Source organism: Janibacter sp. CoH_79_TC_3 (assembly GCF_058197955.1).
In genome coordinates this window covers 1-57,671 of the sequence record NZ_JBXWIV010000011.1, presented here as the reverse complement: position 1 = coordinate 57,671, position 57,671 = coordinate 1, and the positions used below count along the sequence as shown (strand labels likewise).

At 38.2% G+C, this 57,671-nt stretch carries 49 protein-coding genes and 1 pseudogene (1 of these 50 running past the window's edge); 48 read left to right on the top strand and 2 right to left on the bottom strand.

The window, feature by feature from the left end; translation table 11 throughout:
* The 46 genes and pseudogenes from AC2FA3_RS10245 to AC2FA3_RS10020 all read left to right on the top strand — a co-directional run.
* Nucleotides 1-537, top strand: partial view of a nucleotide sugar dehydrogenase gene (locus tag AC2FA3_RS10245; RefSeq protein ID WP_490509469.1) — the final stretch only. It extends 633 nt beyond the left edge of the window; 537 of the gene's 1,170 nt are visible here — the last part of the coding sequence; its start codon lies off the left edge, out of view; it ends in the stop codon at nucleotides 535-537.
* A gap of 69 nt (nucleotides 538-606) precedes the next feature.
* Nucleotides 607-1,503, top strand: a complete 897-nt coding sequence (locus tag AC2FA3_RS10240) for a glycosyltransferase (RefSeq protein WP_490509468.1) — start codon at nucleotides 607-609, stop codon at nucleotides 1,501-1,503.
* A 67-nt stretch (nucleotides 1,504-1,570) separates the two neighbouring features.
* Nucleotides 1,571-2,752: an EpsG family protein gene (locus tag AC2FA3_RS10235; RefSeq protein WP_490509467.1), complete on the top strand. Its 1,182-nt coding sequence runs from the start codon at nucleotides 1,571-1,573 to the stop codon at nucleotides 2,750-2,752.
* 152 nt (nucleotides 2,753-2,904) lie between these two features.
* On the top strand, nucleotides 2,905-3,129 hold the full coding sequence (locus tag AC2FA3_RS10230; RefSeq protein WP_490509466.1) for an IS630 transposase-related protein: 225 nt from the start codon (nucleotides 2,905-2,907) through the stop codon (nucleotides 3,127-3,129).
* A gap of 139 nt (nucleotides 3,130-3,268) precedes the next feature.
* Nucleotides 3,269-3,814: a transposase gene (locus AC2FA3_RS10225; RefSeq protein ID WP_490509465.1), complete on the top strand. Its 546-nt coding sequence runs from the start codon at nucleotides 3,269-3,271 to the stop codon at nucleotides 3,812-3,814.
* Nucleotides 3,815-3,956: 142 nt separating this feature from the next.
* Entirely contained in the window at nucleotides 3,957-5,015 is a 1,059-nt protein-coding gene (locus AC2FA3_RS10220; protein WP_490509464.1) for a glycosyltransferase, read from the top strand.
* Between the two features lie 72 nt (nucleotides 5,016-5,087).
* On the top strand, nucleotides 5,088-6,224 hold the full coding sequence (locus tag AC2FA3_RS10215) for a glycosyltransferase (RefSeq protein WP_490509463.1): 1,137 nt from the start codon (nucleotides 5,088-5,090) through the stop codon (nucleotides 6,222-6,224).
* Between the two features lie 21 nt (nucleotides 6,225-6,245).
* Entirely contained in the window at nucleotides 6,246-7,277 is a 1,032-nt protein-coding gene (locus AC2FA3_RS10210; RefSeq protein WP_490509462.1) for a polysaccharide biosynthesis protein, read from the top strand.
* Nucleotides 7,270-8,142, top strand: coding sequence for a dTDP-4-dehydrorhamnose reductase family protein (locus tag AC2FA3_RS10205; RefSeq protein ID WP_490509461.1), 873 nt, complete (start codon nucleotides 7,270-7,272; stop codon nucleotides 8,140-8,142). The genes AC2FA3_RS10210 and AC2FA3_RS10205 overlap by 8 nt, the downstream gene beginning before the upstream one ends.
* Nucleotides 8,117-9,274 (top strand): non-hydrolyzing UDP-N-acetylglucosamine 2-epimerase, encoded by a 1,158-nt coding sequence (wecB, locus tag AC2FA3_RS10200; RefSeq protein ID WP_490509460.1) that lies wholly within the window; start codon nucleotides 8,117-8,119, stop codon nucleotides 9,272-9,274. Before AC2FA3_RS10205 ends, wecB begins: the two co-directional genes overlap by 26 nt.
* A gap of 12 nt (nucleotides 9,275-9,286) precedes the next feature.
* Nucleotides 9,287-10,474 (top strand): glycosyltransferase family 4 protein, encoded by a 1,188-nt coding sequence (locus tag AC2FA3_RS10195; protein WP_490509459.1) that lies wholly within the window; start codon nucleotides 9,287-9,289, stop codon nucleotides 10,472-10,474.
* Nucleotides 10,475-11,059: 585 nt separating this feature from the next.
* Nucleotides 11,060-11,416: an IS630 transposase-related protein gene (locus tag AC2FA3_RS10190; protein WP_490509458.1), complete on the top strand. Its 357-nt coding sequence runs from the start codon at nucleotides 11,060-11,062 to the stop codon at nucleotides 11,414-11,416.
* A 7-nt stretch (nucleotides 11,417-11,423) separates the two neighbouring features.
* A complete protein-coding gene (locus tag AC2FA3_RS10185) occupies nucleotides 11,424-11,969 on the top strand; it encodes an IS630 family transposase (RefSeq protein ID WP_490509457.1) in 546 nt (181 codons plus the stop codon).
* Nucleotides 11,970-12,102: 133 nt separating this feature from the next.
* On the top strand, nucleotides 12,103-13,539 hold the full coding sequence (locus AC2FA3_RS10180; RefSeq protein WP_490509456.1) for a sugar transferase: 1,437 nt from the start codon (nucleotides 12,103-12,105) through the stop codon (nucleotides 13,537-13,539).
* Between the two features lie 36 nt (nucleotides 13,540-13,575).
* On the top strand, nucleotides 13,576-15,030 hold the full coding sequence (locus tag AC2FA3_RS10175) for a capsule assembly Wzi family protein (protein WP_490509455.1): 1,455 nt from the start codon (nucleotides 13,576-13,578) through the stop codon (nucleotides 15,028-15,030).
* Between the two features lie 151 nt (nucleotides 15,031-15,181).
* Nucleotides 15,182-16,018 (top strand): annotated as a pseudogene (locus AC2FA3_RS10170) (IS982 family transposase).
* Between the two features lie 248 nt (nucleotides 16,019-16,266).
* Nucleotides 16,267-17,361 carry an RNA-guided endonuclease InsQ/TnpB family protein gene (locus AC2FA3_RS10165; protein ID WP_490509454.1) on the top strand — a complete coding sequence of 365 codons (1,095 nt, stop codon included), beginning with the start codon at nucleotides 16,267-16,269 and terminating at the stop codon, nucleotides 17,359-17,361.
* Nucleotides 17,362-17,712: 351 nt separating this feature from the next.
* The gene (locus AC2FA3_RS10160) at nucleotides 17,713-18,786 is read left to right on the top strand and encodes a polysaccharide biosynthesis/export family protein (RefSeq protein WP_490509453.1); all 1,074 of its coding nucleotides are present in this window, start codon (nucleotides 17,713-17,715) and stop codon (nucleotides 18,784-18,786) included.
* A 100-nt stretch (nucleotides 18,787-18,886) separates the two neighbouring features.
* Nucleotides 18,887-21,160: a GNVR domain-containing protein gene (locus tag AC2FA3_RS10155; RefSeq protein ID WP_490509452.1), complete on the top strand. Its 2,274-nt coding sequence runs from the start codon at nucleotides 18,887-18,889 to the stop codon at nucleotides 21,158-21,160.
* Between the two features lie 83 nt (nucleotides 21,161-21,243).
* Nucleotides 21,244-22,521 carry a Vi polysaccharide biosynthesis UDP-N-acetylglucosamine C-6 dehydrogenase TviB gene (tviB, locus tag AC2FA3_RS10150; RefSeq protein WP_490509451.1) on the top strand — a complete coding sequence of 426 codons (1,278 nt, stop codon included), beginning with the start codon at nucleotides 21,244-21,246 and terminating at the stop codon, nucleotides 22,519-22,521.
* 39 nt (nucleotides 22,522-22,560) lie between these two features.
* Entirely contained in the window at nucleotides 22,561-23,604 is a 1,044-nt protein-coding gene (locus AC2FA3_RS10145; protein WP_490509450.1) for an NAD-dependent epimerase/dehydratase family protein, read from the top strand.
* Between the two features lie 148 nt (nucleotides 23,605-23,752).
* On the top strand, nucleotides 23,753-25,552 hold the full coding sequence (locus tag AC2FA3_RS10140; RefSeq protein ID WP_490509449.1) for an ABC transporter ATP-binding protein: 1,800 nt from the start codon (nucleotides 23,753-23,755) through the stop codon (nucleotides 25,550-25,552).
* Nucleotides 25,553-25,574: 22 nt separating this feature from the next.
* Nucleotides 25,575-26,591, top strand: a complete 1,017-nt coding sequence (locus AC2FA3_RS10135; protein WP_490509448.1) for a glycosyltransferase family 2 protein — start codon at nucleotides 25,575-25,577, stop codon at nucleotides 26,589-26,591.
* A 324-nt stretch (nucleotides 26,592-26,915) separates the two neighbouring features.
* A complete protein-coding gene (locus tag AC2FA3_RS10130) occupies nucleotides 26,916-28,247 on the top strand; it encodes a DUF4910 domain-containing protein (protein ID WP_490509447.1) in 1,332 nt (443 codons plus the stop codon).
* Between the two features lie 385 nt (nucleotides 28,248-28,632).
* Entirely contained in the window at nucleotides 28,633-29,631 is a 999-nt protein-coding gene (gene pseB / locus AC2FA3_RS10125) for a UDP-N-acetylglucosamine 4,6-dehydratase (inverting) (RefSeq protein ID WP_490509446.1), read from the top strand.
* Nucleotides 29,632-30,798, top strand: coding sequence for a UDP-4-amino-4,6-dideoxy-N-acetyl-beta-L-altrosamine transaminase (pseC, locus tag AC2FA3_RS10120; RefSeq protein ID WP_490509445.1), 1,167 nt, complete (start codon nucleotides 29,632-29,634; stop codon nucleotides 30,796-30,798). It begins immediately after the preceding gene.
* On the top strand, nucleotides 30,795-31,679 hold the full coding sequence (locus AC2FA3_RS10115; protein WP_490509444.1) for an aldo/keto reductase: 885 nt from the start codon (nucleotides 30,795-30,797) through the stop codon (nucleotides 31,677-31,679). The genes pseC and AC2FA3_RS10115 overlap by 4 nt, the downstream gene beginning before the upstream one ends.
* The gene (locus AC2FA3_RS10110) at nucleotides 31,676-32,575 is read left to right on the top strand and encodes a Gfo/Idh/MocA family oxidoreductase (protein ID WP_490509443.1); all 900 of its coding nucleotides are present in this window, start codon (nucleotides 31,676-31,678) and stop codon (nucleotides 32,573-32,575) included. Before AC2FA3_RS10115 ends, AC2FA3_RS10110 begins: the two co-directional genes overlap by 4 nt.
* Complete coding sequence (locus tag AC2FA3_RS10105; protein WP_490509442.1) at nucleotides 32,572-33,327, top strand: SDR family oxidoreductase; 756 nt, start codon at nucleotides 32,572-32,574, stop codon at nucleotides 33,325-33,327. Before AC2FA3_RS10110 ends, AC2FA3_RS10105 begins: the two co-directional genes overlap by 4 nt.
* Entirely contained in the window at nucleotides 33,324-34,025 is a 702-nt protein-coding gene (locus AC2FA3_RS10100; RefSeq protein ID WP_490509441.1) for an acylneuraminate cytidylyltransferase family protein, read from the top strand. The genes AC2FA3_RS10105 and AC2FA3_RS10100 overlap by 4 nt, the downstream gene beginning before the upstream one ends.
* On the top strand, nucleotides 34,022-35,128 hold the full coding sequence (gene pseG, locus AC2FA3_RS10095; protein WP_490509440.1) for a UDP-2,4-diacetamido-2,4,6-trideoxy-beta-L-altropyranose hydrolase: 1,107 nt from the start codon (nucleotides 34,022-34,024) through the stop codon (nucleotides 35,126-35,128). The genes AC2FA3_RS10100 and pseG overlap by 4 nt, the downstream gene beginning before the upstream one ends.
* Before the next feature lie 16 nt (nucleotides 35,129-35,144).
* On the top strand, nucleotides 35,145-35,792 hold the full coding sequence (locus tag AC2FA3_RS10090) for a formyltransferase family protein (protein ID WP_490509439.1): 648 nt from the start codon (nucleotides 35,145-35,147) through the stop codon (nucleotides 35,790-35,792).
* Complete coding sequence (gene pseI / locus AC2FA3_RS10085) at nucleotides 35,782-36,843, top strand: pseudaminic acid synthase (protein WP_490509438.1); 1,062 nt, start codon at nucleotides 35,782-35,784, stop codon at nucleotides 36,841-36,843. The genes AC2FA3_RS10090 and pseI overlap by 11 nt, the downstream gene beginning before the upstream one ends.
* Nucleotides 36,844-36,898: 55 nt before the next feature.
* The gene (locus tag AC2FA3_RS10080; protein WP_490509437.1) at nucleotides 36,899-37,798 is read left to right on the top strand and encodes a glycosyltransferase family 52; all 900 of its coding nucleotides are present in this window, start codon (nucleotides 36,899-36,901) and stop codon (nucleotides 37,796-37,798) included.
* A 144-nt stretch (nucleotides 37,799-37,942) separates the two neighbouring features.
* Complete coding sequence (locus AC2FA3_RS10075; RefSeq protein ID WP_490509436.1) at nucleotides 37,943-39,028, top strand: glycosyltransferase; 1,086 nt, start codon at nucleotides 37,943-37,945, stop codon at nucleotides 39,026-39,028.
* A complete protein-coding gene (asnB, locus tag AC2FA3_RS10070; protein WP_490509435.1) occupies nucleotides 39,028-40,899 on the top strand; it encodes an asparagine synthase (glutamine-hydrolyzing) in 1,872 nt (623 codons plus the stop codon). Before AC2FA3_RS10075 ends, asnB (AC2FA3_RS10070) begins: the two co-directional genes overlap by 1 nt.
* A gap of 171 nt (nucleotides 40,900-41,070) precedes the next feature.
* On the top strand, nucleotides 41,071-42,024 hold the full coding sequence (locus tag AC2FA3_RS10065; protein ID WP_490509434.1) for a polysaccharide deacetylase family protein: 954 nt from the start codon (nucleotides 41,071-41,073) through the stop codon (nucleotides 42,022-42,024).
* A 131-nt stretch (nucleotides 42,025-42,155) separates the two neighbouring features.
* Nucleotides 42,156-43,388: a glycosyltransferase gene (locus tag AC2FA3_RS10060; protein ID WP_490509433.1), complete on the top strand. Its 1,233-nt coding sequence runs from the start codon at nucleotides 42,156-42,158 to the stop codon at nucleotides 43,386-43,388.
* Nucleotides 43,385-44,065: a haloacid dehalogenase-like hydrolase gene (locus AC2FA3_RS10055; RefSeq protein ID WP_490509432.1), complete on the top strand. Its 681-nt coding sequence runs from the start codon at nucleotides 43,385-43,387 to the stop codon at nucleotides 44,063-44,065. The genes AC2FA3_RS10060 and AC2FA3_RS10055 overlap by 4 nt, the downstream gene beginning before the upstream one ends.
* The gene (locus AC2FA3_RS10050) at nucleotides 44,065-44,829 is read left to right on the top strand and encodes a hypothetical protein (protein ID WP_490509431.1); all 765 of its coding nucleotides are present in this window, start codon (nucleotides 44,065-44,067) and stop codon (nucleotides 44,827-44,829) included. The genes AC2FA3_RS10055 and AC2FA3_RS10050 overlap by 1 nt, the downstream gene beginning before the upstream one ends.
* A 10-nt stretch (nucleotides 44,830-44,839) precedes the next feature.
* On the top strand, nucleotides 44,840-46,798 hold the full coding sequence (gene asnB, locus AC2FA3_RS10045; RefSeq protein ID WP_490509430.1) for an asparagine synthase (glutamine-hydrolyzing): 1,959 nt from the start codon (nucleotides 44,840-44,842) through the stop codon (nucleotides 46,796-46,798).
* 414 nt (nucleotides 46,799-47,212) lie between these two features.
* Nucleotides 47,213-48,196, top strand: a complete 984-nt coding sequence (locus AC2FA3_RS10040; RefSeq protein ID WP_490509429.1) for a hypothetical protein — start codon at nucleotides 47,213-47,215, stop codon at nucleotides 48,194-48,196.
* Between the two features lie 190 nt (nucleotides 48,197-48,386).
* Nucleotides 48,387-49,541 carry a glycosyltransferase family 4 protein gene (locus tag AC2FA3_RS10035; RefSeq protein WP_490509428.1) on the top strand — a complete coding sequence of 385 codons (1,155 nt, stop codon included), beginning with the start codon at nucleotides 48,387-48,389 and terminating at the stop codon, nucleotides 49,539-49,541.
* Between the two features lie 141 nt (nucleotides 49,542-49,682).
* Entirely contained in the window at nucleotides 49,683-50,417 is a 735-nt protein-coding gene (locus tag AC2FA3_RS10030; protein ID WP_490509427.1) for a sugar transferase, read from the top strand.
* A gap of 267 nt (nucleotides 50,418-50,684) precedes the next feature.
* Entirely contained in the window at nucleotides 50,685-51,590 is a 906-nt protein-coding gene (gene folD, locus AC2FA3_RS10025) for a bifunctional methylenetetrahydrofolate dehydrogenase/methenyltetrahydrofolate cyclohydrolase FolD (RefSeq protein WP_490509426.1), read from the top strand.
* Nucleotides 51,590-52,177: a phosphate-starvation-inducible protein PsiE gene (locus AC2FA3_RS10020; protein ID WP_490509425.1), complete on the top strand. Its 588-nt coding sequence runs from the start codon at nucleotides 51,590-51,592 to the stop codon at nucleotides 52,175-52,177. Before folD ends, AC2FA3_RS10020 begins: the two co-directional genes overlap by 1 nt.
* A gap of 124 nt (nucleotides 52,178-52,301) precedes the next feature.
* On the opposite strand, the gene corA is transcribed toward AC2FA3_RS10020, so the two are convergent.
* Complete coding sequence (gene corA / locus AC2FA3_RS10015; protein WP_490509424.1) at nucleotides 52,302-53,525, bottom strand: magnesium/cobalt transporter CorA; 1,224 nt, start codon at nucleotides 53,523-53,525, stop codon at nucleotides 52,302-52,304.
* 135 nt (nucleotides 53,526-53,660) lie between these two features.
* On the bottom strand, nucleotides 53,661-54,050 hold the full coding sequence (locus tag AC2FA3_RS10010; protein WP_490509423.1) for a DUF2237 family protein: 390 nt from the start codon (nucleotides 54,048-54,050) through the stop codon (nucleotides 53,661-53,663).
* 590 nt (nucleotides 54,051-54,640) lie between these two features.
* Here AC2FA3_RS10010 and AC2FA3_RS10005 point away from each other — a divergent pair.
* The gene (locus tag AC2FA3_RS10005) at nucleotides 54,641-55,957 is read left to right on the top strand and encodes an ATP phosphoribosyltransferase regulatory subunit (protein ID WP_490509422.1); all 1,317 of its coding nucleotides are present in this window, start codon (nucleotides 54,641-54,643) and stop codon (nucleotides 55,955-55,957) included.
* A 180-nt stretch (nucleotides 55,958-56,137) separates the two neighbouring features.
* Nucleotides 56,138-57,427 carry an adenylosuccinate synthase gene (locus tag AC2FA3_RS10000; RefSeq protein WP_183619033.1) on the top strand — a complete coding sequence of 430 codons (1,290 nt, stop codon included), beginning with the start codon at nucleotides 56,138-56,140 and terminating at the stop codon, nucleotides 57,425-57,427.
* Nucleotides 57,428-57,671: the final 244 nt, after the last annotated feature.

The window sequence follows — 57,671 nt, the reverse complement described above, 5'->3', positions numbered from 1 at the left end:
AATGAGTTAGACACTTATGCTCAGACTTTTGGTTTAGATACTAAGCAGATCATTGAGGGAGTGAGTCTAGACCCGCGCATTGGTGCTCACTATAATAATCCTTCATTTGGTTATGGTGGTTATTGTTTACCCAAAGACACTAAACAATTACTAGCAAATTATGATGAAGTGCCTAGTAATCTGATTAAAGCGATTGTTGATTCTAATCGAACTCGTAAAGATTTTATTGCCGATTCGATCATCGCAAGACGGCCAAAAACAGTAGGTATTTATCGTTTGGTTATGAAATCAGGCTCTGATAACTTCCGTGCCTCTGCGGTGCAGGGTATTATGAAGCGTATCAAAGCCAAAGGTATAGAAGTGATAGTATATGAGCCAGTATTGGAAGAGACACACTTCTATAATTCTGAGGTGATAACAGACTTGGATAGCTTTAAAGCAAAGAGTGATATAATAGTCGCCAACCGCTTAGTTGATGAGATAGCTGATGTGACAGATAAAGTGTTTACACGAGATCTGTTTGGTGGAGACAGTTAAATTGATGTTTTGGAATATAGTAAGAGTACACTTTCAATCTATTAGATAAAGGGCTAGGTATAACCAAAGATGATAGATAATTCAAATAGTAAAGAGAGTTCACCACTGGTGACGGTATATATGCCAACCTACAACAGAGTTGAACTCTTGCAGCGTGCTGTGGATTCAGTTCTACAGCAGGATTATAAGAATATAGAGCTTATAGTAGTAGATGATAATTCAACGGATGGTACTCATGAATACCTAGCTAAAATGGATAAAGAAGACTCTCGATTTAGATATTTTGTAAACGAGAGAAACTCAGGTGCTTGTGTTAGTCGCAACAAAGCAATTTTTTCAGCGAATGGTGAATTTATTACTGGGATAGATGATGATGATTATTTTCTCCCAAGTCGCATATCAAGCTTTATAAAAGATTGGGATAATATAGCGGATGATGGTATAGCGTTATATTCCAATGCTTTCGTAAAAATAAAAGACGATGATTTGAAAAAAATAAAGAAAATAGAATGCTGTAGTCAGTCAGATTTAATATGTGCAAATTGGATAGGTAACCAAGTTTTTACTAAAACTAGTAGTTTACAAGATATAGGTGGATTCGATGTAGGTTTTCCCGCATGGCAAGATCTCGATTGTTGGTATAGATTACTTAGTATAAAAAAATCAAAAGCTTATTTATCCGAAGGGTATAGTTACATAGTAGATGCTAGTCATCCACATGAGCGAATTACTTCAGGAAAAGTCTCGTCAATATATAAGGCATACGATTATTTTTGTAAAAATCATAAGTTAAAATTTAATCAAAAAAAGATAATGGCGTTACAGCTCTTACCATACACAGAAGAGTTACCTGAAACAACTTCTCTTATTAGAAGTATTATATACTTACCGAAAATATATAATATGAGAAGGTCACTTTCAATTTATTCAAAGCCTAAAGCAAAAAAACTGATTAGAAGAAAGTAGCTAATATCTAAATTGAAGTTATAAAGTTTAGAGTTACATATTAATATACAATACTGAGACTTGCCTAATGCCTTATTTAATTTTTCTCTTTTCACTATTACAACCCATATACGCATTGGTGTTTGCGATAAATGAAAGTATTAAGAAAAAATCAGGTCATCTTAGTTTGTTTTGTATCGCTTTAGCGTTTGCCACCTTTGCATTTGCAATAACTCCTCCTATAGAATATGATTTATACAGACATTATGAACGTATAGATATCTTAAAAGAACTACCTTTCAGTAAGATTCTTGAATTCGAAAAGATAGGATATGTGCTTTTTGATATTTATGCCTGGATCATCAGCTTTTTAGGGTTACCAAAACAAGCTTTTACTTTTAGTATCGTGCTTATTGCATATCTTTTGATACTCTCAATATTTAATGATATTAAATGTAGATATCTACAGAACTCTAGTTCAATATACATATTACTTTCATTAATCATAATTTGGTTAAGTATACCATTTGTCGGTTTATCAAGTGGTATAAGGAATTCATTCGCTACTGTACTGGTTGTTTATTTTAGTTACAATTTAATATTCTATAAGAAGCTCGCATATTTTCTATTAGGATCTATAATTGCATTCCTAACTCATCCTTTCGCGCTAGTAGCATCCATAATTGTACTTTTATCATATAAGTTCAGTCGATTCTCCTCTAGGTCGAAAATACTTATATATATTGGCTTTCTGTTATCCCTAAGTTCTAAACTTATAGAAATTAGTATCGGGTATCTCGTATCTTTTGTTGATGATTTTGATTTCTTTAATGATGTATATTTCGATAAAGATGGTGAGTTTGGAAGTGGTTTAATAGATTCTAAGTCATTATATGGAATCATAGCTACCATAATATTACCTAAAATACCTTTATACTTAGCACAATTTTATCTTCTCACATTAAAGCCTAAAAACAATGATACTATGTACTTTTTGCTTTGTGTTTTATCATTGTTTTTAGGTATTTTTCAGTCGTTATATGTAGTAATTGGTAGAATGTCTGATTTTTTCATATTGATTTTTTCTATATATCTAATACTTTGGCAAGTTAATTCAAAAATACGTTTTGATAGATTTTTTTTATTGTTGTATTTTATTTCCTTAGTTTCATATTCACTTGCAAGTATATATGATGCTAGATTTTTCTTATTTGATAATTTTAATGTATTCTTTAAGCCTTTGCTATTTATACTATTCGATTTATCTTAATTATTAAATAGACTAATTTATCATTAATTCATAAAAGTTAGGATAAAACTTCAGAGATGCAAATCGTTATTTATTTAATATCTATTCTATAGCCAAACCCATTTAAAAGTGTTATAAACTAATCATCAAACCCAATTATTATCATAAAGACCATGACTTACTCACTAGATTTCCGTAGAAAAGTTCTTAAAAGCTTAGACGAGGATATGACCTTTGCTGGGGCGGCTGAGTTCTATAATCTCAGCCCAACCACCATACAAAACTGGAAGAGACGTGTTCATAGCAAAACAACCAGGCAAACCAAACCCTATAAAATACCAGATGACGTGCTACTTAATGATGTCAAAGAACATCCTGATGATTACCAGTATGAGTGAGCACGTCGTTTAAACTGTAGTAAAACAGGCATTTATCATGCCTTAAAGCGCCTAGGCATCAGTCAAAAAAAAGACCTTAGAACATCCAAAAGCATGTCCGATCAAAAGAGCGGTGTATCAAAGAAAGCTTGATCGCTTTATGCAGCAAGGCTATCCCATTGTCTATATGGATGAAAGCGGCTTTGAGCATGAGACTATTCGCTCTCATGGTTACGTGCCTATTGGTAAGCCTTGTATCGATAGCTACAACTGGCAAGCAAAAAAGCGAACTAACGTTATTGGTGCTCTGTATGAAAAGATGTTGTTTGCGCTTGATTACTTTGAGACAAATATGAACAGCAACACGTTCTATCACTGGTGCAAGTTCACACTTATTCCAAGCCTTAAAACCAAATGCGTGATTGTGATGGATATGAGCGAGGATAAAGCAAAGCACTGCTTTGCCCGAGTGCAAGACGAGAGCTATGCTCGAGTGACCAGATTTCATAAGAGCAAACGCATTCAAAAGCTACTAAACAGGCACGGGCATCGTATTCTTTGGTTACCGCCGTACAGTCCTGATTTAAACCCTATCGAGAAGAAATGGGCTCAAGTGAAGTTTCTACGCCAAGGTTGGAGGCAAAATGATTTATCCAAATTGTTTTATGATATTTGTCCTAGCCATAACAGTTTTATTTTGAACTGACTCTATTAAGATCCGCTGTATCTTTTTTATATTGAATTCACTATATTAAGATCCGCTGTATCTTTTTTATATTGAATTCACTATATATACTCGTTTATTTTTTGCAAGGTTTATATTTAGTCGTTAAGGTTTATAAGTGATTATGAAAAACATATTAATAATTATTCCAAATTTAAATAGTTCAGGTGGTACTGAAAGAGCAGCAAGTAATATTGCCAACATGCTTTTATCTGATTATCAAGTTACTATACTGTCTCTTACAAAACAGTTGGGTAAGAGTTTCTATTACATTAATCCACAAGTAAAAATTATCTATGAAGATATTAATCAGGAGTCTGATTATGCTTTTAAAAAGATTAAATGGAGTTATAAGTTTTATAGAACAATAAGTAAAATAATTAAAAATTATGATATAGATGTGGTTATTGGTCTTACTCATAACGTAAACAGTATTATATCTATGTTAAATAGGAAGAATATTAAAACTATTGGTTGTGAGCATATTGATTACAAGACAATCCCTAAGAGTTCTAGATTAATAATTAAAAAAACCTATCCAAAACTCAATGCTTTAATTGTGCTTTCTAGACAGGCATGCAAAGCGGTTGAGTACCTAAATGATAATATAGTCATAATACCTAATTCTCTACCTTTTGAAAGCAATACAGTGTCAAAACTGACCAATTCAAAAATTTTAATGGTAGGTAGATTGTCTAAAGAAAAAGGTTATGAACGTGTTATACCATTATCAAAACACTTGTTAAAAAAATATCCAACATGGAGTATCCATATCTTTGGAGATGGTGAAATACGCGACGAGTTAAAAAAATTGATTATTAAAGACAGTTTACACAATATAAAATTAAATAATCCCGTTGAGAATATACAAGCGGAATATCTAAATGCTTCGATTTTTTTATCTACGTCATACAATGAAGCCCTACCAATGGTTTTTTTAGAAGCTATGAGTTGTGGGCTTCCTGTTATCAGTTATAAAAACCAAGGTACAGATGCGTTAATAGATAATAATATAGATGGTATTGCTGTTGAGTCTAATAATGAACTGATTGTTAATATGGATAGATTAATTGACAATATTGAACTAAGAACAAGTTTAGGAGCGAATGGTAAGATAAAATCCTTAGAGTTTACTACTCATAAGATTAAAAAGAAATGGTTGAACTTATTGAGTCAACTATAGTCATAAATAAACCATATCAATGATATTAGTTTCATAAAAATATTTATACTGAAACTTACAGAGGATATAAAATTGAAAATTCTTACTTTCACTAACTTTTACTTACCTGGCTACAAAGGTGGAGGTCCTATAAAAACTATAAAGAACTTAGTTGGTCAGACCAGTGACTCACTATCCTACAAAGTAGTTACTCTTGATAGAGACTTAGGTGATGCTTCTGCTTATACTAATATTAACCTTAATAGTTGGAATGATTTAGGATATTCACAAGTATTTTACAGTCAAATGGGATTTGGTGGTATCAAACAAATATTTAGATTATTAACTAAAGAAAATTACGATATAGTTTATTTAAATAGTTTTTTCTCGCCAAAATTTTCTTTTTTCCCCCTCTTGTTTAGTAAGATGTTAAAAAAACAAGTGATATTGGGGCCAAGAGGTGAGTTTTCAGAAGGAGCACTGAGTCTTAAAGCTCAAAAAAAGCTTATGTTTATTAGGCTATATAAGTTCTTACGTTTGCATCATGGAACCATTTTTCAAGCGTCAAGCGATTATGAGGCAGAGGATATTCGAAGAGTCTTAGGCCGAGAAGTAGATATTTATATTGCGGAGGATATCGGGACACAGGAATTTACGGAAGCTTTACCTGTTCGTACTAGCAACATACTTAAAGCTGTTTTTGTTTCTCGTATATCACCAAAGAAGAATGTTTTGGCAGCACTAAAAATGTTACGGGAAGTTAAGAAACCTATGTCTTATCATATTTATGGTCCAGTTGAAGATAATGATTATTGGGACAAATGTAAGGCTGTCATTGAAACTCTTCCTTCTCATGTTAAAGTTGAATATAAAGGTGAATTACTACCTGAAGAAGTGATCAATATTCTATCTTTATATGACCTATTTTTTATGCCTACTAAAGGGGAAAATTATGGGCACGTTATTGCTGAAGCACTATGTGCAGGCTTACCGCTACTCATTGCGGATACTACACCATGGCGTAATCTTCAGGAACAAGGAATTGGCTGGGATTTATCACTAACTAATCCAGAAGCATTCAGTAAAGTTATTGATGAGTTAGCAATAATGTCCTCTGAAGAGTATCATCACATGCGGGAAACAGTATTGGCATGGGCTAAAAATAAATTTAATCAACGCGATGCGATTGACGCTAACATCGCTATGTTTAAATATGCAGCTAATAAATAGATTTAATAAAAAGGTATTTTAATGTTTAAAGATAAAACACTTCTCATTACAGGCGGCACAGGCTCATTCGGTAATGCTGTCCTCCGCCGTTTTCTTAATTCAGATATCGCTGAGATCCGTATCTTTAGTCGTGACGAAAAAAAGCAAGATGATATGCGTAAAAAGTACGCCAATACCAAACTAAAGTTTTACATTGGCGATGTAAGAGATTACCAAAGCATTTTAAATGCCACGCGTAGTGTTGATTTTATTTATCATGCCGCTGCACTCAAACAAGTACCATCTTGTGAGTTTTATCCTATAGAAGCAGTGAAAACTAACATATTAGGTACTGAAAATGTCCTTGAAGCAGCTATTCAGAATCAAGTGAAGCGCATCGTTTGTCTGAGTACAGACAAAGCGGTTTACCCTATAAATGCTATGGGAATCTCAAAAGCAATGATGGAGAAAGTCATCGTTGCAAAATCTAGAAATGTACCTGAAGGTACAACTATTTGTGCGACACGCTATGGTAATGTCATGGCGTCACGAGGTTCCGTTATCCCTCTTTTTGTAGAGCAAGTGTTAAAGGGTCAGCCCATTTCTATCACTGACCCAGCTATGACACGCTTCATGATGACGTTAGATGATGCGGTAGATCTAGTCTTACATGCGTTTAAGCATGGTAGTAACGGCGATATTTTTGTACAGAAAGCCCCTGCAGCGACTATTCAGGTTCTAGCCCAAGCTGTGGTTAATCTAATGAATCAAGAAAGCTATCCGATTAACGTTATTGGTACTCGTCATGGAGAGAAACTTTTTGAAGCGTTGTGCAGCCGCGAAGAGATGTTAGTAGCTAAAGATCAAGGCCAATACTACCGTATTCCTGCAGATAACCGAGATCTAAATTATGAGAAGTATTTTGAAGAAGGCTCGAAGGAATTATCAGGTGTAGAAGATTATAACTCTCATAATACTGAAAGATTAGATATCAACAGTATGAAAGAATTATTACTCAAGCTTGAGTTTATGCAAAAGATTGCAGCAGGCGAGAAGGTACAGGCTGATGAGTAAAAAAATATTAATATTAGGTGCAAATGGTATGCTCGGTGGTAGCTTGCATCGTTACTTTACCGATACGGAGAATAGCGTTGTAGGTACAGTACGTTCTAACTCCACGCTTAAACAACTCGCTGATATGGGTTTCGAGAATATTATTAGTGGTATCGATGTAACAGATTACAAAGTATTAGAGAACACTATTTTTGAATTAAATCCTGATTATGTGTTTAACTGTGTTGGTTTAATTAAACAGTTATCTCAGTCAAAGCTACCAGTGCCTGCTATTGAAATCAATAGTCTTTTACCGCATAAGCTTGCTGAAATATGTACGAAATATGATAGTCGATTAGTACACTTTTCAACTGATTGCGTATTTAGTGGTAGTACGGGCGGTTACATAGAAAGCTCATTACCTGATGCAACAGATATTTATGGCCGATCTAAACTGTTGGGAGAAGTTTCTTACGATAAGCATCTTACGCTACGTACTTCAATCATCGGACACGAATTAAATTCAAATGTAAGTTTAGTTGATTGGTTTTTAAGTCAAACTGATACCGTAAAAGGCTTTTCAAACGCAATTTTTTCAGGACTGCCAACATGTTACGTCGCAGAGTTTTTAGATAAATATGTGATTTGTGATCCAAATTTATCAGGCATGTACCATTTAAGTTCAGAGCCTATTGATAAATATAGTTTGCTGTTATTGATAAAAAATAAATATAACATTGCATTAGAAGTGATTGACTATCCAAATTTTACAATTGACAGAAGTCTTAATTCAGATAGTTTACGAGAGTTAATAAACTTTCAACCTCCTACATGGCCTGACCTAATTGAGAAAATGAATTATGAGTTTACTAGACACTTCAAATAGAAATAAAAAGATGAAAGTAATGACGGTGGTTGGTACACGTCCTGAGCTAATTAGATTATCTTTAATTATTAAAAAATTAGATTCTTCTTGTGAACATATACTTGTTCATACGGGTCAGAATTATGATTTTGAATTGAATGAGGTGTTTTTTACTGATTTAAATATCCGAAAACCTGATTTTTTTCTAAATGCGGCTGGTAAAACAAGTGCTGAAACTATTGGTAATGTAATTATTTCGATTGATAAAGTATTAGAAGAAGTTAAGCCGGATGCTCTCTTAGTATTGGGTGATACTAATAGTGGTATGTCTATAATGCCTGCTAAGCGCCGTAAGATTCCGACGTTCCATATGGAAGCTGGTAACCGCTGTTTTGATCAGCGTGTACCTGAAGAGATTAATAGACGAATTATTGATCATATGTCAGATGTAAATATGACATACAGCTCTATTGCTCGTGAGTATCTTTTGCGTGAAGGTCTGCCTGCAGATTTAATTATTAAAACAGGAAGCCCAATGTTTGAAGTGTTGAATTATTATCGTGATGGTATTGAACAGTCAGATGTATTATCGCGCTTAGGCTTAGAAGAAGGTAAATTCTTTATCGTCAGTGTTCATCGTGAAGAAAATATCGATTCGGATAAAAACTTTCTAAAATTAGTTGATGTGCTGAATACGGTGGCTGCACATTATGAATATCCAGTCATTGTCTCCACTCATCCGCGTACACAAAAGCGTTTAGATGCTATGAGTATCAAGTTCAATGCTAATATACGCTTGTTGAAGCCAATGGGATTTAAAGATTATAACAAGTTACAGATAACTGCTAAAGCGGCATTGTCTGACAGTGGTACTATTAGTGAAGAGTCATCTATCCTTAACTTCCCAGCTTTAAACTTACGCGAAGCACATGAACGTCCAGAAGGTGTAGAAGAAGCTGCAGTGATGATGGTTGGGGTAGAAGCCGATCGTGTTATACAATGTTTGCAAGTGCTTGAAAGCCAGGAAAGAGGTTGTGAGCGTACCTTGCGTTTAGTAGATGACTATAGCATGCCGAATGTATCAGATAAGGTAGTTCGTATAATTCATAGCTATCGTGATTATGTGATGCGTACAGTCTGGAAACAATATTAATTTGGGGTTTTTATGAGTAAATTAATTATGGTTTCTGAGTTTATTTCAGCTAGCGATAATTCTACGGGATATTTTTGGTCTAGCCTAATAAGGAAATTATCCACCGAATTTTCTGAATGTATTGTTATATCACCAGATATCATTAATAATTGTGATAGTGTCTTTTCTGTTAAAGTAAAGAGTATGAATTATGATAAAAATAAGATAGTTAACAGAGTTATTTTTCAAACATTACAATCTTTACAATTTACTTTTAAAATATTAATGCATGCTAGAAAAGAAGATACAGTTATTGTTGGAACAAATCCAACAATGCTATTATTTTTTTTACCTATGTTAAAAAGAGCTATAGGTTTTAATTGGGTTTTACTTGTCTATGATATTATACCCGAAAATTTAGTTCCAGCAGGTATAATTAAAAAAGAGAGTGTTAGTTTTAAACTGTTAAATAAGTATTTTTCATTCGTTTATTCTTGCCCAGATAAAGTTATTTCTATAGGCTCCGATATGCGTGATCTAATAGTTAAAAAGTGTAATATAGAACCCTCTAAAATTGATATTATACAAAACTGGGTTAATCATAATGATGTAAAATTAATAAAAAGAGAAAAAAACTCAGTATTTAAAAAAATGAATTTTAAAGAAAGTGATTTTGTCTTTACTTTTTTTGGTAACTTGGGTCGTGTCCAGGGGATACCTAATATTCTGGAGGCATCTAAGCATATTGTTAACGATAATATTAAAATATTATTCATAGGTGATGGATATTTTAAAGAAGAGTTGACTCAGTTTGTCAATAACAATATTAGAGATAATGTTTTTTATTATGGTTCTATTCCGCAGGAACAAAAAGATCAAGGCTTGTCAGCTGGTGACGTGGCATTAGTCACACTGGCTGATGGAATGTTGGGGTTAGGCGTGCCTAGCAAGTCTTATTTTAGTATGGCGGCAGATAAACCTATCCTTTCTGTAATGGATGAAAATGCAGAAGTGTCGATGATGGTTAGGAAACATAATATTGGTTGGTTATGCCCTCCTAACACTCCTAAGGAACTAGCTAAATGTTTTGATAATATTTATTCAGAAAGATATTTAAAAAAACAACAAAAGCCTAGGAAGGTTTTAGTGGACTTTTACTCTGAAGAAGTGGCTTTAGAAAAATTTGTAACTTCTATTAGGCACGTTCATAAAAGTAGATAAAGGCTTATGATGGATGAGAAACACCTTTAAACTGCATGATTGGTTCCTTTCTGATTGATTTATAGCTTCTTATCGTTATTTAGTAGATGTAATATAGCTATTGCTTTTATTCGTATCGTTGGTAGTGAAAACGTTATGCAGCTTTGTATATAACAGACATAACTGCTAAGACCGAGTCTTTACAAGGTATTGACTTGGTAATTGATTTCCCTTCCAATATGTCTATTTAGGGTGCAGTATTAGCATAAACTGGATTCTGGATAACTAATGTGTATGGTGACTTAGCTTAAGTATAAAAAAATCTTGCAATTTATTTCGGTTTGAAAATATTATCAAGGTTAGAGGCTAGCTTTTAGTATTCAATGGTTTTTTTGATTTAGCGTAGCTTACTAAAACTCTCTATATACAATAGAAGCAGTTCGTAAAGCACCGGTATGTAATCAGGTAAGTTTAATATTCAAAAAAATAGCTTATCAACCAGATATAATAATTATCAAGTTTAGTTTATCTCAGTAGATATTATAGCCAAACCCATTTAAAAGTGTTATAAACTAATCATCAAACCCAATTGTTATCATAAATACTATGACTTACTCACTAGATTTTCGCAAACAAGTACTAAAAAGCTTAGACGAGGGCATGACCTTTGCCGAGGCGGCTGAGTTCTATAATCTCAGCCCAACCACCATACAGAACTGGAAGAGACGTGTTCATAGCAAAAATACCAGGCAAACCAAACCCTATAGAATACCAGATGACGTGCTACTTAATAATGTCAAAGAACATCCTGATGATTACCAGTATGAGCGAGCTAGTCGCTTAAACTGTAGTAAAACAGGCATTTATCATGCCTTAAAGCGCTTAGGCATCAGTCAAAAAAAAGACCTTAGAGCACCCAAAAGCATGTCTGATCAAAAGAGCGGCGTATCAAAGAAAGCTTGATCGCTTTATGCAGCAAGGCTATCCCATTGTCTATATGGATGAAAGCGGCTTTGAGCAAGAGACTATTCGCTCTCATGGTTACGCGCCTATTGGTAAACCTTGTATCGATCGCTACAACTGGCAAGCAAAAAAGCGAACTAACGTTATTGGTGCTCTGTATAAAAAGATATTGTTTACGCTTGATTACTTTGAACAGAACATGAACAGCAACACGTTCTATCACTGGTGCAAACACAAGCTAATCCCAAGCCTTAAAACCAAATGCGTGATTGTGATGGATATGAGCGAGGATAAAGCAAAGCACTGCTTTGCCCGAGTGCAAGACGAGAGCTATGCTCGAGTGACAAGATTTCATAAGAGCAAACGCATTCAAAAGCTACTAAACAGGCACTGGCATCGTATTCTTTGGTTACCACCTTATAGCCCTGACCTAAACCCTATCGAGAAGAAATGGGCTCAAGTGAAGTTTCTACGCCAAGGTTGGATGCAAAGTGACTTATCCAAATTGTTTTATGATATTTGTCCAAGGCATAACAGTTTTATTTTGAACTGACTATAATTGATAAACCCCTAGATTGCCTAATAATAAATAAAATACTAAAAGTTGCACCTTCACTTTAAGCTTTTTTTAAAATAGATTCATTAAGGTTTTATAGTACTCCAATTTAAGAATAGGAAATTACATTTTGAAAAAAATACTGATAATAGGTAAAAACTCTTTTATTGGCAAGAGTTTTGCCGAGTTAATGAGCGACTATAGCGATAGATATGAAGTCGAAGCAATCAGTATCCGTGATGACTCTTGGAGAAATAAGAGTTTTCAAAATTTCAATGTCGTTCTTCATCTTGCGGCTGTCGTTCATCAGTCGGAAAAAGAAGTTAGCTATGACGTTTATGATAAAGTGAATCATCAGCTAGCCCTTGAGATAGCAGAGAAAGCTAAAAAAGATGGCGTAAATCAATTTGTTTTTCTTTCTACGATGAGTGTTTATGGGCTTACTAAAGGCCATATAACAGCGAATACGCCTATTAATCCTAAATCATTTTATGCTCAATCTAAAGCCTCAGCAGAACAATCTTTGGAGAAGCTAGGAACAATAGGCTATCAAGTTGCTATCATCAGACCACCAATTGTATACGGATGTAGTAATAAAGGTAACTATAATACTCTCCATAAATTTGCAGTATCTAGCCCTGTTTTCCCTGATATTAATAATAAAAGAAGTGCCATATACGTTGATAATCTGTGCGAGTTTCTGAGGATAGTGATGGAAAATAATTTAGAGGGGACACTGTTCCCTCAAAATAACGAGTATATGAGTACTTCAAAGACAGTTTCATTAATTGCTGAAGCTCACTCAAAAAAAATATATATGTCAAAGCTGCTAGGCTTAACTATTATACCTTTTATGTTTTCTCATACTATTCAGAAGGCATTTGGCAGCCTGACTTATGATCCAAGCATGCCAGGCGGACCAAATAATATAGAGTATAACAAAGTGTCTTTTGATGAATCTATCAGAAAAAGCTCTCAGTTTTCCAACACACTTTCAAGTCACAGTAAACCCTTAATTTGGCAAAGACCGTTGGATATAGCTTTTTCGGCAACTGGCTTAGTAGTAGCTTCACCGCTATTAATTGGCGCAACTGCTATTGGTTACTTGGATACAGGTTCACCTTTATTTATTCAAAAGCGTGTGGGTAAAGATCAGAAACCGTTTAAACTGATTAAGTTTCGCACTATGAAAGTGACGACAGAATCTGTAGCCAGTCATCTTGTGGATAAAACTTCGATTACTAAGCTTGGTAAGGTATTGCGCAAGACAAAGCTAGATGAATTGCCACAACTGCTAAACGTACTAAAAGGTGAGATGAGCTTGGTAGGTCCGAGACCCAATCTTTTTAATCAAAAAGACCTTATCGAGGCTAGAGATAAGGTTGGTGTTTACGAGGTCTTACCGGGTATCACGGGTCTGGCTCAATTAAGTGGTATAGACATGTCTACACCTGAACGCTTAGCTAAAAAAGACAAAGAAATGATTGATAATATGAGTCTTAAAAATTACTTTTCTTATATTATTGGTACTGCTTTAGGTAAAGGCAGTGGTGATGCAGTTAAATAAAGCTCAATAAAATTTAGTGATTGGAAGAAATCTATTATGTATAAGAAAATAAGTATCCTATTGAGTTTTGGCGTCCTATCATCAGTATCGATGTTGGCATCGGCACAAAACCTGTATATGAACGATCTAAAGCTCAAGGCAGATCTTGACTGGCTTAATACTCAAGGGGTCGCACAGATTAGTACCAGTACTTGGCCACTGACTGCTAATGAAGTCAAACGCGCTTTAAATATAGCTAATGCCCAAACACCCGCGCAGCAGCAGATATTACAGTCGGTGCAAACGCGATTGAATCAGAACCGAGACTCAGTAGTAAAAGGGTCAGCCGCCCTGCATATACAAACCGATAGAGATCAGCTACCACAAAAATTTGCTGACGATCAACTTGCGGGTCAACAAGCAAGCGTTGGAGTATCGCTTAGCGAAGCGGAGTGGGAATTTAATCTACAAGCCAATTTAAAAAATGACAAACTTATCGATGACAGCTCAGATGTTAGCTTTGAAGGTTCATACCTTGCTGGTACCGCTGCCAATCAATGGTTAATCGCGGGTAAAATTCCAACGTGGTGGGGACCTGGGTATGATGGTAGCCTTATTCGAGGTGATGCAAGCTTGCCGGTTGCAGGTTTTACCATGCAGCGTGATCAACAAACTGCGCCTACATCGAAGTATTTATCGTGGGTCGGACCTTGGCAGTATCAGTTATTTGCTGGTCAGTTTGAAGATTATGAAGCGATTCCTGATGCTAAGCTATTTGGCGCACGCTTAACTGCTAGCCCATGGGAATGGTTGGAAGTGGGTGCTTCTCGTACCTTTATGTGGGGCGGTGAAGGACGACCTGAAAGCTTTAGCTCCTTGATTGATGCGGTAACAGGAATTAGAGATAATATAGAAGCTGATGAAGGTACAGCAGATCCAGCTAATCAGCTTGGCGGTTTTGATGCTAGGCTGAATCTGGCACCATTGGTTAACATACCTGCTGGCGTTTATGCTCAATATGTGGGTGAAGATGAAGCAGGCGGACTTCCTTCCAAGAATATGTATCTAGCTGGTTTTGATTATGCATCTGCTGCTTATGGTAAGCCGTACCAGCTTTATGCGGAGTATACCGACACTCGTACTAGTGGTGAAATAAAAGGTATTTCTTATAATCATCACATTTATACTGACGGTTATTATCAGCAAGGCTACCCATTAGGCTATGCGCTAGGCGGTGATGCAGAAAGCATCGCGCTTGGTGGCAGGTTATGGCTTGATAACCGTAACTTTATCAATGCAAAAGTGCAGCATGCTAAAGTAAATCAAGCAGATATAAGGAACGATACCAATCAAGCATTCCCAATAACTGATAAGCTGACAGGTATCGATGTCGCTTGGGAGCATCAATACAACCCTAAAGCGCTTATCTCTAGCCGAGTTTGGGCAGTAGATTCAGATATCCAGTCCACTGATGTCGGCGTAGGCGTAGGTATCGAGCTGCAAACTTACTAAATCATACCCCACTCTCAACTTCGAAAGTGATTGAAAAAAGAAGAGCATCTCACTAATCTATTGTTTTCGACCAATAATACAGCGGAGCCATGAGATGCCCATAGACGAATTTATCATCAATATCTATTTAATGGTAGAGCAATATTAAAAAATAGTCGTCACCAAACCCTTACGAGGTGCAGGTTACGCACCAAAGTTGAGTGATCCTGAGATCATTTGCATGGAACTGGTCGGTGAATTTTTAAACCTAGACCAAGACAAACAGATTTGCCAATACTTTACCCAGCATTGGCAATCTTGGTTTCCAGCCATAGGCTCATATCCTAACTTCGCAAAGCATTGTGCGAATCTGTGGCAAGTAAAACAGCGGACACAAGATAAAGTCAGTCAACTTGAGGGCCGTGACAACATCCATTTTATGGATGGTTTTCCAATACCCGTCTGTCATTATGGACGTGCTTATCGGTATAAAAACTATCAAAACTTAGCGGCTTTTAGCTACTGTGCGGCTAAGCAAGAGAGGTACTATGGCTTTTAGGGACATTTGCTTGTTAACTTGTCGGGCATGATTAAAGGCTTTACCTTTGCTCCTGCCAATGTTGATGAAAGAGCGGTTGCCCCAGAAATTACCACTCATATTCATGGGCTACTTGGCGCTGATAAAGGGTATATCAGTCCGAGTCTGTCTCAGTACTACGACGCTCAAGAAGTAGGTTTACAAATGCCACTCAGAGCCAATATGAAAGAGAATAGACCCAAACCTGTGGTAATGCGGCTAATGAAAGCCCGCCGTATCGTTGAAACAGTCATTGGTCAGCTATCAGAACGATTTAATATACAAAGGGTACGAGCAAGAGATTTATGGCATTTGTCTCATTGATTGATTCGTAAGATTCTGTCGCATAATTTGTGCTTTGTACTCAATAAAAAAATTGGTAACCCGCCACTTCAGTTTGATTTGCTTATTTCAAGTTCAGAGTGGGGTTAAATCATATTTGAATGTATTTAAATAGGAGTGGTTACTGAGGTAACATCTCCTATTTTTTTATCCAAAATTTAACTATTTGCTAGGACTTATTCTCTATTTTGAGAATAGGAATAAAAATAAGATATATTTTTATCACAAAGCGCCGTAAAAGCACATCACTTCTAAGGCGTGGATATCAGGCATCAGCTATTGTCGTATACTCTTGAAGACACCTTGTTAACGAAGCCCGTCAATATCATAATTATCTCATGAAAACGCTCAAACTACGCATCAAAGATAAACATTCCAACCAGCTCAATAAGCTGGCTGGGGCGGTTAATTTTGTGTGGAACTATGTCAATGATTTGAGTTTTAAGCACTTGCAACGTACTTGTAAATTCTTTTCAGCTTATGACTTAGCAAGCTACACCAAAGGTGCGGGTGAATACCTAAACCTGCACAGCCAAACCTTGCAAGCAATCACCGAAACCCATGCTAAATCGCGCAAGCAATTCAAGAAAGCAAAGCTGAATTGGCGTACCAATAACCCGAAAGCCAAACGCACGTCACTTGGTTGGATTCCGTTTAAAAAAACTGCCATCAAATACATGGGTGTCAAAAAAGCAGGTAAGAAAACCCTTAAATCCACCATTCAATTTAGCCTTGCTAAAGGCAAAAAACTGACTATCGACGTTTGGGATAGCTACAATCTGGCACTCTACACGATGAATACCTGTGAGCTGGTGCAAGACAGTCGTGGGCGTTGGTATGTGTGCGTCACCGTTAAAAAATACCCAAAAATGGAGTGTGGTACAGGTGAAACTGGTATTGATTTGGGCTGTAAAGAGTTGGCAACGACAAGTAATGGTGAGGTCTTAACCATCAAGTTAACCCATCAATACGCACCAAAATTAGGGATGGCTCAAAGGTCTAAGAATAAAAAGCGGGTCAAGGCCATTCATGCCAAGATTAAAAATACTCGCCAAGACTTGATCCATAAATTCACCACCACGCTTGTCAGTACCAATAAAATACTCATCATCGGCAAGCTTCAATCAAAATCATTTACTCGGACCAAACTAGCCAAATTCGTCTACGACGCAGGTTGGTTTGACGTTAAGCGACAACTGACCTATAAATGCAAGCATGCAGGTTTTCACTATGACGAGGTAAATGAGCAGTACACCATCCAAACGTGTTCGTGTTGCGGCTCACGCCAAAACAGTCCGAAAGGTAGGATATGTCTTGGAATAAGAGAATGGCTTTGCGAGTGTGGTGTCACTCATGACCGTGATGTGAATGCGGCAAAGAACATTCTTGCGCTTGGGTTTGAGCGTCTAGCAGTAGGAAGCACTGTTCTTTAGGGCAGTGGGGAAGTCAACTAACAGCTGATCTTATAACTACTATCAGATAACTGCTCTACGCTATTTTTTATATAACCCTCTTAATCGATGTAAGTAATGCATAAGTTTTGTTGCTAATTGTTTTTGGATAGTATATAAGTATATAAGAATATACGAATATGTAGATTCAATTATTTATATATAACTATTGATTAGTTAACAAAAGTTTTCCATATTATGACTCATATTCTTACTAAGACGCTTTTTGTTTGTAATCTAGTTATTTAATGAGTTTGTAATAGCCTTACATTATAAAAATTACGCTATCGCTAATAGCTGTTATTTATAGCTGCAGTTTACAAGGGGTTCATTATGCGCGGATATCCATCTCAATTATCGACGATAACGTGCTTAGTGCTCTTCACTTTCATATCTGGCTGTAGCAGCATTAATTCTGGACTACAAGTGGGAAACTTACCGCCTAGTGGTGCTTTTGTCGCAGAAAATGGCATTACCTTTAGTGTTCAGCCATTAGACATAGCGACCTTACCCGCTAAGCAAGCTCCCGTACTCGACAATGAGCTATATAACTTAATTAAAACTTCAAGGCCAATGAGTTACCGTATTGAAGCCGGAGATGTAATGAGTATAGCGCTCACTGATTATCCAAACATCAGTGCATCAACATCAAGTCTGACTGTTGATCAGCAGGGTTTTATACAATTTCCATTAATTGGACGCCTAAAGGCGAGTGGCATGAGTGTGTCGCAGTTCACTGCAGTCTTGCAAGGTAGATTGCAACGCTATCTGAAATACTCAGACCCACAAGTCAAAGTCATCAACTATCTTGGTAGCAAATTCTTTATCGATGGAGAAGTTGCCAAGTCTGGCGAGTTCCCTATTGCTGATGCACCGGTTACCTTATATGGCGCTTTGTCCATAGCAGGGGGTGCTACTACGACAGGCGATTCAAATAATATTGTATTAAATCGCCGAGGTAAAAACTATAGCTTAGGGTTGCAGTCATTAAGACAGATGGGGCTATCTGCCAATCAAGTGTATATACAAGATGGCGATTCCATTCATGTTAATAGTCAAAGTCGTAATAAAGTCTATGTCTTGGGCGAGTTTGGTCGAATCGCGCCAGTCTCTATACCTGAGCAGGGGCTAAGCCTATCGCACGTACTGGGTGAATCAAGTGGTCTCAATGCCAGCACCGCCAATGCTGCCAAAGTATATATTGTCCGTGATAATCAACAGTACAACTATACCAATATCTATTATGTCGATATGCAGACTATTACTGGCTTAGCATTGGCAAACCGCTTTGAGATGCAAGCCAATGACATTCTTTATGTGGATCCTACGGGTCTAACTCGTTGGAACCGTGTGCTAAGTGCTCTTTTACCCTCAACTTCGGCGATCAGGTCAATCTCAGACTTTTAAGCGATAAGAGTTATGGCGTTTGAGAGTAGCATCGCGAGCCTTGAAAAATGGACTAAAAAAATAAGCGAACCGACTCATACTAATTGATGAAGACATAGTTATGGATAACAATGTTATGGATACCAATTCAAAGGATTTATCTAAACATAATAATGATAATAATCTACTGGGTCTGCTTTTAGTATTACTACGCGGCTGGAAGATCATTGTTTTGTGCGCAATTTTGGGTTTGATAATAGGGGTGTTGTATGTTCGCTACGAAAATCCCACCTTCAAATCAGATGCCTTGGTCCAAATTGATGAAACCTCCAAAAACTTATCAGGGCTCGGAACGAATATAGGAGAGCTATTGCCCCCTGATGATAGTTCAATGCAAGCGCAGATTAAGCTAATAAGATCCCGCATGGTATTAGAGCCAGTGGTTGATTTGCTTCATTTGGGTATCAAATTGAACGATCCGGCAGTTAATCAGATAGATAGAATAAGAAACAACCAAACGAACGTGCAAATGAATAGTGCTGATGGCGTTGTACTCGAGACAAGTGATGGCCGGATACAAGTGAGTCAATTCGATGTAACAGAAGATTGTCTAGATAAAACCTTCACTTTATTAAGAACTAACACAGGCTTTGTTTTGAGTAATGACAGTGAGAAATTTCAGGGGCAGTTGAACAAAGCCTATCGTTTCACAGGTAAGAATGGTCTAATTGAAATTACAGTCAATGATCTACCTACTGATGAACACCCTATCGATATTACTAAGCAATCACTGCAAATCACCACGGACTCTATCAATAGCGCTTTGTCAGTGGTGGAAGAAGGCACTAAGACTGGTATGATTGAGCTGTCTTTGTCAGGGCTAAACCAAAAGCAAGTCAGCCTAATATTAGAACATATTGTACTGTCTTATAGTGCACAGGATCAAACACGCAGCTCGGAACAAACTATCAAAACTATTGAGTTTATGAAAAAACAAATTCCAGCATTAAAACAAAAACTCAAAGAATCAGAAGCCATATTTAATAAATTTCGTGAGAATTCTGGGACCATTGATGTGGCACAAGAAGCGTCAATATTGCTTAATGAAAATGCTGGAATTGATACACAAATTAGTGAGCTTAAGCTAAAAAGAGCAGATCTAACCACTTACTATACCAATGAGCATCCTCTAGTCATCCAGATAAACGAACAACTTGGCGTATTGAATGCTAGAAAACAGCAAATCGACAATACCATCAATAAGTTGCCAGAAGTACAAAGAGAGTTTTTGACACTCTCTGAAGATGTAAACATCGATAGAGAGATATATCTCACTATCCTTAAGAACTACGAGCAGCTAAAAATTGTCAAAGCAGGTGAGGTCAGCGCCGCCCGTATCATTGATTTGCCTATCAATACCAATAGAATTGTCACCCCCAAAAAACAATTAATAATAATGTTAGCCTCCCTAGCAGGTGCTCTGCTAGGTGCTTTATTAGTATTTATTATGCACCTGCTTAGAGATGTCGTTAAAGACCCTGAACGTATTGAGTCTAAGACAGGGGTGCCAGTCATCGCCACGATTCCACGCTCTGCTATATTATCGCGATTAAGTATTAACAAAAAGGCAGCCCCTCGTATGCTGGCTTATGTTGATAATAGTAGCTTGAGTTATGAAGCGATCAAAAGCCTTCGAACTAAACTTATATTAAGTATGCCAACGGTAATTTCAGATAGCCAACAGGCAAAAGTACTTTTATTCACTGGTGAAAGCCCAGGCGTTGGCAAGTCGTTTATCTCTGCTAACTTGGCAGAAGTCTTTGCTCAGTTGAACAAAAAAGTTTTGGTCATAGATGCCGATATGCGTTTGGGTGAGCTGCACAAGGTCTTTAGTATGAGTCAATATGATGGCTTAGCAGATTATCTGTTGCTAGACGATAGTAGTTTGCAACTTAACCCACCTAACAAAAGCGCCGCTGCTCAAATAACGAATGAGATTTCTGATTTTAGTCTCGAGAACTTTATTCATCCGACTGGTATAGACCATATTGACTTTATGCCACGCGGAAAGCATCCCAGTGATCCTGAATCGCTATTAATCAGCGAAAGATTTGATGCTTTGTTAACAAGATTAAAGTCTCAGTATGACTATATTATCATCGATTCACCACCATTATTGGCCGCTTCAGACGCTATGGTGTTAGCTCAACATGCAGACAAAGTACTCATGATAACTAGATACGACGCTTCAATGGAAAAACAGTTGATCTATGCCGTTAGGCAAATGGATGAGTCTAATATCCAAGTAGATGGCATTATTCTCAACGATGTTAAGCAAGGTCTTATGAGTAAATATAGCTATCATTATCGCTATACCTATGCCGACAATCGGTAATATGGCGTTGTTACTATTACTGTTATATTTTCAACCAAGCTGGTTAATCACGTTCTTCAAAAACGGTTAGGTGGTAGAACTCTATGATAAATATAAACAAGCTAAAAATAGCAGTGATTGGTTTGGGATATGTCGGACTTCCTCTAGCGGTTGAGTTTGGCAAACAGCATTCAGTGGTAGGTTTTGACATTAATGCTAGCCGCATTGCGGCGCTAATGGCAGGCACAGACCATACCTTAGAGGTTAGTAATGAAGAGCTAGCTGTAGCGATACATTTACGTTATAGCTCAGATATCCAAACACTCAAAGACTGTAATTTCTTTATTGTAACCGTACCGACACCTATCGATAGCTCAAAGCAACCTGACTTAACGCCACTAATCACGGCCTCAAAGGCAGTAGGTTCATTACTAAAAAAAAATGATATTGTGGTGTATGAGTCTACAGTCTATCCTGGCGCGACCGAAGAGGTTTGTGTGCCAGTACTAGAAGAAGTATCTGGGTTAATCCTTAACCAAGACTTTTATGCAGGCTATAGTCCTGAGCGTATCAATCCGGGTGACAAAGAGCACCGCGTAACTAATATTTTAAAAGTAACGGCTGGATCGACACCTGAAATTGCTGATTTTGTTGATGAAGTTTATAACCTAATCATTACCGCCGGTACGCATAAAGCCCCAAGTATCAGGGTTGCAGAAGCCGCCAAGGTCATCGAGAATACCCAAAGAGATGTCAATATTGCCCTGATTAATGAGCTAGCGGTAATATTTAATAAGATGGGAATAGATACCGAAGCAGTGCTCAAGGCAGCGGGAACCAAATGGAACTTTTTACCGTTTCGTCCAGGACTTGTCGGTGGTCACTGTATTGGTGTTGATCCTTATTATCTGACCCATAAGGCGCAAGCTATCGGCCATAACCCTGAGATTATATTGGCAGGTCGGCGTTTGAATGACAGCATGGGTGAGTATGTGGTCACACAGTTGGTCAAAACCATGATCAAAAAACGCATACAAATTGAAGGTGCTAAAGTTTTGGTTTTAGGACTCAGTTTTAAAGAAAACTGCCCAGATGTACGTAATACCAAGGTTATCGATATTGTACATGAGCTACAAAAGTACAATGTTGAGATTGACGTTCATGACCCTTGGATAGATGCTAACGAAGCCAAGCGGGAATACAGCATTACTCCTATCTCTCAACCTTTATCAAAACAATATGACGGTATTATTATAGCGGTCGCTCATGAGCAGTTTATCAAGATGGGCATAAAGAAAATAAGAGCATTAGGTAAAGAAAATCATGTTATCTATGATCTAAAGTATTTGTTTACTAAAGAAGATACTGACATACGCCTTTAAACATCTAGAGTAATCAAGGTAATTTGGGAGATATTGACTATGAAAGTAACCGCCTATCAACAAGTTGCAGAAGCATTAGTTAATGAACCAAAGACTTGGCTCATCACAGGGGTTGCGGGTTTTATAGGCTCAAATCTACTTGAGAATCTGTTATTACTGAATCAAAAAGTCGTAGGCTTAGATAATTTTGCTACTGGATTTCAACACAACTTAGATGAAGTTCAATCGGTGGTAACTGCCGAGCAATGGCAGTGCTTTACCTTTATAGAAGGTGATATACGCAAGTTAGCAGACTGCCAAACCGCTTGCGCAGATGTTGATTATATTCTCCATCAAGCAGCATTAGGCTCAGTGCCACGCTCTATCGCAGACCCTATCAACACCAATGACACCAACATCTCAGGTTTTTTAAACATGCTGGTCGCCGCTCGCGATGCGAATGTGGCAAGCTTTACCTATGCTGCTAGTAGCTCGACTTATGGTGATCATCCTGCATTACCAAAGGTTGAAGAAGCCATTGGTAAGCCTTTATCACCCTATGCTGTGACCAAGTACGTCAATGAGCTATATGCCGAAGTTTTTGCTCGTACTTATGGTTTTCATACTATTGGCCTGCGTTACTTTAATATCTTTGGTAAGCGCCAGACCCCGGACGGTGCTTATGCGGCGGTGATACCTAAATGGACAGCAGCCATGATCCAAGGCGATGATGTTTATATCAATGGCGATGGTGATACCAGCCGAGATTTTAATTTTATTGAAAACGCGGTACAGGCCAATATCTTGGCAGCAACTGCCGATAATGATGCCAAAAACCAAGTCTATAATGTCGCCGTCGGTGGTCGCACCACGCTCAACACTTTATTTACAGCACTAAAAGGTAACTTAAGCATTAATGGCGTAGATTATAGCCAAGCTCCTATTTATCGTGACTTTAGAGAAGGCGATGTGCGCCACAGTCAGGCTGATATTAGTAAGATCAAAAGTGCATTGGGTTATGATCCGCAGTTTGATGTTGTTCAAGGTATAAAAAAAGCCATGCCTTGGTATGTTACTTTTTTACAAAATAGCTTGCATGGTTGATACTAAATAAAATAGAGACGTTACGTTATGACGCAGGACTGATATGAATGTTTCTGTCGTACGGTGCCTAAGCCGACAGAGGGTGCAAAAAACTGATCCCAGTCCCGCTGTATCTTTTTATATTGAACTTAATATAGTTGAATAAGTTATGTTAAAAGTAATCAAACAGCTCTTTGTTCTACTGACCGATAAACAGTTAAAACAGTTTTATCTATTGCAATTGCTGGTGGTTATTATGGCGTTTACAGAGCTATTAGGGATTGCTTCTATAGCCCCTTTCATGGCTTTAGTTGGTGATATTAGCATACTAGAGACTAATGGCGTTTTTGCGCAGTTATATAAGATGTCTGGTCTGAATAATCCTATGGACTTTTTATTCTATACTGGTGTGATCGTCCTAGTCATGTTGACGTTTTCTACTGTCATTGCTATGTTTACAACTTGGAGATTATCAATTTTTGGCGCGCGTATCGGTACTGAGATTGCGGATCGTCTCTATAGCTACTATATGCAGCAAAGCTGGCAGTTTCATGCCAGCGGTAGTAGTGCCCAGCTGACTAAGCAAGTATCCACTGAAGCGGCACGCATCAGTAATGACATCATACAACCGTTAATGCAAATGAATTCCAAGCTAGTCTTAGCACTATTTATATCCATCAGTATTGTGATTTATGATCCAGTTATCGCAATATTGGGATTATTCATATTTTCGTTAGCATACTTCGTACTATATAGATTAGTACGACAAAAATTAGAAAGTAATGGTCAACAGCTGTCTGAAGTGTCGACGCGACGTTTTAGACTCATGAACGAAGGGTTTGGCGGTATTAAAGATGTCTTATTGCTAAACCGTAGCCATGACTTTATCACTCGGTTTCATGATAGCGGTAAAGTCTACGCTCGTGCTCGAGGAACCAATATAGCTATTAGCCAAGTACCACGATATTTTATAGAGCTTATAGCCTTTGGTGCGATGATTTCATTGGTATTGGTATTGATTAAGGTACACTCTGGTAATTTAGGAGAAGTCTTACCAATCTTAGCAGTTTATGCTCTGGCGGCATTTAAGTTGTTGCCAGCTTTACAACAAATATATTCTAGTCTATCTGTTATTAAAGGTAATGTCGCTGCGTTCGAGGCTGTCAAAGATGACTTACAGCGCTCAATTGAAAACCAGAAGATCGTCAGCGAAAATTCGATAGTTACATCCATAAACCTCTATAAAAATATTGCTCTGAATGATATAGCATTTAGTTATCCTGGTAAGGATAGAGCGGCTGTGGACGGTGTCAGTATGAGTATCCCTGTCAATAGTGTGATTGGTCTGGTTGGTTCATCAGGCTCTGGCAAATCAACTTTGATAGATTTGTTGCTTGGTTTGTTGACCCCGCAACAAGGCGGTATATATGTCGATAACATTCGTATCACTGCAGATAATAAACGAGCTTGGCAAGATCTATTGGGATTTGTACCACAAAGTATTTTTCTGAGTGAAGGAAGTATCGCTGAAAATATTGCCTTTGGTATTCCGGCGAAAGACATCAGCCTAAAGCAAGTCAATAAAGCGTTAAATTTAGCCAATCTGACAGAATTGGTTGAGCAACTGCCAGACGGTGTCAATACCAAAGTAGGTGAGCGCGGCGTACAGCTCTCAGGTGGTCAGCGGCAACGTATCGGTATTGCGCGCGCACTGTATCATGAAGCAGAAGTTTTAGTATTCGACGAAGCAACTAGTGCATTAGATGGTATTACTGAAAAGATAGTCATGGACGCTATCCATGAGTTCAGTGGTCAAAAGACTATTATTATGATTGCACACCGTCTAAAAACAGTAGAGAAGTGTGATCTTATCTACTTTATGGAGCACGGTAAAATAATTGATCAAGGGACTTATCAGGAACTTGTGGTACGTAATGTAAAGTTTAAAGAAATGGCTAGATACGCTTAGCGTTACTGACGGGAGTTCTAATATGTACTTAAGTTTGATCATCCCATTTTTCAATTCGGCACATAAATGCAAGAGACTGCTTAAACGTGTAACAGAAATAACGTCGAGAGATCTCGATCTCGAGGTTATTTTAGTTGATGACGGTTCAACTGATGTCACTTATCGTTTACTTACAGATTTTAGAGATAGCTTGCCACAGGCTAATATAATCGTAATAAAACAAAAAAATAAAGGTCCTGGTGGTGCTAGGAACACGGGGTTGAAGCTCGCAAAAGGTGAATATGTTTGGTTCGCCGACTCTGATGATGATATAACGATAGATGCCTTAATATTTATAAAAGACAACTGCGCCAATCAGTATGATTTTATCGATTTCAATGTTATAAGCTCAGATAATATTCCTATGAATACAATGGGCGTGGCACCAGGCAGCTACAGAGATAGACGAGAAGTTCCTCATATACTTTTGAGTAGGTTTATGTCTCAAACGTGCAAAGCTTTTAGGCGAAATTTTTTGATTGAAAACCAGGTTTATTATCCTGAGTATTGCTATTACGAAGACATCCCATTGGCATTTACCCTCCCGCTTCTCGTCACGAGTTTTTTAAAAACAGACATCGTTGGCTATCTATATCATCAAGAATTCGCTTCTATTACTAGAGGTAAGATAACTCTAAAATCACTTGATCGTCTTTATACATCAATTTGTGGATTGACAGAGAGCTTAGCACTTGCCAAAACTGATATAGAAATCGATATTATAAAGCAACGTTTTATTCAGCTGTACTTGATAGACAGTGCTGAGATGTTCTTTAGTGTAATACCCAATAAAGGGTGGGTAACTATTTGGCGAATTATGAGCGAATATCGCAGATTGGCTAAGCAATTTAATATAAGTCTAAGCCCATTTCATCTCATTAATGAAAAAGACTATCAGTATAAACTGTATTTCCGTGCACAGTGGCTTATGTCTTTTACACTGACAGGTGAACAGACAGCTTACTTTGAGGGGATAAGAAAAAAAGAATGGAATTTATAAACTGATATAAAGCTATTTACTTTACTACAAGCGTATCGCTTTTATTTTGAATCGACTATAGATATCTACTGAACATTTATATTTCTGACTCCTAATGTATTAGTCCTTCACTTTCGGTAAAAACCAAACTATAAACACAAATAGGACTCATTAAATTACCTTATAAGCATTATTCTAATATATATATTTATAAAAAAAGTACTTCATAGCATAATTTTAGTGACTAATAATTCATGTACTTTAAGTGAGGCGTTTCATTTCAGCGATATTAAGGTCAAATAAAATAAGGGATTATTATTAATTAGGCTAAAGGAGAACCAAGTAATGAAAAATATTGGTATAGAAATGCACAAGCTTTGTGAAAAGCTTTTCCCCATATGTCGTAGCATCACTGGAATTGGTTTTCGAGAATCCTTAAATATTCTAAAAAATGATATGCAATTGAATGATTTGAATGATTTGAATGTGTTTGAGGTAGCAACTGGTACCAAATGCTTTGATTGGGAAGTCCCAAAAGAGTGGAATATTAGAGACGCCTATATTATTACTCCTGATGGCAAAAAGATATGTGACTTTCAAGTTTCTAACCTTCATGCCGTTGGTTATTCTATACCCGTAAATCAAGAAATATCGCTTGAAGAATTGCAGGAGCACATGTATTCATTGCCAGAGCAACCGAATGCGATACCCTATATAACCTCATACTATCAAGAAAGATGGGGTTTTTGTATTACTCAACAAGAGAGGGACAAGCTCAAACCAGGTACTTATAAAGTATATATAGACAGTGATTTAGGGGAAGGAAGCTTAACCTACGGTGAGTTGATCATTCCAGGGGAAACGGAAGAAGAGGTCTTTTTATCAACTTATTTGTGTCATCCCTCAATGGCAAATAACGAGCTATCAGGACCAGTGGTAACAGTATTTTTGGCAAAGTGGCTTTTAAGCTTGCCGTTTAGAAAATATACTTATCGTATTATTATCATCCCTGAAACTATTGGCTCAATCGCATACCTCAGTCGTCATCATGAAGTGATGAAACAAAAAATTATTGCTGGCTTTAATATTACCTGTGTAGGTGATGATAGGGCTTACTCATATTTGCCCTCCAAAACCGGTGACACATTAGCAGACCAAGTGGCAAAACATGTTTTAACCCACACACATCCAGAGTTTGTCAGTTACTCTTTCTTAGACAGAGGAAGTGATGAAAGACAGTACTGTAGCAAGGGTATAGATCTGCCTGTATGTTCAATTATGAGAACAAAGTATGGATGCTATCCAGAGTATCACACCTCTTTAGATGACTTGGAGCTGGTCACTGCTACTGGGCTGCTTGGTAGTTATGAAGTGCTAAAAAAATCGATTGAATGTCTTGAAGCTAATGAAGTACTTGCAACAAACTTTTTATGCGAACCACAACTTGGCAAGAGAGGTTTACATCCCACAATCGGTACCAAAGACAGTAGCTTAGTTGTCAAAAATATGATGAATTTTCTGGCTTATTGTGATGGAGTAAGCACAAATCTAGAAATAGCAGAAAAAATAAACGCCCCATTATGGGCGTTGCAAGATACTATAAATAAGCTAAAAGCTGAAGATTTATTGATAAGTGTTGACTTAGTGTCAGATCATAATGATAGTTATGAATATTAAAAATTGCTAGTTTAATCTTTATATTAATTACTAATCTGCTTAATTTTCCACATCGAACACTGTGACCTATATTTCTTATAAAGTATTTTTTCTAAATTGTTTTGACTGTAGGTAACTGTAATTCCTGCTAACCAATAAAGAGCTTTGGCTTAAATGTATGAATAATCATATATTTAAGCCAAAGCTCTTTTTTTTGATGACTAATTTTTATCATTTATTTTACGTTTAATTTGTTTTTGCTGGTTATATATTTAAATATTGATATTAATAAATATATATATGCTTTATTTTGCATATTAATGTGTGTTATAGTTTTGTTAAGTTTATTACAGAATAAATAATTGAACAATATTTGGTATCCTTGCAACTGGTAGAGGGATTTTACATGTTGACTAATAGCACTATTCTCATCACTGGCGGCACAGGTTCATTTGGTAATACCTTTTTACCCATGACCTTAGCAAAATATAATCCTAAAAAAATCATCATCTTTTCACGTGATGAGATGAAGCAGTGGGATATGGCGAAAAAATTCGTCGGTGACGATAGAGTGCGCTTCTTCATCGGTAATGTCCGTGATAAAGAGCGCTTATATCGTGCATTAGACGGCGTTGATTATGTTGTCCATGCTGCTGCTACTAAAATTGTACCTACCGCTGAATACAATCCCTTTGAATGCGTAAAAACCAATATTAATGGTGCAATGAACTTAATTGATGCCTGTATCGATAAAGGCGTTAAAGGTGTAGTTGCGCTATCTACCGATAAAGCCAGTAGCCCGATTAATCTTTATGGTGCTACTAAACTTGCTTCCGATAAATTGTTCGTAGCTGGTAACGCTTATTCTGGAGAGCATGGCACTAAGTTTTCAGTGGTACGTTATGGTAATGTCATGGGTTCTCGTGGCTCCGTGATTCCTTTTTTTATGTCTATTAAAGATACGGGCGTGTTGCCAATTACCGATGACCGTATGACCCGCTTTATGATTTCATTAGAGGATGGCGTTAAGTTAGTTTGGCATGCATTCGAAGATATGATCGGTGGCGAGATTTACGTCAAAAAAATACCTTCTATGAAGATGGTAGATTTAGCCCGAGTAGTTGCACCAGAAGCCAAGCAAGAGATTATAGGCATTCGTCCCGGTGAGAAACTGCATGAACAAATGATTAGCAGTGAAGATGCTTACTATACCTATGAGTATCCTGAGCATTTCAAAATTTTGCCGCTGATACATAACTGGGCAATATGTCCAAAACGAATCAAAGATGGCAAAAAGGTACCTAAAGGTTTCGTGTATGCCAGTGACAGCAATTCAGAGTGGATGTCTGATGGCGATCTACAAGATTGGCTCGAGATAAACTGCGAAAAAATAGGGAGTATATAAATGATTCCCTATGCTCGCCAAGATATCAATCAGCAAGATATTAATGCGGTTGTTGAGGTTCTTAAATCAGATTTTTTGACTCAAGGGCCTCAGGTTCCCGCGTTTGAACAGTCCATTATAGATGCGTGTGATGCCAAGTATGCTGTTGCTGTTAATAGTGCGACATCGGCATTACATATCGCTTGTTTGGCTTTAGGGTTAGGCAATGACGATTGGCTTTGGACAACACCAAATACTTTTGTCGCTTCAGCAAATTGTGCTCTGTATTGCGGTGCCAAAGTTGATTTTGTTGATATCGATCCTCGCACTTATAATCTTTGCGTGAAACAATTAGAAAAAAAGCTTATTGCAGCGCAAAAGGTAGGAAGGCTACCCAAAATAGTGATCCCTGTACATTTCAGTGGTCAATCATGTGATATGCAAGCGATCCATGAGTTGGCTAGAAAGTATGGTTTCAAAATTATTGAAGATGCCTCACATGCGATTGGTGGTAGATATCAAGATGCACCCATCGGTAATAGCCGCTATAGCGACATCACTATATTTAGTTTTCATCCGGTCAAGATAGTCACTAGCGCTGAAGGTGGTGCAGCCGTGACCAATAGGGCAGATCTAGCAGAAAAAATGTATTTACTCCGCAGCCATGGGATTACCCGTGATGAAGAGTTGATGACGCAAGATATGGATGGCCCTTGGTATTATCAGCAAATTGCATTGGGCTTTAACTATCGAATGACAGAGTTGCAAGCCGCTCTTGGGCTATCACAAATGCAACGGTTAAAAGAGTTTGTTATCAAGCGCCACGAGCTATCGTCTCGTTATGACGAGCTACTTCAAAACCTACCAATCATCTTACCGTGGCAGCACCCCGACAGTTATTCAGCCAGGCATTTATACGTCATTCGTCTGCAGTTAGAACAAATTAATACCACCCATCTTGATGTGTTTAACGCGCTGCGGGCGGCAGGGGTTCTCGTTAATCTGCATTATATCCCTGTACATATGCAGCCCTATTATCAAAGGCAAGGGTTTGAATCGGGTCAATTCCCTGAAGCAGAACAGTATTATAACGAAGCAATCAGTATCCCTCTGTTTTCAGCGATGACTGAAGGGCAACAAGACACTGTATGCTCGACGCTGAAAACCATATTGAGTAAAGAATCATGAATATCCTAGCGCACAGTCACAAGCTTGCGCTAGGAACGGCGCAATTCGGACTGAAATATGGTCTAGCCAATATGGCAGATAAAGTACCAGGAGACATGGTTGAGCAATTACTTAGAGTAGCCAGCGCATTTAACATAACCATGCTCGATACAGCTATTGCTTATGGTGACAGTGAACAAGTCTTAGGTCTGCATAACCTTGCGAAGTTTGAGATAGTAACTAAGTTACCGGCAGTGCCATCCAATTGTCTAAACGTAGAAGAATGGGTTCTAGAACAAACGATATCTTCATTAAAGCGTTTAAAAACGGAAAAATTGAACGACTTGTTATTACATAGGCCAGCCCAGTTGCTAGGGACAAACGGAGAGAAAATATATAAGTCGATATTAAAACTCAAAGAGCAGGGCATGGTGGATCAGATTGGAATTTCTGTTTATGGTCCTGATGAATTATTCGAGCTTATTAAAAGGTTTGATTTTGATGTAATTCAAGCACCTATGAATATATTTGATCGGCGCATGGAGAATACAGGAATGCTTAAACAGCTAAAAAAAGCAGGCGTAGCCATTCATGTTAGATCAGCTTTCTTACAAGGTCTTTTATTGATACCAAGCGAAAAAACACCAGTGTACTTTACTCCATGGGCGCCATTAATTAAACAGTACCATCAGTGGTTGAATCAACAAAGCCTCTCTCCTTTGCAGGTCTGCTTAAGCTATCTCAACCAACATAGTGATATCGATAAAATCATAGTTGGGGTAGATGATATTTGGCAGCTGAAACAAATAATTGCTGCAATTGATACTCCTATCACTGATATTCCTGACGTCTTGCAATCAGCAGATGAAGGTTTGATTAATCCGTCGAGGTGGCAGCTATGACATTAAAGTTGGGAGTAATCGGCTCATCTGAAGGTAATGGGCATCCTTATTCATGGAGCGCTATCTTTAATGGCTATGATTCGGTGGAAATGGAAAAATGTGGCTATCCTGTCATACCACGTTATTTAGAGCAGCAACAATGGCCTGCGAGTCAAATCAGAGAGGCAAGAGTTACTGCTATTTGGACGCAAGATATAGCGCTTTCTCGGCACATTGCCAAAGCCGCAAAAATCGAGCACGTTGTGACTTGTTACACAGAGATGATTGGGCAAGTAGATGCTGTTCTGTTGGCGCGTGATGATGCCTATAATCATTTGCAGTATGCCGAACCATTCTTACGTCAAGGCATCCCTATTTATATAGACAAACCCATTGCACTATCAATTAATGATTTAGATAGGTTATATGCATTAGAACAATATTCAGGTCAGATTTTCACTTGTTCAGCGCTCAGATATAGCAAGCAGTTAGCCCTAACTACGGCGGATAGGCAAAGTTTAGGGCATATAAAACAGATCAGTGCATTTACCCCAAAATCATGGTCTAAATATGCTGTTCATATTATTGAGCCTGTACTGAACATGCTCTCTGAGGGTGACGAGATAGTCGAAATGACTGCTCCTTCCTGTTATAGAAGTGATGGCTCAGGTAGCCTAGTGGTTTGTTGGAGCAGTGGTATACAGACCAATTTTTTCGCGCTTGGTAATGGACAGTCTCCAATCTCGATTAGAGTATTTGGTACGAGTGGTTGGAAAGACTTTACATTTACAGATTCATTCTCAGCTTTTAAAGCAGCTTTGCAGGCTTTTATACACGGTATCTCAGACAAGAAGGTAATGTCAGATAGAGCATTTAATACAACAGTGGTTCAATTGCTTGAAAGAGGTTGCCAATGAAAGAGACGATCTTAATTACTGGTGGTACAGGTAAATTTGGCAGGCAATTTGTTAGGCATTTTGCAACTAAAGGCTGGCAGGTGCTATTTACGACGACCTGTCAAAATAATGCCGATAAGCTAATGGCAAAGATAGGCAGTGACTATCGTTTGATCCCGCTAATAGTTGATTTCACTAAGCCGCAAGCAGTACAGGACATCATTAAGCAAGTTCAAGACTTTGGTTATACCGTTAATCACCTGGTAAACAATGCGCGTAGTTTGGACTTTTTGCAGACAGATTCATTAGGTCAGACCAGCCGTGAAGACTTTTTAGCTGAATATTTGATGGATGTCGTCGTACCCTATGAGCTATCAATGGGGCTATTCAATATTCAGCCAAAAGAGCTAAGCACCATCACCAATATAGGTTCTCAGTACGGCGTCGTCGCTGCCAACCCTGCTTTATACGAGGATTATCCAAGACAATCGCCTATTCAATACAGTGTTGCTAAAGCAGCATTGATACATTTAACAAAGGAGTTGGCTGTACGTTTTTCTGATTTCGACATAAGGGTTAATTGTATTGCCTATGGTGGTGTCAGTGGACGTGTTGATGATAGCTTTGAAGCCAGATACGCAAAGCTTACGCCAAGTGGTCGTATGCTATCTGAGTCTGAAATCATAGGGCCTCTAGATTTTCTAGTTTCGGAAAACTGTAATGCTATCAATGGTCAAACCATTCAGGCAGATGGCGGGTGGACATTATGGTGAAACGTAGAATAGCTATTATTCCTGCTCGCGGCGGGTCGAAGCGAATCCCAAAAAAAAACATAACCGATTTTAATGGTCTGCCGATGATTGCATGGACGATTAAAGCGGCGAAAGAATCTAGATTGTTTGATCGAATCTTGGTATCTACCGATGATTCAACGATAGCTGAGGTGGCAATAAACGCTGGTGCGGAAGTGCCTTTTCTACGTACTGATTGCGCTGATGATTATTCCACAGTAAGCGAGGCTACGACATTTGCTTTACAGCAGGCTATGGACTATTGGCAAGAAGAGTACAACGTGGTGGTCCAATTGATGGCTAATTGTCCATTACGAACTAGTGCGGATATCCAGTTGCTAGTTGCTACATTTGAAGCAAAGAAGCGCACGGCTCAAATTAGCTGCTTTGAATATGGATGGATGAACCCGTGGTGGGCGGCAACGATTGATGATGTAGGCAGACCCACTCAGATTTTTTATGAAACGTTGACTCAGCGTTCGCAAGACTTACCTAAGCTTTATTGTCCAACGGGAGCTATTTGGATATCTACGGTGAAAGCGTTGTTGGCTCACAGAACATTCTACTCACCAGATCATACATTTGAGCCAATATCATTAAAAAGCGCCATGGATATAGACAGCTATGAGGATTTAAAGATTGCAAATGCATTATTACTAGCCAGTGATTACTCGCCATGAAAGCAAAAGAGTACAAGATTGTCTTCCGTTGTGATGCTTCTATTCAGATAGGATCTGGTCACGTGATGCGTTGCTTGACTTTAGCTGATGAGCTATCTAGGCAAGGAGCTAAATGTGTTTTTATATGCCGTAGACACCACGGGAATTTGATTGAGGAAATTCAGCAGCAGGGATATAAAGTGTATGCACTTCCTTTAGAAAATGACTTGTATATTGAAACGAACAATAAGACTGCACTTTCTCACGCTGATTGGCTGGCTAGTACACAATACAGAGATGCGGAGCTAAGCCTCTCGATAGTAAAAGCCTTACAACCTGATTGGTTAATTGTTGATCATTACTCTTTAGATGAGATTTGGGAAGAAGGACTGCAACCCTATTGCAAAAAGATAATGGTTATCGATGATCTGGCAGATCGGAAGCATCATTGCGACGTTTTACTTGACCAAAACTTTGGTCGTGATCCGCAAGACTATGCTGCCCATGTTAATGAAGATTGTGAATTACTATGCGGATCTAAATATGCACTACTCAGGCCTGAATTTGCAGCGTGGCGAGGCTACAGCTTAGAGCGGCGTCAACATAATAAATTGGCAAGTATTTTGATTAATTTAGGTGGGGTTGATAAGGATAATATTACAACCAAAATCCTGAAAGTACTGCAAACGAAATCTCTACCTGATCATTGTTCAATTACCATCGTTATGGGCGCAACATCACCATGGATTGAAGCAGTAAAACAACAAGCCGCAATAATGCAGTGGCGTACGGTAGTAAAGGTAGGGGTAAATAATATGGCTGAGATAATGGCCAATAGTAATTTGGCGATCGGCGCCGCAGGGTCAACATCATGGGAGCGATGCTGTTTGGGACTTCCAACTATTATGCTGGTTTTAGCGGATAACCAACGGGATATTGCTAACGTATTAGAAGATGTAGGAGCCGCACTGACCTTTAATATAAATAAGCTGGAAGCTGAGCCATTAGCCCTTGAACAATGTATAGCTTCAGCCGTGCCTAAAATGAGAGCAATGAGTAGGGTAGCTAGTGCGGTTACTGATGGGCTAGGAGTAACACGGCTATCTAAAGTTTTACTCCGATAGCTCTAAAGGAAATGTTATGAAAATCAGCTTTTTATGTAGTAATCCTAGGCACCCCGTCAATGACTATCTATATGCATGGATAAAAAAGAACAATAGCAAACATGAGATAGAGCTAGTACGTCAGAAAAAGGATCTGTCCAGAGGTGACATATTATTTCTCATTTCCTGTACAGAGATTATAAGTAGCCAAGAGCGCAACGCCTATATTAGCTGCTTAGTACTGCATGCCAGTGACTTACCTAAAGGTAGGGGCTGGAGTCCTCATATATGGAGCATTATAGAAGGTAAGGAGGAGATAACTCTGACACTACTAGAAGCTAATGATGAGGTAGATAGCGGCAAAATATGGAAAAAATTAAATTTTCAAGTGCCTAAACATGCCCTATGGAATGAAATTAATGCTCAGTTATTTGAAAAAGAAATTGAGTTAATAGATTTTGCGGTTGGTAATTTTAAGAGTGTTTCAGCTAAGTCACAAGCCCTAGATATAGAACCGACGTATTATCCAAAGCGGACACTAAATGATAGTGAAATTGATCCCTATAAAAGTATTGAGAGCCAATTTGATAAAATTCGAGTCTGTGATCCTGATCGTTTCCCCGCATATATAGAGCTTTATGGAGAGAGATATAAGCTTATTCTGGAGAAGGTAAATGACAAATAACATTCATATTGATGGTCGCATCATAGGTCGTAATCAAGCCCCTTATATCATTGCTGAGATGTCGGCAAACCATAATGGCCAACTTGATATAGCTCTGCGTATTATAGAAGAGGCCAAACGCGCCGGTGCTGACGCCATTAAAATGCAAACATACAGACCTGACACGATTACTTTAAAGTCAGACTTGCCGGATTTTCAAATTTTAGATGGTTTATGGGCTGGACGTACTTTATATGATTTGTATGATTGGGCTCATACTCCTTGGGACTGGCATAAGCCGCTGTTCGATCATGCTCGTCAGTTAGATATTACGATATTTAGCTCCCCTTTTGACAGCACTGCTGTAGACCTACTCGAGGATCTAGGAGCACCTGCATACAAAATAGCATCTTTTGAGGCCGTTGATTTAGCATTGATTAAGTACGTTGCTAGCACTGGCAAGCCGATGATTATATCTACTGGTATGGCCAGTGCCGAAGAGATAGAAGAAGCGATAAATGCTGCACGTGTAGGCGGCTGTAAGGAGCTTGCTATTTTGCACTGTGTCAGTGGTTACCCAGCGCCTGCTGCCGATTATAATCTACGTACTCTTGCAGATATGATAGAGCGCTTTGGGCTAGTGACAGGTTTGTCAGATCACACTCTTGATAACACCACCGCAATCACAAGTGTCGCCCTTGGAGCCTCTATCATCGAGAAGCACTTCACCCTTGATCGTAATGGTGGCGGACCTGATGACAGCTTTTCATTAGAGCCTGCAGATCTGATTGCGCTATGTCGCGATACTAAGACAGCGTGGCAAGCGCTTGGACAAGTAGATTACAGTCGAAAAGCCAGCGAAAAAAATAATATCAAGTTTCGGCGCTCATTATATTTTGTAAAAGATATGGCAGAAGGCGATACGATAGCTGAAGACTCTGTACGCAGTGTGCGTCCTGGATTTGGATTAGCTCCAAAATATCTGCATGAAGTGATAGGTAAAAAGGTAACACGGAACATCAATGCCAGCACTGCTCTTACTAGCGATACCGTAGAAGGATTGTTTGAATAGATTGTAAGAATATAGGTAGGACGGTCGAACGATTAAATATATTGGAGTGTATAAGATGGATGTGTTTATCGTAAGAACTAGACTACAGTCTTTAATTGTTGAAAAGATAATAAATGTAGAGAATATAAGTAAATATATCTTAGTATTTTGTTATCTGGATAATAAATATGAAGATGACTCTGAATATTATACTACTTATAAAAAAATCAGGAAAAATGCTTTTTTTACTATAAGTGTATTTTGCAGTAGTAGAATTTCAGTCAATTTTTTAAAGTTTACCGTATCACAGTCAATGGCACTTATAACCAACGGTAAAATTTTTTTAGCCGTAATTGATAGCTATCCTTTCGCACTTTCAAATATATTTTTTCCTAGTTTAGAGGTTAATACATTCGACGATGGCTCGTACAATGTGATCAAGTCTTCAGCGTATTTTAATGAGAACGCGCTCGCTAGAAAAGGAGTAAAAGGATTTATTTCTAAAATGGTTTTCCCTAATGGGGGAGCTAAGTATTTAAGAGATAAAACCAAGCGTCATTATACCGTTTTCCCTGATTTAGATAATATCGTAGAAAAAGATAGGGTAGTCAATCTTGATTGGGATTGGAGTGAACTGTTAGATAGCAGGGATTTAGATAAATTGCCGATGAATACTAATACTATTTTATTAGGAACCGCGTTTCAAGATTTCAGCATTAGGCAGCAAGTAAAGCTTAAAAAAAACGTAATGAAAATCATTGATGATGTAGGGTTGTATATCATGCATCCGCGGGAAGAGAGTTGGTTTGAAAATACAAAAGCAGTTAAATTGTATAGTCCTGCAGAAGCAGTACTAAAGTATATACAGAGTGCTAATAATAACGAATTAACCGTATACCATATTGACACAACCGTCTCTTATTCCTTAAAAGCTAATGAGCATATCAGATTTATTGACTTGCTTTCTGAAGTTTGATTAATGGTATTAAAAAAGCAGTTTTTTATAAGCTGTTTTAATAAGTAAGATTATAAGATTTATAGAAAGTATTTCTATGAATACGAAGGAAAATATATAAAAAGATTCTTAGACAACAATCTGCTTAAAAAAGGCTAAATAACAATGAAAAAAATTGCGTTTTTTTTACCAGATCTTCGGTGTGGCGGAGCAGAAAAGGTAGCTCTTTTGCTAGCTAACGAGTTTATCAAACAAGGTTTTAAAGTTGATATGGTCTTGAGTAAAGCTCAGGGAGAATTCTTATTAGAGCTAAACAGCCAAATTCGAATCATAGACTTGAAAGCAGATCGCATACGTTATGTGTTTAAGCCCTTATTAAAATATTTTAAAAGTGAAAAGCCGGATGTGGTATTAGCATCGATGTGGCCTTTGACGTTATTGGCAGTTGTTGCATTCAAATCAGCGAAACTATCTGGCTCGGTTGTAGTCTCAGATCATACCACCTTTTCTCAAGCTCCTTTGATGAAAAAAAAATCAACGCGCTGGTTTTTTAAATATAGTTTAAGTTTGGTTTATCCTTTTGCTGACGCGATAGTTGCAGTATCTGATGGTGTTGCTGATGATTTGTGCGGAATGGGTGGGCTAAGACGTAAAAGTATTACCGTTATATCTAATCCTGTAGAAATCAATACAGATCTTTGCCCAAAAGAGGAAGGCTTTAGGAGTTGGAAAAATTATAAAGGTAAAAAAATAATCGCTGTTGGGGCTTTGAAAAAGGAAAAAGACTACCCATCGCTACTAGCAGCATTTTCCCTGCTTCTTAAAAAAGAAGATGCTTGTCTAACGATATTGGGGCAAGGAGATTTATTAGCTGATCTAAAAGCTCTAGCCGTAAAGTTAGATATAGCTGAACGGGTTAACTTTGCAGGCTTTAGTAGAAACCCTTCTGCATGGATGGCTTCATCTGACTTATTAGTCCTTTCATCTAACTGCGAAGGCTTTGGCAATGTATTGATTGAAGCCCTGAGTGTTGGTACACCGGTAGTTTCTACCGACTGTCAGTCAGGACCAAGAGAAATTCTTGAAAACGAGCGGTATGGAAGGTTAGTGCCAGTTGGTGATATTAATGCCTTAGCCAATGCTATGTATAAATCCCTTAATGATCAACATAATATAAATGCTTTAAAGGGTCGTGCAGCTGATTTTTCAGTGGATAAAATTGCGAAACAATATATTGGAGCTATTAAATAATGTGTGGATTATTAGGAATAGTAGATTATAAAAAAAGTATAAATGCGAATTTATTTAATGAGATGTTAAATAGCTTGAAACACCGTGGCCCAGATGATGAAGGTGTAGAGGTTTTTTCTTTAGATTCATGCTCTATATTTCTAGGTCATAGAAGGCTATCAATAATAGACATCAGTTCTAATGGTCACCAGCCTATGCTCTATGAGCACCTAGCTATTATATACAACGGAGAGGTTTATAACTTCAAGGATATACGGCAGGACTTAATATCAGAAGGTTATTCGTTTGACTCAAATAGTGACACAGAAGTAATTTTAAAATCTTATCATTTTTGGGGAATAGATTGTGTAGAACGATTTAGAGGTATGTTTGCCTTTGCAATTTACGATTCTGAACAACAAGAAATTATAATTTTCCGAGATCGTGCAGGTGTAAAACCTCTATATTACTCTCAAACAGATAATGCATTAATATTTTCAAGTGAATTAAGACCTCTTCTGAACTATCCCGATTTCAATAAAGAGATAGATTTCGAAGCGGTATCTTCTTATCTGCAGTTTGGGTATATTCACGCTCCAAAAACTATATTTAAAACTGTCCAAAAACTACTTCCCGGTCATTATTTAAAATATGATATTGAATCAAAAATTTTGGTCAAAGAGTGCTACTGGAATATTAATAAGTTTTATGAGAATCAAGTTGCAAGAGAGGATATTGCAGAAGAGTTAGAAGCTACTATCATTGAAGCTTTCAATCTCCGTATGATAGCAGATGTCCCTTTAGGTGTTTTCTTTAGCGGTGGCATAGATAGTTCTTTAGTAGCAGCAATCGTCCAAAAATATAGCAAAATACCTATTAATACTTTTACTATTGGGTTTGAGGATAAGAAGTACGACGAATCTAACTATGCCAAAGAAATAGCTAAACACTTAGGTACAAATCATAGCGAGCTTATTTGTAATAAAGAAGACGCTTTAGCAATTATAACGAAGTTACCAAAGATATTCGATGAGCCATTTGCAGATAGCTCTGCTATACCAACTGTTTTAGTTTCTGAACTTGCGAAAAAAAAAGTGTCAGTTGTGCTGTCTGGTGATGGGGGTGACGAATTATTCTGTGGGTACCCAAGCTACGTACTTATGGAAAAAAGGTTTAAACTGCTATCTAAATTCCCATTTAGAAAAAAATTAAGAAAAATATCTAATATATTCCCTGTTCCTATTTTTATACAAAATAAATTTAATGGAAGATTGTACAATAAAGTCATAAAATTTAAAAATATGCTAGATCATGATGATATCGTGAATACTTTCAAAGTTGCAAATTCTGTATTTTCAAAAGATGAGATTAAGGGTTTAATAAGAGAAGGTTATTTTTTCTCTAAAGATATACCTGCTACCACATCGAACTTAGAAAAAATGATGATTTCAGATTTCAAGGGTTATTTACCTGATGACTTAATGGTTAAAATAGATAGGTCGACAATGAGTGCGTCTTTAGAAGGACGAGAACCCTTGCTTGATCATAAGATAATTGAATTTGCTGCAAGCTTACCAGTTTCTTATAAAAAAAATAAAGGTATATTAAAAATTATTCTAGGTAATTATATTCCTGAAGAGCTATTTCTTAGGAAGAAACAAGGTTTTGGTATACCAATAAATGATTGGCTCCGAGAAGATCTTAAGTATCTTGTAGACCAATACTTGGGTGAAGAGTTAATCAAAAATTATAATATCTTTGACTATGGTTATATATCAAAATTATTAGAAGCATTTTATGCGAAAAAAAACGATGATAATAAGGTTTGGGTTTTACTAATGTTCCAAATGTGGCTTTCAGAAAATATAGATTTTGTTGAATGTAATAAATAGTTTTTATCAATTGATAATAAAGGTGTCGATATGATTATTTTGTTTTTGTATGATTGCTTTACGCCCTTAATCGAACTTAAAAAATCAGGTTCTTTAAATTCGTATAAACCGTGGGTTGGTTTTTAATTATATTTATCTTGGTAGGATACACTTAAAGGAAAAGGTGGGTTGATGGGAAGTCAATTGTTGAAGAGAGTTATGTTTTTTATGCTAGCAGAAAAATCTAGATTAGAGTCTAGAAGGGAGAAGTTGGTTAAAAACAATATAGTGACAGTTCTTAACTTGCATAGAGTATCGCCTGACACAGGTAGTGCGTATAAGGCAATATGTCCCATATTTTTTGATAAGCTACTTGGTTATCTGACGAAAGAATTTCATATCTGTTTATTTGGTAATTTCGAAAGAATAAAAACACACAAACCAAAATTAATATTATCATTTGATGATGGCTACAAAGATTTTATAGAGTATGCGGTACCCATATTAGAAAAGCATAATGTTCGAGTCAATCAAAATGTAATTCCTCACTGTATCGAAACTGGTTTACCACCTGTAAATGTCTTGCTACAAGACTTTATTGGAAAAGCGCCTACTGAACTTCTAAAAAAAATACCTCTAGAGATAGATACTGCTATTATTGAACGAGATAAATTGGGTATAAAAGCATCTTTTTTTATTAAATACCTTCCTGAAGCTGAATTTATACCTTGCAGGGCTGAGTTACTAAGATTTCTACTAAACTATCCAGAGTTCCTTTGTGCTTCAGTAATGACCAAAAAAGATATCATGCAGATATCTCCAATACATGAAATTGGCGCTCACTCCTTTGAACATTTATCAATGGAAAATCAAAATAAAGAATATTTTTTAAATGATCTGAAAAAATGTAAAGAATATTTTTTAGAAAGCCTGCAACTTGATTGCGATATTTATTGTTTCCCAAATGGCAGTGCCACAGCTGAGCAGATAGTCCTCGCTAAAGAATACGGTTTCCGGAGTGTTTTATTGGTAGGTGATAAGTATAGTGATGCTACTAGCGGTGTTTTTAATAGATTTACATTTGATGTCAGTAGTATGGAAGAGGCAAAGTACAAATCATTTGGTAGAAGAGCTCTATTAATATAGAAATTATGTTAAAGCTATAGCTTTTTTATAAATTTATTATAAGAGAAAGGTTTTAGTGTAATTTTATCGTTATGTGTTTATTACCATAATATAGCTAGCTTTACATACCTCTAAAATATGACGGAGTATCTATGAGTAACTCAGTATTGTTTATCTCTTATGATGGCTTGCTAGATCCTTTAGGTGGTAGCCAAATACTACCGTATTTACATAGTATTCGTCAGCACCCTCGTCCTTTACATATTTTAAGCTATGAAAAACCTGCACGTTTTAACGCAGGCGGTGAGTTATTAAAAGCAGAATTGGCTAGTTCTGGCATAGGATGGACACCTTTGTCTTTCACGACACGTTTCGGTAGGTTAGGCAAGCTTTGGGATTTGTCTCGCATGTATGAAGTTGCTTTATATTTGCAGCTTAAACATCGTTTTGGCGTGATCCATTGTCGTAGCTATCAAGCCATGCAGGTTGGAGTATTACTGCGTAAGCTTACCGGAGTAAAGGTCTTGTTTGATATGCGCGGCCTCTGGGTTGACGAGAGAGTAGATGGCGATATTTGGAAGCTAGACAACAGTATTGATGCTTCAATATTTAAGTTGTATAAGCGTGTAGAGGGTAATCTTCTTTTGAGCGCCAGTCATATTGTGGCTCTTACAGAACGAGTAGTACCTGAACTATACAAGCTGTCACCAGATATGTCTGCTCCCATTTCAGTGATTCCTTGCTGTGCAGACTTTGAGCATTTTATCCTACCTACTGCTAAGCAGCGTATGGCTACTCGTAAGGAGCTAGGATTGCCTGAAAATGCTTTTGTACTCTCATACTTAGGTTCTTTGGGAACTTGGTATATGTTAGACGAAATGCTACAACTGTTCGGCCAAGCAGCTACTGAGCGAAAAGATGTACACTTTTTATTGATTACTAAGGATTGGCGAGAGGAACATGAGGCATTAATAATTGCGCTTGGCTTGTCACATTTGCGTACGCGTATACATGTGCATGAAGCCAAACGTGACCAAGTGCCTTCTTATATAGGTTGCTCTGATTTAATGCTTAGTTTCATTAAGCCTGCTTATTCAAAAATAGCAAGCTCACCTACTAAAATAGCCGAAGCGCTTGCGGTAGGTGTGCCTGTCGTTAGTAATGCTGGAATTGGTGACATAGATGATATGACGGCTAGGCTAAAAGCAGGTGCAGTTATAGATTTAGATAAGCCTGACAGCCTATCTGATATCGTATCTTCACTTGATAGTCTTAAGAAGATGGGAGGGCCCAATCTACGCGCGCGAGCTAAATCCGAATTAGATCTCCATGTTGCAGAATTAAGTTATAAAAAAATTTACGAGCAGCTGGAACAGACACTATGACCAATAATTCAAATGCTACCTTATTTATAACGGATGTTTGTGGCACATTGGTCTATGACGATACAACATTAGGCCTGCTCAGAGTGCATTTTTCTCAGCAGCCTGAACGTCAATGGCGTTTGCCAATGCTTCGTGCTTTGACCGCACATCGTAGTCCGTTTCGATTAGGAATAGCAGTGATTGAGCGTCTCACCGATAAACATGTTTTAAAACACCTACTCGTTAGAATGCTGAAAGACGATACGGTCAGCTCTCTCGAATTAAATGCAGACGTTTATGCACAATGGTTATTGGATAATAGAAAGGTCCCTGCTGTTTGGAATGTCATTACACCGGCGATAAAAGACAAACACATAATATTGGCTTCTGCCAGTTTACAACCTATCGTTTCGGCAATGGCAAAGCAGCTGGATGTAAGGTTTGTTGCTAGTGAGCTTGAGAGTAATGATGGTGTATTAACAGGTCGTTATAGAAGTGACTTAACTGGATTAAAAATACAAGCATTAAGTGATCTTATTGGTAATGACTTGAGTAGCAGCTTTTACGATGCTATCAGTGACAATATAACAGATCGAGAATTATTAAGTGGTGCAAGGAGAGCTTATGTAGTTTTGCATAAAGCGTTTCATAAGGAGCGCTGGGCAGGATTAACCGCTACTTATATAAGGCTAAGCTGATGAATATAATCTATATATTGCCATTTAGTTACTTCTATAATACGCGTCTGCGTAATGGAAGTTGGGTTTTTCATGCTCTATTTGAGTGGCTAAGTGCAGCAATACTTGTGATGGCTTTGGGTAGAATCCCACCGTTTCAAGCTTTGATACAGGCTATCTTAGTATACTTTGCATTTATCAGTTTGTATGAGATCGGCTATCTTGTAAATGACTTATTCGCGGCACGTAAAGAGAAAGATGGTCGTCGGCGCGGTCCTCAAAATGCACCTACTATGTGGATTCTTACGTGGATTGCTTTTCGAATACTGGCTTTTATAGCATTAACTATTCTACTAAATATGCAAGAAGTATTGGCATGGTGGAGTTTCTTTTTAGCCTTGTCCATCGTATTCGCTCTGCATAATATGTTTGTTGATCGAGAGTTTAAGGTGGCAACCTTTCTTTGGTTGGCCTGGTTTCGATTTATGGCACCAGTCATATTTGTGGTAGAAGATCGTTATAGGATGGGTATCGCCCTAGCAGCAGGTATTATTTATGCTGCTTTCCGTCTTTTTGGTTATCTTGATAGTAAAGGGTTGCTAAAGATGCCTGGTCGTCAAAGAATTCGTTTTAGACTGGTATTTTTTTTAATGCCTTTGACAGGGGTCTTAGCATTAGCTCCTTACGATGAAGCTCGTGGTTTTGTTCTGCTTTGTGCTATTTATTCTATTATCGCGTTAGCAGCTGCCGGTAGCAGTTGGTTGCGCCATGGTCGTCTAAACTAAGGAGTGTTTTATGTGTGGTATTGTTGGTTTTCGCCAAGACCTATCAAGTAACATAGAGATGCGTGCTTGTATCACGCAGATGAACGATACTCTTTATCATAGAGGTCCGGATGCTGGCGATAGTTGGCTGGATGAAACTATTGGCTTAGCTATTGGTCATCGGCGTTTAGCCATTCTAGAGCTGTCGCCTGCAGGTGCACAGCCTATGCATTCTGTGTGTGGACGATATGTGGTGGTGTTTAATGGTGAGATATATAACCATCTGCAACTACGTCAACAGCTTAATCAAGAAGGCTTCTTAATCGAATGGAAAGGTCATTCAGATACCGAGACCATGCTCGCTTGCTTTGTAGCTTGGGGCATAGAAAAAACACTACAAGCTATGGTAGGTATGTTTGCCATTGCTCTATGGGATAAGCAAACAAAACTACTGACTCTAGCAAAGGATAGGATGGGTGAAAAACCTTTATATTGGGGTTGGCAAGACGATAGTTTATTCTTTAGTTCTGAATTAAAAGCTTTGAAAGCACACCCTATGTTCAAAGCAGACATTGATCGTGATTCCATTACTTTACTGTTGCGTCACAACTGCATCCCTGCTCCTTATAGTATTTATCAAGGCATTAAAAAGTTGCGACCTGGTTATTGGTTACAATTACCTTTAGCAGAATTGCAAACAGCTAAAATAGCGGTACCCAAGGCCTACTGGAGCTTTAATACGGTAGTTGAAACAGGGCTAGAAGATCCTTTTACTGGCAGTCCAGAGCAAGCCGTTGATATTTTAGAATCAGCACTTGTGGAGAGTATTGGCAGTCAAATGCAATCAGACGTGCCACTTGGTGCTTTTTTAAGCGGTGGTATAGATAGCAGTACAGTAGTTGCCTTAATGCAAGCGCAAAGCGAGCGGCCAATTAAGACTTTTACGATTGGTTTTGAGGATGAAGGATATAACGAAGCAACGCATGCAAAAGCTGTGGCTAAGCACATTGGTACTGAACATACTGAGCTTTATATAACCTCTAAAGATGCTTTATCAGTGATACCGAAATTATCGTCTATATACTGTGAGCCATTTTCAGACAGCTCACAAATCCCGACCTTTTTAGTCAGTCAGTTAGCAAGTGAACATGTGACGGTTGCCTTAAGTGGTGATGGGGGTGATGAGCTATTTGGAGGCTACAATCGCTACCTCATGGCTCAGCAAGTTTGGAATAAAAATCGTAAATTGCCTAGACCAATGCGACGCTTCGCATCGAGTATGCTGACTAATCTAGCACCAAATAGTTGGGATGCTATGTTCACAACGCTTAATCCTATTCTACCTAAAGGATTACGATTGAGTGCTCCTGGAGATAAGGTTCACAAGCTAGCAGGTGTGCTAAATATTGATAGTGAGCAGGATTTTTACCAGTCATTGACCAGTCATTGGCAGCAGCCTGAGACGTTAGTCATAGGTGCAAAAGAACCTAGTACTTTGATAAGTGATATAAATTGTTGGCCGAAAACAGATAGCTTTCAACATGCGATGATGGCTATGGACGCACAGACTTATATGGCTGATGATATCTTGGTAAAGGTTGATCGCGCTGCTATGGCTAATGGCTTAGAGACCCGAGTGCCGATGCTAGATCATCGTATTGTTGAATTAGCCTGGAACATGCCATTGGATTACAAAATACGTCATGGTGAAGGTAAGTGGTTGCTGAAGCAGGTACTATTTCGTCATGTTCCTCGCCAATTGATTGAACGGCCTAAAATGGGGTTCAGCCTACCTTTACACGACTGGTTACGAGGCTCATTACGGGATTGGGCTGAAGCATTACTAGATGAAACGCTATTACTACAGCAAGGTTATTTTTATCCTGCATCCATACGTATGATGTGGACAGAACATCTGAGCGGTAAATATAACCATCAAGATCAACTATGGAATATATTAATGTTCCAAGCCTGGCTTGAGACACAGTGATTTATATGGATAGCAAAATGATAAATATATTTATTTTTTTGAATATAAATAGTTATTAGACTACAATCAGCAGGATACCTTTTAAAACATAGCCGTATAAAGCCAGCCAGTAGGTTAAATTAGAACGCTCCAATAGGCTAATCACAACAGTGCCTTGATAATAGCCAAAACAGACATGTCATTTGAATTTTTTATTAAAAATATAGAGACAAACTAATGTCAGACCTAAGTTGGATTTATACGTATGGATTTTTAGGGACCAGACTTTTTGAGTTACCTAGTCTGCTGATATGCTTGTTGCTAATTGTCACTGTTGGATACAAGTTTAAGGTTCCATCCAATTATCAAGTAGTCCTTGCTTTACACTGTTTGCTTCCTTTTATTCTAAATGACGTAATGTTCAGTACGTCATATATGGGCGATCAGTTTAGATATTGGGAGGGAGTGAATGCTATAAGATCTGGAGAGCTAGGGTTGATTGAAGCATTTACAGGGGGTGATAATGTTTTTCAAGCCAGTGCTATGCTCGCACTGTTACCATTTCCATCGCCAGTTTCTCCTATTAGTTTAGGATTCTATAATACTTTTCTCTATATCGTTTTGTTCTTCGCTTTGTATGTAAAAAATATTTTTACAAAAGTATCAATATGGTTTTATCTGCTGTTTCCAAGCATGGCTCTATACACAGCGCTAAGCTTGAGAGAAACTCTCATTCTATTTTTTATGGTGCTAACGGTTGTCTATTCGCGTGAGTCTAAGATCCTTAAAAGTATTTTGTTTATTATTCCTTTGTACTTAATTAAGTTTCAGAACTTTTTTATTTTAGGTCCTATTGTTCTAATGTATTTTATTTTCAATGTGGCTAAAAAGGGTATGGGGTTAGCAAAAGCAGTAACTATAAGCCTAATTAGTCTAGCTGGATTGCTTCTTGCTGCTCCGATAGCTATCCCTCAAATCAATCATTTTAGGGCGGCTATGTTTGTAGAAGATGGAGGGAAAGCTGAAGAAATTATGCTTATTTCTGGAGCAGGAGAATTTGTCGTTGAAGGTTTGACGTCGGGTGTTTACTTCTTATCTAAACCATTTCTGTGGGAAGCGAGTGGCTTTCTACCTTTGATTCAATCATTTGAAAATTTATTTGTACTTGCCATTTTGTTTCTGATAACTCGTAAAGCTTGGATGAAAAGTCCTGATAATCTTGCTTTTTGGTTGTTATTTATGGCTTTATCGATGTCTGTATATGGCTTAGTTGTATTTAATTATGGAACAGCTGTTCGTTATAGATATCCATTCGTTATGATATATGTGCTGTTCGTATGTGCTGACTGCGACATTCGCACATTATTTTCTAACGAAGAACTTCCAAATAACACCCCACTTCCTAAAATCGATCAGTAAAAATTCTTAACCACATCTCTCAAAGGTATAAATATAAATTATTTATGTCCTTCTATTGTAATTAGTATGAAAACTACCTATAGTATATTTATATATGTGAATATATAAATATATCTATTAAGATAAGTTTTGTGATGGCATTATTAATAGTCATTTTTTTACATGACTCAAAAACTAGGTTAAATACATTATGACTACTATAAAAAAGTTTTTAATATATTCTAACTGTTTGCATAATGTATTTAACTTTAGAGGCAAGCTTTTGGAGGCCATTGCTCAATTAGGGTATGAGATACACATTGTTTCTCCTATTTTAGAGAAGTATGCTGCAGACCATGATGAGCTTATAAATCGTGGATATCATATCCATCAGATTGCTATGCAAAGAACAGGAACTAATCCAGTTAAAGATATAAAGACCTTTATTCATATTTATCAGATATTAAAGAGAATTCAACCAGAATATGTACTTTCTTACACTGTAAAGCCTGTGGTATATGGAACATTAGCAGCATGGTTGGCCGGAGTATCCTATCGTTTTGTGTTGTTTTCGGGATTGGGTTATACCTTTCAGCAAGTAGAAGAAACCAATAAGCGTAGCATTTTTCAAAAATTTGTACATGCGCTTTACCAACAAGCATTAGCAAAGTCTTCTAAGGTGTTTTTTCAAAATAATGATGACTTAAATTTATTAAAAAAACTAAATATAGTTCATTCAATGACTCCTACGATAGTGGTAAACGGCTCAGGGGTAGATTTAAATGACTTCAATGTACTTCCATTACCTAGGAATCAATCAGGTGGCATCAAACCTTCTTTTTTGTTGATCGCTAGACTGCTCAAAGATAAAGGAATAGTGGAATATGTCGAAGCATCTAAACAGATAAAGAGAGAGTATTCTGATGCCGAATTTCATCTAGTAGGCTCAATAGATGAAAACCCAGCAGCCATTGAGCGAACACAGTTGGATCAATGGATAGCAGATGGTGACATTATCTATTGGGGTCAGCTTAAAGATGTTCGCCCTGTCATAGCGGCCAGTTCAGTCTATGTATTACCGTCTTATCGCGAGGGCACATCACGCTCTGTGTTAGAGGCTATGTCAATGGGACGAGCTATTATTACGACGGATGCACCTGGGTGTAGGGAGACGGTAACCAATGGTATAAATGGTTATCTAGTTCCCGTCCAAGCCGTTACTGAGTTGATAGATGCCATGCGTCAGTTCATAGAGTATCCCATTCTTTATGAACAAATGGGGTCGGCTTCTAGAGTTATTGCGGTAGATAAGTATGACGTTAGAAAGGTAAACGCTCATATGATAGCTGAGATGGGATTAGAGTAAGTTTCTATATCTAAACGAACTTAAGAAGTATCGTTTTAAGCAATACAAAGTCTAATTATTTTTATTTTAAAAACAAGTTTATCTAATATATTCGTTTATAAGGATTTATATATTTAAATTTTAATATATAATAAAAGCATTATGGGTCTGGGTATATCGTCAATTGCTCTACATAGGAGGTTTAAAATGCTTAAAAGGATATTCGACGTGAGCATTGCTCTAATGGCCTTATTTTTAATGCTGCCTATTTTTATCTTGGTGGCATACAAAGTTAGGAAAAACTTTGGAGCACCTGTGTTATTTCGTCAAGCTCGATCCGGTCTTAATGGTAAAACATTTGAGATTATTAAATTTCGGACAATGAGTGATGAGAAAGATTCTGAAGGTAATCTCTTGCCTGATGAATATCGTCTTACAAATTTTGGTAAGCAACTTCGAGCCAGTAGTCTCGATGAGTTACCTCAACTATGGAATGTGCTCAAAGGTGAAATGAGTATAGTAGGGCCGCGCCCTCAGCTTATGGAATATTTGCCACTATATAGTGAAGAGCAGTTTAAAAGGCACTTAGTTCAACCAGGAGTTACGGGTTACGCGCAAATCAATGGTCGTAATAATATCAGTTGGGAAAAACGCTTTGAACTCGATATTTGGTATGTTAGTAATCAATCAATCTGGTTAGATATTCAAATATTATTTAAAACAGTGGGGCTAGTTATAACAAAGCATGGCATTTGTGCAGAGGGAGAAGCTACAATGAGTCGATTTACTGGTAATAAGCAACGAAGATATAAAGTTATAAACGCTAGTGTTAGGAGAAGCTTGTTAAGCCGTCGATGTCTGAATAGGCATTTTTCAAAGCGTAACACCAATGTTTAGTCCAGTATTGAAAATAAGATGTATAAGCATCATGCTTTATTAAAAGTCTATTCAGTTATATAAGTTACCTAACACTTATAAAAGTGGTTATATTATTAGCTCTTTATCGTTGGCTCTTTAAAGTGCGCTAGGATTTTTTAGCTCAGACAGGTACAATATCAGTCTCAATTAACGGTCAAAAAGAATTGACCGCTCATAAGACAGGCATGCAAAAATACTGCAGGCGCTGTCTTTACTTTTTTTATCGCACCCTCTATTGGAGTTACTATGTCAATTGCGTCTATTACGTCAACTGCCCAAGGATCTGCTACCGTTTTGGACGGTAAAGCACTTGCTAAACAAATAGAACAGCAACTGAGTACGCGTGTAGACGCTATTAAAGCTAAGACAGGACGTACCCCAAGCCTAGCGACGATATTGGTCGGTGAAGATCCTGCTTCTGCGACTTATGTGCGTATGAAGGGCAATGCTTGTAAGCGTGTCGGCATGGATTCTATACGAGTTGAGATGCCAAGTGTGACAACCACCGAAGAGCTAATGGCAAAGATAGATGAGCTTAATAGCAATCCAGACGTTCATGGTATTTTGCTGCAGCATCCAGTACCCGCGCATATCGATGAGCGCGCTTGCTTTGAGCAGATTGATTTGGCAAAAGACGTCGATGGCGTGACTTGTTTGGGCTTCGGCCGTATGGCGATGCAGCAATCTGCTTACGGCTCATGTACGCCGCAAGGTATCATGCATTTACTAGAGCATCATAGTATTGAGCTGGCAGGTAAAGAGGCAGTGGTCGTTGGTCGCAGTGCCATCTTGGGCAAACCAATGGCAATGATGCTATTAAATGCCAACTGTACGGTGACGATTTGTCATTCAAGAACGCAGGATTTAGAATCGCATATTAAGCGTGCTGATATCGTGGTTGGTGCAGTGGGTGTGCCTGAGCTGATTAAAGCTGATTGGATTAAAGCAGGCGCAGTAGTTATCGATGCAGGCTTCCATCCAACGGATAATGGCGGCGTTGGTGATATCGAATTGCAAGGCGTAGAAAGTATAGCCAGTGCTTACACACCAGTCCCAGGCGGCGTTGGACCTATGACCATTAATACCCTTATTCGCCAAACAGTCGATGCTGCTGAAAAGTCTGCTGGTTTATACAACAGTGCAGTCAGCTAATGAAGCCGCTGTCAGAGCAAGAACCAGAACAGCAATCGGAACAGAAAAATAGTAAAGTCCATCTAGCACAACAAACCAACACCGCTCATGTATCAAAGCCAAAGATGGGAATACATGAGCGCATGCAACATATCGGCCGTGAGTTTGTCGATATTTGCCACTATATTATTTTGTTTTTAATTAGTGTGGTGGTAGTTTGGACAGCGGGCAAAGAGTTCTTTGTTATTTTTCAAAAAGGCTCAGCAGATTTAAAAGATATCTTATTACTGTTTATTTATCTTGAGCTACTGGCGATGATTGGAATTTATTTTAAGACCCATCGTCTGCCAGTGCAGTTTTTGATATTTATCGCGATTACCGCTTTATCACGACATCTGGTCGTCGATGTACAAGCGGTATCAGATAACTTTCATCTCTGGCTCTTGGCAACGATTTCCTTTGCCATTATGGTGCTGAGTGCCTCAATCGTTATACTGACGTGGACGGCCAAGATGTTTGGGCGACCAGAAGATTATTTGGATGATCATCAAGTGACCAGTACCGAGCATCATCTGCCGAGCGTCGATAGCACCCATTATCGGAAATAAGGTTTTGTTATTTTCAATCAACATTATTGATGAATGGCTGATAATTAATAATTGTTAATAAAAAAGGGTTGCCAATTTAATAGCAGCCCATTTTTTTGTCTGAAATCTGAGAAAGCCGCTTAAGTTACAACCAACCCAAGCGTTTAAAATTAAGGTATAAAAAGCTACATAGCGAGAAGATAACGGCCATGATAACAAGGTAAGAATATTCCCAATGCAGCTCTGGCATAAAGTCAAAGTTCATCCCATAGATACCAGCAATCGCCGTTGGTACCGCTAAAATACCAGCCCAAGCGGCAAGTTTACGTACCACCTCATTCTGTCCCATATTGACCATAGCAAGATAGGTATTCATGACCACGCTTAGCATCTCATTTAAGCCGTTAATGGCATCCAAAGAATGTAGCAAATGGTCATTCACATCTCGGAAGTAGGGTTTAGCAGCATGAGAAAAGGGCGAGATTAAGTCGCTTTTATCGTGATTGATAAAGAAGCTACAGATATCTTGTACCGGTAAAATAACCGCGCGCATATGAACCAGTTGTGATTTTAATTCATACAGATTTCTAAGCGTTTCTTTATTAAACTCATAGGTAAAGATATTACGTTCTTGCTCACGTAGATAACTGCCCAAGCGATCGGTAATCGGCATATAATTATCGACGATAAAATCGAGTATGGCATGCAGGACAAAGATAGGTCCCATGCGCAGCTTTTCTGGGCGACGATGACAGTGTTCGCGTACGGGCATATAGGAGTTGGAAGGACCATTACGAATGGTAATAAGGTAGTTTTTGCCCATAAATATCGCAGTGGTGCCATAACGAATCACATTGTCTTCGAGCTTGGCGGTACGCAGCACCACAAATATCATGTCATTGTCGTAGTTCTCAACCTTAGCCCGCTGATGTTCGGCAAAGGCATCTTCAATCGCCAGCTCATGCAGCTCAAAAGCATCTCTGACTTTGACCATGGTCTCTAAACTTGGGTCATAAAGACCAAGCCAGATAAATTGACCGCTATTGCTTAGAGCACGACTGACATCATTCAGCGCCACCTTATTTAATTTTTCGCCTGTTTTACGTGAGTAAGCATAGCAATTAACCACTTCGTCATCGCTGGATAAATCGATATCCTCATAGCGTTCAGAGTCAGGATCATAGACGGTCATCGTCTCAATTGTGTCTTCGACCGTCGCGTCGGCATCGCCATAAATATAGCTGTCATAGCTATCGTAATTGTCTAAATAAGAGCGCTCATCGCCCATGCTAGGGTCGGTAAGGGTGACATTAGAGTCAGGTGTGATACGCGTTGTCGGTTTGACAATCAGGTCATCATCTTGCTTCATACCTTCTCCTTTAGTCTAAGTAGAAAAATAGTGATAACAATATCTATGAAAGCCGCTTAAGTATTGTCTGGTTAGGTTTTACTTCATGCTTGAAGGTAAGTCTTGTTTACAGCTTCTTCTTAATGTTTGCTGTCATTACAGTGCAAAGCGTTTTAGCGTTTCGATATCAACCAAACTTAATAAGCTTTCGTGACAGGCTTCAAGCTTTATTTGCGGGGCAATATCGAAATCTAACGCTTCAACCCAGCGTAGTGCACAAATACACCAGTAATCACCAGGCTGTAGACCGGTAAAACCATACTCAGGCAGCGGCGTAATCAAGTCATTACCGCGACTGGCAGAAAAGTTTAAAAACTCACTGGTCATCTTAGCGCACACGGTATGCTGACCAACATCGTGGTTGCCGGTATGACAAAAGCCATTGCGATAATAGCCAGTAAGCGGGTCAAAACAACAGCTGGCAAGGGCAGTGCCGAGGACGTTGGTTTGATTGACGGCAGGATTTGGGTGGTAATCAGATGACATAAGGCTTTCCCAGATAAAAATATGCTTTAGTGTAACATGAGTCTAGTGATAAGGCGTTATGCAAGTAACAGACCGCAACGCTTCAGGCTGACAGAAACAGTAATGCTAATAAGTAGTGATGTTAAGAAACGAGATTCTAGAAAATAAGTAAAAATCATGAAAGATAGTTAGCATAAATAACTCTGTGTTACTTTTATCAACGATAGCTATTACTTTTTATTTACAGTTATTCGTGCTGAATGTATCCATTATTAATAATGAAGGCTGTAAACCTTTTGACCATGAATTAGATAGTAATTGGGGTTAATTGTCACTAGGCGAAGCTTGGCTGCTATGCTAAACTAAAGCATAAAGTGCCTTGATTATTTATCATAATTTTTTAGGGCATAAAGATACTCGTCTTATCATCCTAACTTATACTTATTACTCACCCTTTTGCGGTCACCTAGTTTGCTTATAGATAATTGGGTCAGTGATGTTGCGCGTCAAAAATACAAAACGCCTTGCATCCCTGCAATTGTAAATACAACCTTTTAGTACCGCATCAGTACCGCGTTTTTGGTAAGCGATACGCCAAACAAGGATTCATTGTGTCTGCCAGTTCTGATTCTGCAAAACCTGCCCAGTCAAATACGACAAAACCAGCGGCGACTCAGCCTGCTGATAATCCTGCTACCGCTAATGGCCTGCCATATCTAAGCAACTTTGCCAGCGATGTTGCCAATAACAGCTGGCTGCTGCCTGATGGGGTTGTCGATGTGCTGTTTGAAGATGCCCATAAACAAGAAGTACTGAGACATCAATTGATCAATCAGCTTATTAGCCATGGCTATGAGTTGGTCAATCCGCCGATGATTGAGTTTACCGAATCTTTATTAAGTGACGCTTCAGAAGATTTAAAGCGCCAAACCTTTAAGATTATCGATCAGCTGACTGGTCGTTTGATGGGCGTGCGCGCCGATATTACCCCGCAGATTTTGCGTATTGATGCCCATCACGGCGGTCATGGAATTGCGCGTTATTGCTATGCAGGCGACGTCATTCATACGTTGCCTTCAGGACTCTTTGGCTCGCGTACACCGCTACAACTCGGTGCGGAGATATTTGGTTGCGGCGAGCTTGCAGCTGATATTGAGCTGATAGATGTGCTGTTTAGTATGGTCAACAGCTTAGATATGAGCGCAGCGCTACATATTGACTTGGGTCATGTGGCGATATTTAAGCGCTTGGCAGCACTGGCTGAGTTGTCGGATAATGATACCGAGCAATTGATGCACCTTTATGCCAATAAAAATTTGCCAGAGCTAAAACGTGTCTGTCAGTTACTGAAAATGGGTGATGATTTTTACGCATTGGCACGCTTTGGTCATGATATGGCAAAGTTATTAGACACACTGTCAGATACTGCCAAGCAAGATATGCACATTGTGACGGCTGTCGATGAGCTACAACGTCTAAAAGCACACTTAGAAGCACAGTGGCAGTGCCCAGTAAGTATCGATGTGACCGAACTGTCGGGATATCATTATCATACGGGTATTATCTTTAACGGCTATATCAATAGTGAAACTCAGCCACTGGTACGTGGCGGCCGCTTTGATGGTATGCAGAGCGTGGGGCAATTAAGTGCGAAGCAGCCACGTGAAGCGACAGGCTTTAGTATGGATGTCAGCCGTTTGCTGGCGCACACACAGCTTGAGTCACCGATTATTGTATTGGTTGATTATGAGGCATTAAAGCAGGCTAATGCTGATAAAGCACAAATGCAAATATTATTGCAGCAGGTCACAAGCTTACGTCAGCAAGGCTACCGCGTCACTATGCCATTAACGTTCGATGACCGTCCAGCAGCGATGACGCATCGTTTAAACTTTGCGAATAATCAGTGGCAGCTAGAAGCTATCTAAATTTAAATGCTATTTAATTTTAAAAGCTATATCTTGAATCTAAAATCTATTTAAAGAAATATCATTAAATGACTGAGTTATTAAACCGCTAAAGAATGACTTTTAATTATATTTTTTAGCATAATTTCAGTTTTAAACCGTTATTGCACACACCTCAATACATCAAGGTAAGGATTAATCATGGGTAAGAATGTCGTAGTTTTGGGTAGCCAATGGGGCGATGAAGGTAAAGGTAAAATCGTTGATTTACTGACCGAAAAAGCCGCAGCAGTTGCACGCTTTCAAGGCGGACATAACGCTGGTCACACCCTAGTCGTTGATGGTAAAACCACCGTTTTACATCTAATTCCATCAGGTATCTTACGTGAAGGCGTGACTTGCTTTATCGGTAATGGCGTGGTGTTAGCACCTGACGCATTATTAAAAGAGATGAAAGAGCTAGAAGACAACAACGTGCCAGTACGTGAGCGCCTACGTATTTCACCAAACTGCCCATTGATCATGCCTTATCACGTAGCGCTTGACCAAGCACGTGAAGCTAAGCGCGGCACTGGTAAAATCGGTACGACAGGTCGCGGTATTGGACCAGCTTATGAAGATAAAGTTGCGCGCCGTGCGATTAAGCTTGCTGACTTGTTCCGTGATGACTTAGAAGAAAAACTACGTAACTTAATCGAATATCATAACTTCCAACTGACTCAGTATTATAAAGTTGACGCCATTGATTTTGATGAGACGTTTAAGCTTTGCCAAGAGTGGAAAGAAGAGATTAAAGGCATGGTTACCGATGTGACCGAAGACCTAAATCAATTACGTCTTGCTGGCAAGAACCTGATGTTTGAAGGTGCGCAAGGTACGTTGCTTGATATCGACCATGGTACTTATCCATTTGTCACCAGCTCTAGCGTAACCGCGGGCGGTGTATCTACTGGTACGGGTATCGGTCCATTGTATTTAGACTATGTATTGGGTATCACTAAAGCGTATACCACGCGTGTTGGTAGCGGTCCGTTCCCAACTGAATTGTTTGATGATGTTGGCGCGCATTTAGCCAAAGTCGGTCATGAGTTTGGTGCAACCACTGGTCGCGCGCGTCGCTGTGGTTGGTTCGATGCCGAATCATTACGCCGTGCTGTGGTACTTAACTCTATGTCAGGTATCTGCTTGACTAAGCTTGACGTATTAGACGGTCTAGAAGAATTGCTAATAGGTGTCGGTTATAACCTACCTGAAACTGAATGTGCTGGCGCGCATGATGCTGAATTCTATGAGTCAGTAACGCCTAAATACGAAACCTTACAAGGTTGGAGCGAGTCAACCGTTGGTATCACCAACTATGACGACCTACCAGAAAACGCCAAAATATATATCAAACGTATCGAAGAGTTGATTGGTTGCCCAGTTGATATTATCTCAACTGGTCCTGACCGTGAAGAAACGATTGTATTACGTGATCCGTATGATGCTTAGTCAGTGATAACCCTATGTTATAAGTAATTCATAAAACCCTAATGCTGAGCATTGGGGTTTTTTGTTATAATAATGAATGAGTAATGATAGATAAATAAGTAGCGGTTTTTGGCTTTATACAAGCGACTTTCCTAAATTAACCCTATCATTTATAGCCTCAATCATTATATTGACATACTCCCACCACTTTCGACAAACTCAAATGGGGAATTCTAAAAGCATAAGCTCTTAGGCGACTTTCTCA

What these genes read in the sequence shown, in the direction of transcription:
- AC2FA3_RS10035 (WP_490509428.1), top strand. Translation starts at nt 48,387, where the DNA reads ATGACTACTATAAAAAAGTTTTTAATATATTCTAACTGTTTGCATAAT.
- AC2FA3_RS10065 (WP_490509434.1), top strand. Translation starts at nt 41,071, where the DNA reads ATGGGAAGTCAATTGTTGAAGAGAGTTATGTTTTTTATGCTAGCAGAA.
- AC2FA3_RS10220 (WP_490509464.1), top strand. Translation starts at nt 3,957, where the DNA reads ATGAAAAACATATTAATAATTATTCCAAATTTAAATAGTTCAGGTGGT.
- AC2FA3_RS10145 (WP_490509450.1), top strand. Translation starts at nt 22,561, where the DNA reads ATGAAAGTAACCGCCTATCAACAAGTTGCAGAAGCATTAGTTAATGAA.
- tviB (WP_490509451.1), top strand. Translation starts at nt 21,244, where the DNA reads ATGATAAATATAAACAAGCTAAAAATAGCAGTGATTGGTTTGGGATAT.
- AC2FA3_RS10090 (WP_490509439.1), top strand. Translation starts at nt 35,145, where the DNA reads ATGAAAATCAGCTTTTTATGTAGTAATCCTAGGCACCCCGTCAATGAC.
- AC2FA3_RS10000 (WP_183619033.1), top strand. Translation starts at nt 56,138, where the DNA reads ATGGGTAAGAATGTCGTAGTTTTGGGTAGCCAATGGGGCGATGAAGGT.
- AC2FA3_RS10020 (WP_490509425.1), top strand. Translation starts at nt 51,590, where the DNA reads ATGAAGCCGCTGTCAGAGCAAGAACCAGAACAGCAATCGGAACAGAAA.
- AC2FA3_RS10235 (WP_490509467.1), top strand. Translation starts at nt 1,571, where the DNA reads ATGCCTTATTTAATTTTTCTCTTTTCACTATTACAACCCATATACGCA.
- asnB (WP_490509430.1), top strand. Translation starts at nt 44,840, where the DNA reads ATGTGTGGTATTGTTGGTTTTCGCCAAGACCTATCAAGTAACATAGAG.
- AC2FA3_RS10210 (WP_490509462.1), top strand. Translation starts at nt 6,246, where the DNA reads ATGTTTAAAGATAAAACACTTCTCATTACAGGCGGCACAGGCTCATTC.
- AC2FA3_RS10080 (WP_490509437.1), top strand. Translation starts at nt 36,899, where the DNA reads ATGGATGTGTTTATCGTAAGAACTAGACTACAGTCTTTAATTGTTGAA.
- AC2FA3_RS10115 (WP_490509444.1), top strand. Translation starts at nt 30,795, where the DNA reads ATGAATATCCTAGCGCACAGTCACAAGCTTGCGCTAGGAACGGCGCAA.
- pseC (WP_490509445.1), top strand. Translation starts at nt 29,632, where the DNA reads ATGATTCCCTATGCTCGCCAAGATATCAATCAGCAAGATATTAATGCG.
- wecB (WP_490509460.1), top strand. Translation starts at nt 8,117, where the DNA reads ATGAGTTTACTAGACACTTCAAATAGAAATAAAAAGATGAAAGTAATG.
- AC2FA3_RS10205 (WP_490509461.1), top strand. Translation starts at nt 7,270, where the DNA reads ATGAGTAAAAAAATATTAATATTAGGTGCAAATGGTATGCTCGGTGGT.
- AC2FA3_RS10195 (WP_490509459.1), top strand. Translation starts at nt 9,287, where the DNA reads ATGAGTAAATTAATTATGGTTTCTGAGTTTATTTCAGCTAGCGATAAT.
- AC2FA3_RS10230 (WP_490509466.1), top strand. Translation starts at nt 2,905, where the DNA reads ATGACTTACTCACTAGATTTCCGTAGAAAAGTTCTTAAAAGCTTAGAC.
- AC2FA3_RS10175 (WP_490509455.1), top strand. Translation starts at nt 13,576, where the DNA reads ATGTATAAGAAAATAAGTATCCTATTGAGTTTTGGCGTCCTATCATCA.
- AC2FA3_RS10060 (WP_490509433.1), top strand. Translation starts at nt 42,156, where the DNA reads ATGAGTAACTCAGTATTGTTTATCTCTTATGATGGCTTGCTAGATCCT.
- AC2FA3_RS10130 (WP_490509447.1), top strand. Translation starts at nt 26,916, where the DNA reads ATGAAAAATATTGGTATAGAAATGCACAAGCTTTGTGAAAAGCTTTTC.
- pseB (WP_490509446.1), top strand. Translation starts at nt 28,633, where the DNA reads ATGTTGACTAATAGCACTATTCTCATCACTGGCGGCACAGGTTCATTT.
- AC2FA3_RS10075 (WP_490509436.1), top strand. Translation starts at nt 37,943, where the DNA reads ATGAAAAAAATTGCGTTTTTTTTACCAGATCTTCGGTGTGGCGGAGCA.
- AC2FA3_RS10240 (WP_490509468.1), top strand. Translation starts at nt 607, where the DNA reads ATGATAGATAATTCAAATAGTAAAGAGAGTTCACCACTGGTGACGGTA.
- AC2FA3_RS10155 (WP_490509452.1), top strand. Translation starts at nt 18,887, where the DNA reads ATGGATAACAATGTTATGGATACCAATTCAAAGGATTTATCTAAACAT.
- asnB (WP_490509435.1), top strand. Translation starts at nt 39,028, where the DNA reads ATGTGTGGATTATTAGGAATAGTAGATTATAAAAAAAGTATAAATGCG.
- AC2FA3_RS10140 (WP_490509449.1), top strand. Translation starts at nt 23,753, where the DNA reads ATGTTAAAAGTAATCAAACAGCTCTTTGTTCTACTGACCGATAAACAG.
- AC2FA3_RS10110 (WP_490509443.1), top strand. Translation starts at nt 31,676, where the DNA reads ATGACATTAAAGTTGGGAGTAATCGGCTCATCTGAAGGTAATGGGCAT.
- AC2FA3_RS10040 (WP_490509429.1), top strand. Translation starts at nt 47,213, where the DNA reads ATGGGCGATCAGTTTAGATATTGGGAGGGAGTGAATGCTATAAGATCT.
- AC2FA3_RS10225 (WP_490509465.1), top strand. Translation starts at nt 3,269, where the DNA reads ATGCAGCAAGGCTATCCCATTGTCTATATGGATGAAAGCGGCTTTGAG.
- AC2FA3_RS10135 (WP_490509448.1), top strand. Translation starts at nt 25,575, where the DNA reads ATGTACTTAAGTTTGATCATCCCATTTTTCAATTCGGCACATAAATGC.
- AC2FA3_RS10010 (WP_490509423.1), bottom strand. Translation starts at nt 54,050, where the DNA reads ATGTCATCTGATTACCACCCAAATCCTGCCGTCAATCAAACCAACGTC.
- folD (WP_490509426.1), top strand. Translation starts at nt 50,685, where the DNA reads ATGTCAATTGCGTCTATTACGTCAACTGCCCAAGGATCTGCTACCGTT.
- pseG (WP_490509440.1), top strand. Translation starts at nt 34,022, where the DNA reads ATGAAAGCAAAAGAGTACAAGATTGTCTTCCGTTGTGATGCTTCTATT.
- AC2FA3_RS10105 (WP_490509442.1), top strand. Translation starts at nt 32,572, where the DNA reads ATGAAAGAGACGATCTTAATTACTGGTGGTACAGGTAAATTTGGCAGG.
- AC2FA3_RS10030 (WP_490509427.1), top strand. Translation starts at nt 49,683, where the DNA reads ATGGGTCTGGGTATATCGTCAATTGCTCTACATAGGAGGTTTAAAATG.
- corA (WP_490509424.1), bottom strand. Translation starts at nt 53,525, where the DNA reads ATGAAGCAAGATGATGACCTGATTGTCAAACCGACAACGCGTATCACA.
- pseI (WP_490509438.1), top strand. Translation starts at nt 35,782, where the DNA reads ATGACAAATAACATTCATATTGATGGTCGCATCATAGGTCGTAATCAA.
- AC2FA3_RS10165 (WP_490509454.1), top strand. Translation starts at nt 16,267, where the DNA reads ATGAAAACGCTCAAACTACGCATCAAAGATAAACATTCCAACCAGCTC.
- AC2FA3_RS10190 (WP_490509458.1), top strand. Translation starts at nt 11,060, where the DNA reads ATGACTTACTCACTAGATTTTCGCAAACAAGTACTAAAAAGCTTAGAC.
- AC2FA3_RS10055 (WP_490509432.1), top strand. Translation starts at nt 43,385, where the DNA reads ATGACCAATAATTCAAATGCTACCTTATTTATAACGGATGTTTGTGGC.
- AC2FA3_RS10185 (WP_490509457.1), top strand. Translation starts at nt 11,424, where the DNA reads ATGCAGCAAGGCTATCCCATTGTCTATATGGATGAAAGCGGCTTTGAG.
- AC2FA3_RS10160 (WP_490509453.1), top strand. Translation starts at nt 17,713, where the DNA reads ATGCGCGGATATCCATCTCAATTATCGACGATAACGTGCTTAGTGCTC.
- AC2FA3_RS10050 (WP_490509431.1), top strand. Translation starts at nt 44,065, where the DNA reads ATGAATATAATCTATATATTGCCATTTAGTTACTTCTATAATACGCGT.